The sequence below is a fragment of the Acidimicrobiia bacterium genome, assembly GCA_040878325.1.
Classification (GTDB): domain Bacteria; phylum Actinomycetota; class Acidimicrobiia; order Spongiisociales; family UBA11373; genus JAUYIV01.
Window position 1 is genome coordinate 1 of the sequence record JBBDMM010000015.1, and the last position, 54,233, is coordinate 54,233.

50 protein-coding genes and 1 tRNA gene are annotated in these 54,233 nt (G+C 66.3%); 23 read left to right on the forward strand and 28 right to left on the reverse strand.

The genetic code is table 11. The features are described from left to right. Positions 1-65: 65 nt before the first annotated feature. Positions 66-452, reverse strand: a complete 387-nt coding sequence (locus tag WD184_08625; GenBank protein ID MEX0826796.1) for a hypothetical protein — start codon at positions 450-452, stop codon at positions 66-68. 123 nt (positions 453-575) lie between these two features. On the opposite strand from WD184_08625, the gene WD184_08630 reads away from it, so the two are divergent. Next, the gene (locus WD184_08630) at positions 576-1,424 is read left to right on the forward strand and encodes a hypothetical protein (protein MEX0826797.1); all 849 of its coding nucleotides are present in this window, start codon (positions 576-578) and stop codon (positions 1,422-1,424) included. A 46-nt stretch (positions 1,425-1,470) separates the two neighbouring features. Here the strand turns inward: WD184_08630 and WD184_08635 are convergent. Continuing rightward, positions 1,471-1,546: transfer RNA gene (locus WD184_08635), tRNA-Lys, on the reverse strand. Between the two features lie 131 nt (positions 1,547-1,677). Between WD184_08635 and ligD the strand changes: the two genes are divergently transcribed. Beyond that, on the forward strand, positions 1,678-3,486 hold the full coding sequence (gene ligD, locus WD184_08640; GenBank protein ID MEX0826798.1) for a non-homologous end-joining DNA ligase: 1,809 nt from the start codon (positions 1,678-1,680) through the stop codon (positions 3,484-3,486). A gap of 130 nt (positions 3,487-3,616) precedes the next feature. Here ligD and WD184_08645 read toward each other — a convergent pair whose 3' ends face one another. The 3 genes from WD184_08645 to WD184_08655 are packed head-to-tail and all read right to left on the reverse strand — an operon-like array spanning position 3,617 to position 5,406. Next, the gene (locus tag WD184_08645) at positions 3,617-4,465 is read right to left on the reverse strand and encodes a sulfurtransferase (GenBank protein MEX0826799.1); all 849 of its coding nucleotides are present in this window, start codon (positions 4,463-4,465) and stop codon (positions 3,617-3,619) included. Continuing rightward, positions 4,462-4,980 carry a hypothetical protein gene (locus WD184_08650; protein MEX0826800.1) on the reverse strand — a complete coding sequence of 173 codons (519 nt, stop codon included), beginning with the start codon at positions 4,978-4,980 and terminating at the stop codon, positions 4,462-4,464. The genes WD184_08645 and WD184_08650 overlap by 4 nt, the downstream gene beginning before the upstream one ends. Positions 4,981-4,989: 9 nt before the next feature. Then, entirely contained in the window at positions 4,990-5,406 is a 417-nt protein-coding gene (locus tag WD184_08655) for a YbaN family protein (GenBank protein ID MEX0826801.1), read from the reverse strand. Positions 5,407-5,601: 195 nt separating this feature from the next. On the opposite strand from WD184_08655, the gene WD184_08660 reads away from it, so the two are divergent. The 5 genes from WD184_08660 (at position 5,602) to WD184_08680 (ending at position 11,558) form a co-directional block, all read left to right on the forward strand. Beyond that, the gene (locus tag WD184_08660; protein ID MEX0826802.1) at positions 5,602-6,474 is read left to right on the forward strand and encodes a 5'-3' exonuclease; all 873 of its coding nucleotides are present in this window, start codon (positions 5,602-5,604) and stop codon (positions 6,472-6,474) included. A gap of 46 nt (positions 6,475-6,520) precedes the next feature. Further along, a complete protein-coding gene (locus WD184_08665; GenBank protein MEX0826803.1) occupies positions 6,521-7,510 on the forward strand; it encodes an LLM class F420-dependent oxidoreductase in 990 nt (329 codons plus the stop codon). A gap of 97 nt (positions 7,511-7,607) precedes the next feature. Beyond that, a complete protein-coding gene (locus WD184_08670; GenBank protein MEX0826804.1) occupies positions 7,608-8,243 on the forward strand; it encodes an ABC transporter permease in 636 nt (211 codons plus the stop codon). Between the two features lie 48 nt (positions 8,244-8,291). Beyond that, positions 8,292-9,020: an ABC transporter ATP-binding protein gene (locus WD184_08675; protein ID MEX0826805.1), complete on the forward strand. Its 729-nt coding sequence runs from the start codon at positions 8,292-8,294 to the stop codon at positions 9,018-9,020. A 15-nt stretch (positions 9,021-9,035) separates the two neighbouring features. Further along, complete coding sequence (locus WD184_08680; GenBank protein ID MEX0826806.1) at positions 9,036-11,558, forward strand: FtsX-like permease family protein; 2,523 nt, start codon at positions 9,036-9,038, stop codon at positions 11,556-11,558. Between the two features lie 112 nt (positions 11,559-11,670). Here the strand turns inward: WD184_08680 and WD184_08685 are convergent, their stop codons facing one another. After that, on the reverse strand, positions 11,671-12,393 hold the full coding sequence (locus tag WD184_08685) for a sulfotransferase family protein (GenBank protein MEX0826807.1): 723 nt from the start codon (positions 12,391-12,393) through the stop codon (positions 11,671-11,673). Beyond that, positions 12,390-13,304 (reverse strand): aminotransferase class IV, encoded by a 915-nt coding sequence (locus WD184_08690; protein MEX0826808.1) that lies wholly within the window; start codon positions 13,302-13,304, stop codon positions 12,390-12,392. The genes WD184_08685 and WD184_08690 overlap by 4 nt, the downstream gene beginning before the upstream one ends. A 76-nt stretch (positions 13,305-13,380) precedes the next feature. Here WD184_08690 and WD184_08695 point away from each other — a divergent pair, with 76 nt between their 5' ends. Continuing rightward, a complete protein-coding gene (locus WD184_08695) occupies positions 13,381-14,289 on the forward strand; it encodes a mechanosensitive ion channel domain-containing protein (protein ID MEX0826809.1) in 909 nt (302 codons plus the stop codon). 78 nt (positions 14,290-14,367) lie between these two features. Continuing rightward, entirely contained in the window at positions 14,368-15,036 is a 669-nt protein-coding gene (locus tag WD184_08700; GenBank protein ID MEX0826810.1) for an SOS response-associated peptidase, read from the forward strand. Positions 15,037-15,045: 9 nt separating this feature from the next. Here WD184_08700 and WD184_08705 read toward each other — a convergent pair whose 3' ends face one another. Next, entirely contained in the window at positions 15,046-15,924 is an 879-nt protein-coding gene (locus WD184_08705; GenBank protein ID MEX0826811.1) for an alpha/beta hydrolase, read from the reverse strand. Next, positions 15,921-16,721, reverse strand: coding sequence for an MBL fold metallo-hydrolase (locus WD184_08710; protein ID MEX0826812.1), 801 nt, complete (start codon positions 16,719-16,721; stop codon positions 15,921-15,923). Before WD184_08710 ends, WD184_08705 begins: the two co-directional genes overlap by 4 nt. Positions 16,722-16,909: 188 nt before the next feature. On the opposite strand from WD184_08710, the gene WD184_08715 reads away from it, so the two are divergent. Continuing rightward, positions 16,910-18,328, forward strand: coding sequence for a wax ester/triacylglycerol synthase family O-acyltransferase (locus WD184_08715; protein MEX0826813.1), 1,419 nt, complete (start codon positions 16,910-16,912; stop codon positions 18,326-18,328). Positions 18,329-18,364: 36 nt separating this feature from the next. On the opposite strand, the gene WD184_08720 is transcribed toward WD184_08715, so the two are convergent. After that, positions 18,365-19,876, reverse strand: a complete 1,512-nt coding sequence (locus tag WD184_08720) for a PQQ-binding-like beta-propeller repeat protein (protein MEX0826814.1) — start codon at positions 19,874-19,876, stop codon at positions 18,365-18,367. A 141-nt stretch (positions 19,877-20,017) separates the two neighbouring features. Here WD184_08720 and polX point away from each other — a divergent pair, with 141 nt between their 5' ends. The 5 genes from polX (at position 20,018) to WD184_08745 (ending at position 25,313) form a co-directional block, all read left to right on the forward strand. Then, positions 20,018-21,784, forward strand: a complete 1,767-nt coding sequence (gene polX / locus WD184_08725; GenBank protein MEX0826815.1) for a DNA polymerase/3'-5' exonuclease PolX — start codon at positions 20,018-20,020, stop codon at positions 21,782-21,784. 175 nt (positions 21,785-21,959) lie between these two features. Continuing rightward, on the forward strand, positions 21,960-23,003 hold the full coding sequence (locus tag WD184_08730) for an NYN domain-containing protein (GenBank protein ID MEX0826816.1): 1,044 nt from the start codon (positions 21,960-21,962) through the stop codon (positions 23,001-23,003). Beyond that, positions 23,004-23,768 (forward strand): arginine deiminase family protein, encoded by a 765-nt coding sequence (locus WD184_08735; protein MEX0826817.1) that lies wholly within the window; start codon positions 23,004-23,006, stop codon positions 23,766-23,768. Between the two features lie 25 nt (positions 23,769-23,793). Then, entirely contained in the window at positions 23,794-24,258 is a 465-nt protein-coding gene (locus WD184_08740) for a proteasome activator (protein MEX0826818.1), read from the forward strand. Positions 24,259-24,308: 50 nt separating this feature from the next. Beyond that, on the forward strand, positions 24,309-25,313 hold the full coding sequence (locus WD184_08745) for a lysophospholipid acyltransferase family protein (GenBank protein ID MEX0826819.1): 1,005 nt from the start codon (positions 24,309-24,311) through the stop codon (positions 25,311-25,313). A gap of 86 nt (positions 25,314-25,399) precedes the next feature. On the opposite strand, the gene WD184_08750 is transcribed toward WD184_08745, so the two are convergent. From WD184_08750 to WD184_08765, 4 genes are all read right to left on the reverse strand, one after another. Continuing rightward, positions 25,400-25,936 carry a peptidylprolyl isomerase gene (locus tag WD184_08750; protein ID MEX0826820.1) on the reverse strand — a complete coding sequence of 179 codons (537 nt, stop codon included), beginning with the start codon at positions 25,934-25,936 and terminating at the stop codon, positions 25,400-25,402. A gap of 99 nt (positions 25,937-26,035) precedes the next feature. Then, positions 26,036-27,811: an acyl-CoA dehydrogenase gene (locus WD184_08755; protein MEX0826821.1), complete on the reverse strand. Its 1,776-nt coding sequence runs from the start codon at positions 27,809-27,811 to the stop codon at positions 26,036-26,038. Positions 27,812-27,962: 151 nt separating this feature from the next. Next, on the reverse strand, positions 27,963-29,069 hold the full coding sequence (locus tag WD184_08760) for an AI-2E family transporter (protein ID MEX0826822.1): 1,107 nt from the start codon (positions 29,067-29,069) through the stop codon (positions 27,963-27,965). 28 nt (positions 29,070-29,097) lie between these two features. After that, positions 29,098-31,137, reverse strand: coding sequence for a PAS domain-containing sensor histidine kinase (locus WD184_08765; protein MEX0826823.1), 2,040 nt, complete (start codon positions 31,135-31,137; stop codon positions 29,098-29,100). A gap of 145 nt (positions 31,138-31,282) precedes the next feature. Between WD184_08765 and WD184_08770 the strand changes: the two genes are divergently transcribed. Continuing rightward, positions 31,283-31,924, forward strand: coding sequence for a hypothetical protein (locus WD184_08770; GenBank protein MEX0826824.1), 642 nt, complete (start codon positions 31,283-31,285; stop codon positions 31,922-31,924). Next, positions 31,921-34,158, forward strand: coding sequence for an AAA family ATPase (locus WD184_08775; GenBank protein MEX0826825.1), 2,238 nt, complete (start codon positions 31,921-31,923; stop codon positions 34,156-34,158). Before WD184_08770 ends, WD184_08775 begins: the two co-directional genes overlap by 4 nt. A gap of 65 nt (positions 34,159-34,223) precedes the next feature. On the opposite strand, the gene WD184_08780 is transcribed toward WD184_08775, so the two are convergent. The 3 genes from WD184_08780 to WD184_08790 are packed head-to-tail and all read right to left on the reverse strand — an operon-like array spanning position 34,224 to position 36,902. Continuing rightward, positions 34,224-35,528, reverse strand: coding sequence for a PDZ domain-containing protein (locus WD184_08780; protein ID MEX0826826.1), 1,305 nt, complete (start codon positions 35,526-35,528; stop codon positions 34,224-34,226). Positions 35,529-35,580: 52 nt separating this feature from the next. Next, positions 35,581-36,354, reverse strand: coding sequence for a methylated-DNA--[protein]-cysteine S-methyltransferase (locus tag WD184_08785; protein MEX0826827.1), 774 nt, complete (start codon positions 36,352-36,354; stop codon positions 35,581-35,583). Beyond that, positions 36,351-36,902: an RNA polymerase sigma factor gene (locus tag WD184_08790; GenBank protein ID MEX0826828.1), complete on the reverse strand. Its 552-nt coding sequence runs from the start codon at positions 36,900-36,902 to the stop codon at positions 36,351-36,353. The genes WD184_08785 and WD184_08790 overlap by 4 nt, the downstream gene beginning before the upstream one ends. Positions 36,903-36,971: 69 nt before the next feature. Between WD184_08790 and WD184_08795 the strand changes: the two genes are divergently transcribed. Next, a complete protein-coding gene (locus WD184_08795) occupies positions 36,972-37,667 on the forward strand; it encodes an SAM-dependent methyltransferase (protein ID MEX0826829.1) in 696 nt (231 codons plus the stop codon). Here the strand turns inward: WD184_08795 and WD184_08800 are convergent. From WD184_08800 to WD184_08840, 9 genes are all read right to left on the reverse strand, one after another. Further along, positions 37,611-38,225: a DNA-3-methyladenine glycosylase 2 family protein gene (locus WD184_08800; GenBank protein ID MEX0826830.1), complete on the reverse strand. Its 615-nt coding sequence runs from the start codon at positions 38,223-38,225 to the stop codon at positions 37,611-37,613. The two genes, WD184_08795 and WD184_08800, sit on opposite strands and share 57 nt — an antisense overlap. A gap of 138 nt (positions 38,226-38,363) precedes the next feature. After that, the gene (locus WD184_08805; protein ID MEX0826831.1) at positions 38,364-38,804 is read right to left on the reverse strand and encodes a DUF2188 domain-containing protein; all 441 of its coding nucleotides are present in this window, start codon (positions 38,802-38,804) and stop codon (positions 38,364-38,366) included. Positions 38,805-38,916: 112 nt separating this feature from the next. After that, positions 38,917-42,315, reverse strand: coding sequence for a vitamin B12-dependent ribonucleotide reductase (locus tag WD184_08810; GenBank protein MEX0826832.1), 3,399 nt, complete (start codon positions 42,313-42,315; stop codon positions 38,917-38,919). Positions 42,316-42,616: 301 nt separating this feature from the next. Beyond that, complete coding sequence (locus WD184_08815) at positions 42,617-42,901, reverse strand: hypothetical protein (protein ID MEX0826833.1); 285 nt, start codon at positions 42,899-42,901, stop codon at positions 42,617-42,619. A gap of 54 nt (positions 42,902-42,955) precedes the next feature. Next, a complete protein-coding gene (locus tag WD184_08820; GenBank protein ID MEX0826834.1) occupies positions 42,956-44,536 on the reverse strand; it encodes an SGNH/GDSL hydrolase family protein in 1,581 nt (526 codons plus the stop codon). A 94-nt stretch (positions 44,537-44,630) separates the two neighbouring features. After that, entirely contained in the window at positions 44,631-44,969 is a 339-nt protein-coding gene (locus WD184_08825) for a hypothetical protein (protein MEX0826835.1), read from the reverse strand. Then, on the reverse strand, positions 44,969-45,811 hold the full coding sequence (locus WD184_08830) for a hypothetical protein (protein MEX0826836.1): 843 nt from the start codon (positions 45,809-45,811) through the stop codon (positions 44,969-44,971). The genes WD184_08825 and WD184_08830 overlap by 1 nt, the downstream gene beginning before the upstream one ends. A 53-nt stretch (positions 45,812-45,864) precedes the next feature. Then, positions 45,865-46,050 carry a hypothetical protein gene (locus WD184_08835; protein MEX0826837.1) on the reverse strand — a complete coding sequence of 62 codons (186 nt, stop codon included), beginning with the start codon at positions 46,048-46,050 and terminating at the stop codon, positions 45,865-45,867. A gap of 77 nt (positions 46,051-46,127) precedes the next feature. Beyond that, entirely contained in the window at positions 46,128-46,505 is a 378-nt protein-coding gene (locus WD184_08840; protein ID MEX0826838.1) for a cytochrome c, read from the reverse strand. Between the two features lie 78 nt (positions 46,506-46,583). On the opposite strand from WD184_08840, the gene WD184_08845 reads away from it, so the two are divergent. Then, positions 46,584-47,744, forward strand: coding sequence for a hypothetical protein (locus WD184_08845; GenBank protein ID MEX0826839.1), 1,161 nt, complete (start codon positions 46,584-46,586; stop codon positions 47,742-47,744). 116 nt (positions 47,745-47,860) lie between these two features. Here the strand turns inward: WD184_08845 and WD184_08850 are convergent, their stop codons facing one another. Together WD184_08850 and hppD are read right to left on the reverse strand one after the other, a co-directional pair. Continuing rightward, positions 47,861-48,748: a hydroxymethylglutaryl-CoA lyase gene (locus WD184_08850; GenBank protein ID MEX0826840.1), complete on the reverse strand. Its 888-nt coding sequence runs from the start codon at positions 48,746-48,748 to the stop codon at positions 47,861-47,863. Positions 48,749-48,767: 19 nt separating this feature from the next. Next, positions 48,768-49,889, reverse strand: coding sequence for a 4-hydroxyphenylpyruvate dioxygenase (hppD, locus tag WD184_08855; protein MEX0826841.1), 1,122 nt, complete (start codon positions 49,887-49,889; stop codon positions 48,768-48,770). Between the two features lie 222 nt (positions 49,890-50,111). Between hppD and WD184_08860 the strand changes: the two genes are divergently transcribed. From WD184_08860 to WD184_08875, 4 genes are read left to right on the forward strand one after another with little or no spacing between them, the layout of a single operon-like run. Further along, positions 50,112-51,029 carry a hypothetical protein gene (locus WD184_08860; protein ID MEX0826842.1) on the forward strand — a complete coding sequence of 306 codons (918 nt, stop codon included), beginning with the start codon at positions 50,112-50,114 and terminating at the stop codon, positions 51,027-51,029. Further along, a complete protein-coding gene (fahA, locus tag WD184_08865; GenBank protein MEX0826843.1) occupies positions 51,026-52,222 on the forward strand; it encodes a fumarylacetoacetase in 1,197 nt (398 codons plus the stop codon). Before WD184_08860 ends, fahA begins: the two co-directional genes overlap by 4 nt. 52 nt (positions 52,223-52,274) lie before the next feature. Then, positions 52,275-53,108: a MaoC/PaaZ C-terminal domain-containing protein gene (locus WD184_08870; protein MEX0826844.1), complete on the forward strand. Its 834-nt coding sequence runs from the start codon at positions 52,275-52,277 to the stop codon at positions 53,106-53,108. Continuing rightward, complete coding sequence (locus WD184_08875) at positions 53,108-54,088, forward strand: MoaD/ThiS family protein (GenBank protein MEX0826845.1); 981 nt, start codon at positions 53,108-53,110, stop codon at positions 54,086-54,088. The genes WD184_08870 and WD184_08875 overlap by 1 nt, the downstream gene beginning before the upstream one ends. Positions 54,089-54,233: the final 145 nt, after the last annotated feature.

Here is a 54,233-nt window from a genome sequence, read left to right on the forward strand (position 1 = left end):
CCCCCCCCCCCCCCCCCCCCCCCCCCCCCCCCCCCCCCCCCCCCCCCCACGACTCGCTCGACGGTCTAGGCGGCGGACTTGCCGCGGCCCTTGACGAGTCCGACGATGCCGATCACGACACCGAGGAGCAGCAGCCACATGCCGATGCCGATGCTGCCAACACCGGCGTCTTCGATTGTCTCGCGGATGTCCAGGAAGTTGATAATCGCGATTGCTGTCCAATTGGCGAGCACGGCCCACGCCAGCCACATCGGGTAGGGGCGACCGGTGAACGTGAGGAAACCGAGGACCATGAAGGCCAATCCGGCGAAGAAAGTCATCCAGCCGTCCGTGAGATCTATGCCGGTTATCCCCGGGATCCCCGAAAGAAAGCCGGTTGCCCAAGGGAGCCACGAGCCAATCGCGGCCAGCCCTCCTGCCAGCATGATCATCACTCCTGCGTACCTGCTCATCGACGGTGCGAACCCTTCCCGAAGCCAAGTCGACGAAGCCGAGCATAGGTCGTTGCTCCCAGAGGGGCGGTCCTAAACCCGAAGGCCTCAACCCGCTATCAGCGCCCGCCGATGCCATCTCCAGTGATCGCTGTAGTCCACATCCACAAGACCGCCGGAACCACGCTCGCCGGCGTCTTCAAGCGTTCGTTCGGTGGTCGGCACTGCGACGTCCGGCTCACCGATCCCGCCGCAGACCATCTGACGCCCGATGGGCTGACGCAGCTCCGCCGGTGGTATCCCCGGCTCGAGAGCATCCTCGGTCATCCGGTGCGCGCCTACGCCGGGCTGGAAGAGGTGGCGGGGGAGATCCGATATGTCTCGTTCTTGCGTGACCCGATCGTCCGCACCGCCTCTCACTATCAATACGACGTCCAGCGTGGTGGCGTCGACCTTCCCTTCGAGGATTGGATCACTCACGACGCGGTGCGCGACCGGCAGACCCGGATTCTGGCGGGGCCCGATGGGACCGCCGCCGAGGCCGTCGGCCACCTCGACCGTTTCGCGTTCGTAGGACGGGCCGACCGGTTCGACGAGTCGCTGGTGATGTTGAAGCGCTTCGTAGGGATGCCCGATGTCACGTACGCATCGAAGTGGGTGGCGCCGACCGACGACATCAAGAAGCGGCTACTGGCCGATCCCGAGGCAGTTGCCAGGATCGCCGCGGTGAACCAGGCCGATCTCGAGGTCTGGGATCACCTGATCCACGAGATCTATCCGAAGCAGGTGACGCGGTACGGGCCGGGCATCGCACGGGATACGGCCGCGCTCGAGAAGGCGAACTCCCGTATGACAGTTCGTCGGATGTACGCCCATCCCCGCTACGCCTGGTACGTCGCCAAGTGGCGGTGGGGCTACTCACCCTGGGTGAGTCGACAGCGCGCCGCTCTCGGTGAGTCCACCCCTGCGGAAACTCAGCCCACCGAGCGCTAGGCCGGCTCAAGAGAGGATGGGAGCCGGAACCGGGCGGCTTTCGGGGTGGTGGGTCGGGTGGGAATCGAACCCACAACCTTCGGGTTAAAAGCCCGCTGCTCTGCCAATTGAGCTACCGACCCGCCGCGAAGGTAGCACCACCCCCGCCCGGCCTCGCTGCCCCGCGAGCAGAGGAGGACAGAAGGGGGAACGGCCTTTATCTTGCGGGAGGCGGGTGGCCCTCCTGCTGGAGACTGGCGACTGGAGACTGAAAATGATCGCGTTTGGTGTTTCCGGGCTCCCACCCGAAGACGGGGACGACGCGGCGTTTCTCGACGGCCTGGCCGCCCGGGGGCACCGCGCGTATGAGTTCGCCTTCGTGAAGGGCTTCCCGTGGAAGGAGAAGCGGTGCGCTGCCTTCGGGGCACTCGCCGCCGAGCGCGGCATCGCCATCTCGATCCACGCCCCCTACTTCGCCATCCTCACCTCCGACGACCCCGAGAAGGCGAAGCTCACCCGCTCGGCGCTCGAGCACACCATGAAACTGGGAGCGGCCTTCGGCAGCCGGGTGATCGTGGCGCACACCGGCTACACCAAGGGTCGGCCACCCGACGAGCTGCACGCCTTGGCGGCTAAGAGCCTCGAGGTGATCGAGCCCAAGGTGCGCCATCTGGGGGTGGCCCTCGGCCTGGAGGTCGGCGGGTCCGATCGTGCCTTCGGAACCCTCGGCGACATCGCCCTCATCGCCGGGAACTTTCCCTTCGTCCACCCGGTGGTCGATTGGGCTCACCTTCATGCCATGTCGCGGGGGGCCTTGACCAGCAAGGAGGCCTTTCTCGGAGTTTTCGCATTCCTGCGCGACAACTTCCCGGGCTGGTCGCTCGATCCGCTCCATTGCCAGTTCACCGACAACGAATTCGGGCACGCCGGGGAGATCCGCCACCTTCCGTACGGCGAAGGGTCGTTGCGGGTGACCCCGCTGGTCGAAGCGGCAGTCGAAGCAGGGATGCGGATGACCCTTATCTCCGAGGCCAGGGAGGGGTCGAGCCATGAGGCGATCCAGGCGGAGTTGGAGCAGGCGCGGTCGGCAACGCGGTCGCCGGCGCAGAACGATGACGACACCCGCTCACTCGCCTCGGGGTCCGTGCCCTTCCCCGCTGGGGTCCAGGTCCGTGCCGAAGCCGACGGATGGATTCCAGTCGGCCGGGATCGCCAGGTGCGCCTCACCAACATCGACAAGCCGTTCTTTCCCGACGGCTATACGAAAGGTGATTTGATCGCCTATTACGCGGCGATCGCCCCACTGCTGCTGCCCCATTTGCGTGACAGGGCGATCGTGCTGGCCCGGTTCCCCGACGGGGCCGACGGCGACTGGTTCTATGAGAAGCGGGCACCATCACACGCGCCGGAATGGCTGCCGACGGCGCCGCTGTGGTCCGGCCACAAGGGGGAGGACATCGACTTCGTGACCGCACCCGACGTCGAGTCGTTGATGTGGATCGCCAACCTCGGTGCCATCGAGATCCACCCCTGGTTGAGTCGGATCCTCACTTCGACGGAGCCCGATTTCGCCATCTTCGACCTCGACCCGGCCGAGGGCGCCGAATGGGACCAGGTGGTCACTGTGGCCAAGGTGATCCGGGTTGCGCTCGAGCGCCTCGGGCTCGCCGGCTACCCCAAGACCTCGGGTGCCACCGGCCTCCACATCTACGTGCCGCTCGATCCAGTGCACCCCTACGAGCGGGTACGGAAGTTCATCGAGACGGTGGGTCGTCTCGTCGTCGGCGCGGACCCGAGCCTGGCGACGATGGAGTGGGACATTCCCAAGCGCAAGGGCAAGGTGTTCATCGACCACAACCAGAACGTCGGCGGCAAGACGATTGCCTCGGTGTATTCGGTGCGCCCCCGCCCCGGTGCACCCGTGTCGACCCCCATTCTGTGGGACGAGGTCGGCGCAGTGAATCCATCGGACTTCACCATCGCCAGCATCTGGGACCGCGTCGCCCGCCACGGCGACCTCTTCGCGCCGGTCCTGAGAGGCGGGCAGACGCTAGATCGCGCGGAGAGCACACTCGGGAACTAGACATCATGTCGGCCTCGGTTCTGCGATGCGCAATGTGCAATGCGCAATGCGCGACGCGTCTAGGTCCTCGTTGGCTCCAACGCGCTGCTCATTGCTGATTGCGCATCGCGGGCCGGGGCGCAGCCCCGGCCTAGTACGGAAGCACCTCGCCTGGTTCGTCTCCGGTGACAAATGGCATCTCGGCGCTGCTCCAGTCGCTCCAGGAGCCGGGGTACAGGATCGGCTCGCCGAGGCCGGCCACGACCATCGCCAGGGCGGCGTGGCAGGCGGTGACGCCGCTGCCGCAGTAGACGACGGTGTCGTCGCCGTGGGCACCCACTGCGCGGTAGCGGGCGGAGAGCATCCGGAATGGAAGAAACCGACCTTCCGTGTCGATGTTCTCCTCGTAGGGGATGTTGACGGCCGTGGGGATATGGCCGCCGATCGGGTCGATGGGTTCCTGGTCGCCGCGGTACCGCTCGGCCGAGCGGGAGTCGATGAGCGTCAGCTCCCCGAGACTCTCCGCCAGGGCCTCACGGTCGATGGTGCGGGTGGTGGCGGGGCGCACCGTCATGGTCGCCACGGGCCGTGCGGCGGTCGCCGACTCCAGCGCGTGGCCGGCTGCCACCCAGGCAGGCAGTCCGCCGTCGAGCACCCGGACCCGGTCGTGCCCGATGTCGCGGAGCATCCACCAGAGTCGGGCGGCGATTGCCCCGCCACGGTCGTCGTAGGCCACGATCAGGTCGTCGTTGCCGAATCCAAGTGATCCCATCGTCGCGGCGAAGTCGCTTCGGGTGGGGAGAGGATGGCGGCCGGCGCCGATGGGGCCGCTGAGCTGGGTCTCGAGGTGCAGGTACACGGCTCCGGGAATGTGCCCCTCGGCATAGGCGGCGAGACCCTGCTCTGGCTCCGCGAGGTACCAACGGGTGTCGGCGACCTTGGCGTCGCCAGTTGCCAGCAACCCCGCGAGCTCATCCACCGAGATCAGCGGATCGGTCACGGCACCTTCGGCCGAGGCTTCGGCTTGAGGACCCGGGCGGCGGCGGCGGCCTCCCATGGCCTGGCGATGACGTGCCAAGAGAGGATCAGCGCGTGTACCGGCACCGCCACGTCGGTGTGCACGTCGACCCGGTTGTAGGTCAGGGCTGTGCCGGCGAGGCGGCCGACCGGATGTCCCCCGATTCGCAGCGTCCATCGGCGGGGGGTCGGGTCCGAGGTGAGTTCGTAGCCGAAGGTGGTACCGGTCACCTCCCAACGCCGCCCCCACCACGACTGGCGTTCGATCCTGGCCTTCTCGGAATCGCCCACCGCCACAACCGTGCCCCAGCCGTCGGGCTTCAGCTCGAGTTTGCGGCCATCCGGGAGCCACACCAGCGAAGTGTGTGTGGACGGGACCCGGCGCATTCGTGCGACGACCCCGTCGGGGCCGATCAGCTCCCAGTCATTGGACAGGAATCGGCTGACGAACTGGTGCTCCCCGACCAGGGCGGAGCGGAATTGCCGTTTGGAGGTCACCGGGAGAGGCTACCGGCCCGGCTCCTCCACGGATCGCGGGGCGTTGGGTATTCGGAGCACGAAGCCGATGGCCCAGATACCGATGGCGGCGACGAGGAGCCGCAATGCCATCGGTCCCAGCACCCACCCGACGCTGTAGGTGAACGCCGCCGTCATAGCCAGAACCGCGACCACCTTGGTCCGCACCGGGATCCCCCGGCCGCTCTGGAAGTCGCTGATGAACCGGCCGAAACGCTGATGGTTGACGAGCCAGTCGTGCAACCGATCCGAGGACCGGGCGAAGAAGAAGGCGGCGAGCAGAAGCGGGCCCGTCGTAGGTATCAAGGGAAGAAAGACGCCCACGATGCCGATGCCGACGAAGAGCAGACCGAGTACGAGGTAGAGGGCGCGCAACGCCGGTCCCCGCGGATGAAGGCCAGCAGCCATGGTCTCCTGCACACCCCGACAGTATCGAACGGGTTTTCGACGGCGAGTCGGGGGAGGGCCTCGCTGCACTCGGCCTGCGATGGGCGATTGGCGATTGGTAAGAGGGCACACTGCGTCGTGTCGACGGGAAAGTGGGCGGCAGGCCTTCCGGCCGGAGCCGGGGCTGGAGCGCTTGTAGTCGAATAGCCTGGTGCGATGAAGAGGCTTCATCTGCTCGATGGAACCTACGAGCTGTTCCGGTCTCACTTTGGGGCACCGTCGCGGTTGTCGCCCGACGGGAGCGAGATCGGGGCCGTTCATGGGATCGTCGCGTCGACACTCAACCTGCTGCAGGAAGATGGGGTGACCCATCTCGGGGCTGCGTTCGATACGGTCATTCGGTCGTTTCGCAACGACCTGTACCACGGCTACAAGACCGAGGTGGGGGTTCCCCCGGAGTTGCTGGCACAGTTCCCGATCGCTGAAGACGCGCTCGACGCAATCGGTGTGACTGTGTGGCGGATGCGCGAGTACGAGGCGGATGATGCGATTGCGTCGGCGGTCGTCAGGTACGGCGGCGATTTCGAGCAGGTGGTGATCCTGTCCCCTGACAAGGATCTCCGCCAATGTGTCGACGGCCAGCGGGTGGTGGGCTTCGATCGCCGTCAGGGGATCTTCATCGACGAAGCGGGGGTCGTCGAGAAGTTCGGCGTATCGCCCGCGTCGATCCCCGACTACCTCGGCCTGGTGGGCGACAGCGCCGATGGATTCCCGGGCGTCCCTGGATGGGGAGCCAAATCGGCCTCGGTGGTGCTGGCCGAGTACCGGCACATCGAGAACATTCCGCTCGAAGTCGGTCTGTGGTCGGTGTCGGTCCGGGGAGCGCTACGGCTGGTGGAGTCGTTGCGGGAGCACATGGGCGACGCGCTCCTCTTCAGGTTTCTCGCTCGACTTCGACCCGACGTGCCGCTCACCGAGACCACCGAGGATCTCCGCTGGAAGGGCGTGCCCCGGAAGCGATTCACCGACTTCTGCGACCGGTACGGATTCGACACCATTCGCGACCGCCCGCGGGTGTGGGCGGATTAGCGACGGTGCGCTCGAAGATCAGGCGCTTCTCGCCCCGGTAGCCTGAATGCGAGTCACGAGAGATCGGATAGGCATGCAGTTTGGTGCGTTCGTCCCGCAGGGTTGGAAGATGGACCTGGTCGGGATCCCGGAGCCGGAACAGTGGCCGACGATGCTCGCTGTAGCGCGCCGCATCGAAGACCGCGGGTACGACACGGTGTGGGTGTACGACCACTTTCACACCGTGCCGGAGGCTTCCCAGGAACCCACTTTCGAGTGCTGGACCGTCATGGCCGCCCTCGCTGCCGTCACCCAGCGGGTGCGCCTCGGCCAGATGTGCACCTGCAACTCCTACCGCCAACCGTCTTACATGGCCAAGGTGGCCAGCACCGTCGATGTGATCTCGGGTGGTCGCCTCGAGTTCGCCATCGGAGCGGGTTGGTACGAAGAGGAGTATCTGGCATACGGATACGAGTTCCCCAAAGGCTCCACCCGGATCCGGCAGCTGGATGAAGCGGTGCAGATCATCAAGAAGATGTGGACCGAAGACCAGGCGACATTCGACGGCAAGCACTACTCGATCAAGGGGGCGATCAACCGGCCGCGGCCGCTGCAGCGCCCCTACCCGCCGCTGTGGATCGCGGGGAGCGGTCCCGAAATGACCTTGAAGGTGGTCGCCAAGCACGCCGACTACGCCAACTATGCCGGCTCGATCGAGCGCTTCCGTGAGAACGGCGTGATCCTCGATGCCCATTGCGCGAAGATCGGCCGTGACCCGGCGGAGATCGGGCGGACCACCCACCTGGAGATAATGGTCGCCAAAGACGAGGCCTCTCTCAAGAAGGCGGCGGTACGGGCCGCCGAGCAGCGCGGCCGCCCGGTCGATAAGTGGCTCGAGTCCACTCTTACCCTCGCCGGGACCACCCAGCAGGTGGTCGAGGCCCTGGGCGAGTTCAAAGACGAGGGCTGCGCCCACGTGATCGGGTACTTCCCCGACGCGGCCTGGGGCGACTCGATCGAGCTGTTCGCCACCGAGGTGATGCCAGCCCTCAAGTAGCAAGAGTCAAGAGTCTCGGCTGTAGGTACTTGTCTTTGGCCCTTGACTCTTGACTCCAGCTCCGGCCACGGCCCCAGCCGGACACTCGGTCGCTGGAGTGAAGTCTTCTCTGGCTGGGGCTGGGGCTGAAGCCGGAGCGAAGTCTTCTTGGCTGAAGCCGGAGCCGCCGAGCGAAGCGAGGCTCGTTAGTCTCACCCCCCGTGTCGGCCCTTTGCCTGCGCCGGCGTTCATGATCGGCAAGATCGGCTCCGGCATTTGGATCGCGTTCCTGGCATCGACCCTGATGCTCGCGGTGGGCGTGGTGGTCTACGACGTGTCGATCGACTTGGAACGGTTGCCGGCGGCCCTCATCACCTTCCTGTTAGGTGCCGGCTCGTTCGCCGGCCTCGGGTTGGCCCTCGGATCACTAGCTCCAACCGGCGAGAGCTCGCCCGCCATCGCCAACGCGACCTACCTTCCGCTGGCGTTTGCATCCGACGTGTTCATTGCCGTGGGTGATCCCCCCGCGGTGCTCGAGTTCATCGGGAAGGTGTTTCCACTCAAACACTTCGTGAACGCGTTTCAGGATGCCTTCAACCCACTCACCGCCGATTTGGCGTTTCGTCCTGGCAGTTGGGCGGTGATGGCAGCCTGGGGCATCTTCGGTGCCTTGATCGCCTGGCGATTCTTTAGGTGGCAGCCTCGTCATCGAACCAGGAAAAGCCGCCGCGAACGGCGCGCCGAGGCCGGCTGATCCGTTTGCGCCCGGTCCTACTCTTTCGGTTCACCTGAGGAGGTGCCTATGGGCGGTGAATCAGCAGCCCGGGTCGAGAATGCCACCAAGATCTACGGCGAGGGTGATACCCGCGTCGTCGCGCTCGACGGCATCGCGGTTTCCTTCGAGCGGGGCCGCTTCACCGCGATCATGGGCGCCTCAGGCTCGGGCAAATCGACGCTGCTGCACTGTCTGGCGGGCCTCGACGACCTGACATCAGGCTCGGTCTTCATCGGCGACACGTCCCTCGGCGACCTCTCCGAGCGTGAGCTGACCCTGATTCGCCGCGAGCGGGTGGGGTTCATCTTTCAGTCCTTCAACCTCATCCCCACCCTCGACGCCGGGGAGAACATCACCCTCCCGGTGGCGATCGCCGGGGGCACCCCCGATGTCGCCTGGTACGACACGGTGGTCACCACGATGGGGCTCGGTGATCGACTCAAGCATCGCCCCAGCGAGCTCTCCGGGGGCCAGCAACAGCGAGTGGCCGCGGCCCGGGCACTGGTGTCCCGCCCCGAGATCGTTTTCGCCGACGAGCCGTCGGGGAACCTGGACTCGAAGTCGGGTGACGAACTGCTCGGCTTGTTGCGCCGGGCGGCGGACGAGTTCGGCCAGACCATCGTGATGGTTACTCACGATCCGCGGGCGGCCGCCTGGGCCGACCGGGTGGTCTTCCTCGCCGACGGCCAGGTTGTGGGCGAACTCCACGATCCGACCGCCGAGCAGATCCTCGAGTTCCTCAAGGGCATGGGCTAGGCCCCAATGCTGCGCATGGCCCTGAAGGGCGTCTTCGCCCACAAGGTCAGGCTGGCGCTGACCGCCCTTGCGATCGTGTTGGGCGTGGCGTTCGTCGCCGGCACCTATGTGTTCACCGACAGCATCCAGCGGTCGTTCGACGACCTGCTGGGCGAGGTCAACGAAGGGGTCGATCTCTACGTCAGGGGCACCTCCGAATTCGGGCTGGGCGGGACCCGTATCGACGAGGACGTGGTGCAACTGGTGGCTGCGGTCCCCGGCGTGGTGATTGCCGCCCCGAGCGTCGAAGGTATCGCCCAACTGGTCGACAAGGAGGGCGAGCCGGTCGGCGGCAGCGGCCCGCCCACTTTCGGGTTCTCGTACGTGCCGGCCGGCGAGACGCTGACCCCGGTCATCATCCGCTCGGGTGATTGGCCCCGGTCGCCCGACCAGGTGGTGATCGACTCCTACGCGGCCGACGCCAACGACTTCGAGGCGGGGGACTCCATCCAGGTGATCCTCCCCGTGGGCACCGAGACCTTCACTATCGCGGGCATCGCCGCTTTCGGCGACGCCGACAACCTGCTCGGCGCCACCCTCGCCATCTTCGAATTCGAGACCGCCCAGCGGGTGTTCGAGGCCGAAGGTCTGGTCGACTCGATCGCGGTAGTCGTCGATGACGGTGTCGACCCGCTACTGGTGCTGGCTCAAATCAGCGAGTTCCTCCCCGAGGAGACCGAAGTGGTCACCTCGACCCAGCAGACCGAGGATGAGGTCGCCCTCTTCACCGAGGGGCTGACCTTTCTCAGCACCATCCTGCTGGTGATCGCCGGGGTGGCGATCTTCGTGGGTTCCTTCCTCATCCAGAACACCTTCCGGATCATCGTGTCTCAGCGGACCCGCGAGCTCGCCCTGCTTCGGGCGATCGGGGCCACCAGACGGCAGGTGACGATGATGGTGGTGATCGAGGCCCTGATCGTCGGCCTGATCGCCGCCGTGGTCGGGGTGGGGGTGGGGATCCTGGTCGCGTTCGGCCTCAAGGCGGTGTTCTCCGCCGCCGGTTTCGGTATTCCGTCGTCGACGCTGGTGGTGGCCCCACGAACCGTCTTGGTCAGCCTGGTGGTTGGGGTGCTGGTCACCGTGGTGGCAGCGGTGGCACCCGCGCGACGGGCCTCGCGGATCCCGCCGATCGCCGCGCTGCGAGAGGTGGCCGCTCCACCCCGCTCGCTCCGCAGCCGGATCGCCGCGGGGGCGGCGGTCACTGCCATCGGGCTGTCGTTGGTGCTGCTGGGCCTGCTGCTGGAGATCTCCAACTCCATCGCTCTGGTCGGGGTCGGTGCCTTGATCACCTTCGTCGGGGTTTCGATGCTCGCCCCTCTCGTCGCCCGCAACTTCGCTGCCGTGGCCGGGGCCCCGCTTGCCCGGTACCTCGGGGTGGTGGGCCAGCTCGCCAGGGAGAACGCCATCCGCCGGCCGCGGCGTACCGCCGCCACCGCCTCGGCGCTGATGATCGGAGTGGCGCTGGTGAGCGTGATCGCCGTGTTCCAGGCTTCGGCCAAGGCGGCTGTCGCCGACGCCTTCCGCGAGGACTTCGCCACCGACTTCCAGGTGCGGCTCTCAGGGTTCGGTGACCCTCGCGCCTCAGGGCTGTCGTCCTCCCTCGCCCCTGAGCTCCGCCAGGTCGAGGGGGTCGAGGTGGTCGTGCGTGATCGGATGGGGGAGTATCGGGCGGGGCCCGACGGGGTCGAGAAGTTCTTGCTCGGCGTCGACGGTCCGCTCGACCTGGTCGCCGCCCTGGAGATGCGCGAGGGGGAAGTCGCCGACCTCGGGCCGGGTACGGCACTGCTCTCCGTAGAGGAGGCGAACTCGTTCAAAGTGGGCGCGGGGGACTCGTTCCAGATCCAGTTGCCGTCGGGGCGTTTTGTCGAACTCACCGTCGCCGGGATCTTCGAGGAGTCACCGATCGGAGTGCCGCTGATCATCGACCTGGCCACCTTCGAGGAGAACATCGACTTCAACCTCGACCGGTTCATCTACATCCTTCTCGAGGAAGGAGCCGACCCCGAGGCGGTACGGCCGGCAATCGAGCAGGTCACCGATCGCTACCCCAATGCCGCCCTCACCAACACCGAAGAACTGATCGCAGACATTGAGGAGCAGATCGACGACCTGCTCAACCTGTTGGTGGTGCTGCTCGGCTTTGCACTCATCATCGCCCTGCTCGGGATCATCAACACGCTTGCCCTGTCGATCTCGGAGCGCCGGCGCGAGATCGGGCTGCTCCGGGCAGTCGGCATGCAGCGCCGCCAGGTGCGCCGGATGATCCGCTGGGAGGCGGTGCTGATCGCGGTGTTCGGCGGTTTGCTCGGCCTGCTGGTGGGGGTGGTGCTCGGTTCGGCCATCGTGCTGTCGGTTGGCCAGGGCCTCACTCTGGCGATCCCGTGGACCCAGCTGGCCATCTACGTGCTCCTCGCCGGGATCGGTGGAGTGATCGCCGCGATAGTGCCGGCACGCCGAGGCGCCCGGATGGACATCCTTGAGGCGATTTCGTATGAGTAGGCCGCCTTCCGCCTTCCGCCATCCGCCTTCCGCAAGACAGGAGTAACGCCGCCCGCCACCCGCCTCCCGCCTCCGGCAAGACAAGAGAAGAGGTTTCACCTCCCGCAGGACATCACCCGGTTAGGGCGTGCTGGCGGAGGCGGTTGTAGAGGGGGCGGCACTCGGCCAACAGGGGGATCAGGTGACCCGGCATCGGCGGGACGCCGGGCTCGGAGGGTTCGAAGCCGGTGGACCGATGCACCCGCTGGTACCAATGCTGGGCCCAGACCCCATCCTCCGGCTTGGGGCCGGCCGGCCACGAGAGCATCGCCGGGTCGAAGTCGAGTCCCAGGCGATCGCACAAGGCCGCCAGCACCCCGGGAGGGTCCGCGAGGAGCAACCGGGAGTCGAGCACCAGCGGAGAGCGGCCTGCGTGCTCCATCCGCTCCAGCAGCCTCACCTGCATCGGAAGACTGGTCCCCTCCAGGGTGGGGTTGGGCACCTGCTTCACCAGCGAAGGCAGCATCTCCATCGGGTCACGGGTGAGGAGCACGTTGTCGGCACGGTCGACGAGGGAGAGATCGAGGTCGACCAGGTGGTGGGCCATGTGCTTTAAGAAGCGCACCGGGGTCGGCGAGGGTCCGAACACGACCGTCTCGATCACATGCGCCCCGTCGGTGTCCTGGGAGGCGATGACGTTCTGAACCACGGGGTGCTCGACTCCGGTCGCGGCGAGGTAATGGGCGTAGAGCGGCTCGTCGACCACGCTGGTGTCGGACCGCTCGCGGAACGAGTACATCAGGGCGGTCGAGACGTTGCGGGGACCCGACCACAGGCAGATCCGCTTCGTGGTCAACCGCCCGTCTCCCGCTCCACCCGGGCCTCGTAGAGAGCCCTGAGGCGATCCGTCATCGGGCGGAGCTTCCCGTCACCGATCGGGTTGCCGTCGATGGCGGCGACCGGGGTGAGGCCACCGAATGTGCCCGTGACGAATGCCTCATCGGCCGGGTGGGCGTCAGCCAGGGTGAAGGCGCGTTCGTGCGCCGGAATGCCCGCAGCGCGGGCCTCCTCCAGAACCACGGCGCGAGTGATGCCGGGAAGGTTCGCATGGCCCACGGAGGTCCACAGCTCGCCGCGGGTGACGATGAAGAAGTTGGTGGCGTTGCAGGTGGCCACATGGCCCTCGGTGTCGAGCATCAGGGCCTCGTCGGCGCCCGCCTCGGTCGCCTCTACGAGGGCGATGACCTCATGGAGCTTCGAATGGGAGTTGAGGCGTTGGTCGAGCGTGTCAGGCGGGGGACGGCGCACCGTGGAAGTCGCCAGCTTGATCCCGCGGTCGCGGACGGTTGGGTCGGCCTGTTTCCACTCGGCGATCACCACGACGTTGGGTCCGCCAACCAGGTTGGCCGGATGCTGCGACGGAGTCTTCTTGTCCCCCCGGGTGATCATCAATCGAACGTGGACGCCGTCGGTCATGCCGTTGCGGTCGACGACTTCATGGAGCAGGGCCTCGATCCCGGCGCGATCGAACCCGCACTCGATCGAGGCGACGTCCAGCCCGTGAAACAGCCGGTCGAGATGTCGATCGAGGAATGCGAACTCGCCGTGGTGGAGCCGGATCCCCTCCCAGATGCCGTCACCGATCAGGAATCCCGAATCGAAGACCGAGATCCTGGCCTGGTCGCGGGGGAGGAACTCCCCGTTCACGTAGACGAGCACGCCGGCATTGCGGTCGTCGTGCAGGGCCGAATGGGTGGTGGGCGCCACCGCCGGCAGCGTAGTGAGGCAGGGTCGCCCCCATAGCCTCGGTCAGCCCGATAATCGACGGTCTAGCCTCGCGGGTGTGATCGACCGCATCGCCGATTGGCTGAACCTCACCCATACCCAGTCCCAACTGGTGCTGACCGCAGTCTGGCTTGTCGGCCTGGTCGTCATTCGTGCGGCGGTGCTGGCGATCGTGAAGCGGCGGATCGAGGACACCGGGGTCTGGTACCGAACCCGCAAGTTCCTCAGCTACGCGATCGGGCTCATCGGTGCGATCGTGGTGGTGACGCTGTGGGTGGAGGGCAGCGGCATCCCCACCTACATCGGGTTCCTCACTGCGGGACTCGCCATCGCTCTCTCGGATGTGCTCAAGAACCTGGCGGGCTGGCTGTACATCGTCGTTCGGCGCCCGTTCCGGCTGGGCGAGCGCATCGAGGTCAGGGGCCACAAGGGCGATGTGGTGGACATCCGCGCGTTCCGCTTCACCTTGTTCGAGATCGGCACCGACCGCGTCGATGCCGAGCAGCCCACCGGTCGGCTGCTCCACATGCCCAACGGGACGCTATTCACCGAGCCGGTCGCCAACTACACCGAGGGCTTCCGGTACCTGTGGCTCGAGATCCCGGTGCTGGTCACCTTCGAGTCAAATTGGGAGGAGGCCGAGCAGATCCTGTCGCGGGTCATCGAGGAAGTCGCTCCCGATCGGTCCGAGGTCGCCGCCGGCCTCGAGCTCCGCAAGTCCGCCGATCACTACCGGATCGGGATCACGATGCTCGACCCGGTCGTGTTCGTGACGGTCCGGGACAGCGGGATCCTGCTGACGGCAAGGGTGGTGGCAGCAGTCGGCCGTACCCGGCAGATGGAACAGGAGATCTGGAAGGGCTTTCTGCGGGCGATCGCCGATCGGCCCGACATCGAGCTCGCCTACCACACGATTCGGACCCACCTGCGCGGCCCGATCGAGCTACAGGATCGCGGGGAGAAGTAGCGATTGGCGATTGGCGATTAGCGATTGCGGTAGCGGGTAGTGGGAGGCGGGTAGCCGCTTACGCGCGACAATCCCTCCATGTGCGGTCGATTCGTCCAGGCCCAGAGCGCCCAGTCCTACGCCGACCACTTCGGGGCGGGCTTGGCGCTGCCCGAGTCGCTCGATCCCTCGTGGAACGTCGCGCCAACCGACGAGGTCTACGCAGTCGCTCAACACGAGGGCGCGCGGACTCTGGGGAAGTTCAAATGGGGACTGATCCCCTGGTACTCGGATTCACCGAAGGTCGCTTCGAAGCACATCAACGCCCGGGCGGAGACGGTTGCCTCGAAACCGGCCTTCAAGGATTCCTTCGCTCGTCGCCGTTGCATCGTCCCGGCCGACGGGTTCTACGAGTGGGAGCGGCTCGAGTCGGGCGGGAAGCTGCCCCACTTCATCCACTCGATCGACGGGGAGCCGCTCGCCCTGGCGGGACTCTGGGCCTCGTGGCGCGACCCGGAGGGCGAGCGGATCACCACTTGCACCATCGTCACCACCAAGCCGAACGAACTCGTCGGCAAGATTCACGACCGAATGCCGGTGGTGCTCCCGTCCGATACATGGGAGCGCTGGCTCGACCCCACCTTTGACGACGCAGGGTCGTTGCGGTCGATGCTGGTGGCAGCCGACCGACTGATCGAACACCCGGTCTCGACCCTGGTCAACAGCGTGATGAACAACTTTCCGGAGTGCGCCGAACCCCTCCGGTGACCTCGCGGCTCAGGATCGGGCGAAGGGGACCGAGTGCTCCCAATCGGCGAGGAGGGTTCGCAGCGACGACACCAGCGAGAGCGGCTGGTCGAGGAGCAGATGGTGATGGGCCTCGGGGATCGTGACCATCGGAGACACCCTGCCCATCAGGTCGTACATATAGGCCGCGGTGTCTTCGGGTACTACGACGCTGTGCTCACCCCGCAGCACCGCCACCCGGCAGCGGACCGACGCCAGCTGGTCGTTCATCGCCACCATCGTGTGGGTGAAGAGGTTCGGATCGAACTTCCACGTCCAGCCGTGGGGGGTCTCCTTCAGTGAGTGCCTGGCGACATGGTCGAGCACCCAGGGCTCGGGGTCGGGCTGCGGGGGGATCAAGTGGAAGTGCCCCAGGGCGATCTCCAACTCCGGATAGATCCCTGGCGACCGGAAGGCGCGGCCCCGGGTTCCCTCCTCCGACTCTGGGTCGGGACGCCGCACCGGGGAGTCGACGATGACGGCCCCGGCGAGTTCCTCGCCGTACGTGGCTGCGGTCTGGATGGTCACGAGGCCGCCGAGCGAGTGACCGATGACAACCGGTGGCCCCGGGAACCCTGCCGCCTTCGCCACCGATACGACCTCCCTTGCCCAGATGTCATGGGAGTACCGCTCGCGCCATCCGCTCTCGCCGTGGCCGCTCAGGTCGATCGCCGCCACGTGGTAGTGGGACGTGAAGAGTGGGGCGAGATGAGCCCACCATTCGGCGTGGGCCGCGCCTCCGTGCACGAACACGAGCCCGGGGTGCCCGACATCTCCCCATTCCACGAAATGGACTGAGGCGCCGTCGACATCGACCCGCCGATCCCGGCGCGCGGCCGTCAGCGCTCTGGTGAACCACGCCGGGGTCATCGGGCGGCCTCGAGATGGCTCCATGCCCGGGTGAAAGCGCCTTCGAGGACGCTCACCGGATAGGGCCCTCCTCGAGACGCCGCCGCCTCCGGCGTCAAGCCCTCGGCGTGGTACTGGCGGGCGAGCGAAGCCACTTCGGCCAATTCGGCCTGCTGGGAGTTCACGAATGCCGCGTCGACCACCGCCCCATGACCCGGCACCACCACTCCACCCGACGCGGCGGCGAGAGCGGCAGTGGTCTCCGGCCATTCGAGGGGATACGAGTCGTTGAATGAAGGAGGGGCCCCCTCCTCGATCAGATCACCGGCGAACACCACTCCCTGAACGAACACGGCAGTGTCGTTGTCGGTGTGGCCCCGGCCCAGGTGACGCAGCACCACCTCGCGCCCGCCGAAAGAGACCTGGGACTCGGTGGTGAAGGTGAAGGTGGGCGGCTTGATCACGACCTCTTCGAATTCGGCAGCGTGTTCGGGTGCCATCTCGACGACCGAGCGTCGCATCGCCTCACCGTGCTCTTGCAGGGCTTCGGCGCACCGAGCGTGTCCCCAGATCGCCGACCCCTCGAACACCGCGTTGCCGAAAGCGTGGTCCCAGTGGTGGTGGGTGTTGATCACCCATCGGACCGCAAGCCCGAACGCATCGAGGGAGCGGTGCAACTCTCTGCCCTGGCGATGGCTGGCGCGAGTGTCGATCAGCAGGATGCCGCCGGGGCAGATGACGGCCCCGATGTTGAGATCGAGTGATCGATGGCGGCGCACATGGACTCCGTCGCCGACCTCGGTCCATTGCTCCGCCATGAAGAGGAGGGTAAACAGCCCGCTGCCGGCCACCCGACGCGCGACTCGGGGCTCGACTCCTACAAGATGACTCACCCGAAACCATTCGGCGGTCGCAGCTTCTTGCGGGAAGCGGGAAGCCCGAAGCCGGAAGCCGGAAGCCGGCAGCCCGAAGCCGGAAGCCGATTGTTCCTCCTAGCCTTCGGCGCGTGACCCACTACGAACGGCTCTCGTTTCTCGACAACACCTTCCTGGCGATGGAGGGACCGTCGAATCCGATGCACGTCGGGGGCACGCTGGTGTTCGAGGGCGGTGGTATCGGGCTACCGGGGGGCGGGGTCGACATCGGTGCTGTCCGCAGCTTCATCGAGAACAAGCTGCAATACGTCCCTCGCTACCGGCAGCGGCTCCAGTGGGTCCCCGTCGAACGGCACCCGGTGTGGGTCGATGACGACCACTTCGACTCGACCTATCACATCAGGCACATCGCTCTACCTCATCCCGGCACGGAAGCGCAGTTGCGGATGACGGCAGGGCGCATCCTCAGCCAGCGGCTCGACCGTGCCAGACCGATGTGGGAGGTGTGGGTGGTCGAGGGTCTCGAGAACGGCGGTTTCGCCTTGGTGACGAAGGTCCACCACTGCATGATCGACGGCATCGGGGGGGTCGACCTGATGAAGGTCCTACTCACGCCCTTCGCGACCGAGGAGATCGGGGAGCCCGACGATTTCGAGCCGCGGCCGGCGCCTACCCCTACTCAGCTGTTCGCCGATGAGGCCATCCGGCGGTTGGTTGCTCCGATCGCCGCCGCCCAGAGCGCCAAGCGGTTCGTCGACGAGACCAAGGAGTTGGGTAAGGATCTGCAGCACCGCTTCCTGGCGATCCGTCAGTCGGCGGCCTCCGGATGGTTCACCCGCGCCTCGGCGACCCCCCTGAATGGGAAAATCGGCCCAAACCGGCGGATTGCGTTTCTGGAGACCCCGCTCGACCAGCTGAAGGCGATAAAGAAGGGCCTCGGAGGCACGGTCAACGACGGGGTGATCGCCGCCACCGCCGGCGCGGTGCGGGCCTTTCTGATCGAGGACCGCGGCGTCGATGTCGACGGGATCGACTTTCGCGCCATGGTCCCGGTCTCCACCCGGCGGGGGGCGTCGGCTGGAGGGCTTGGCAACCAGGTGACGATGTGGCTGCTCGATCTGCCGATAGCCGAACCGGACCCTGCCAAGCGGCTGAAGGCGGTTAGTGCGATGACGATCGACCGCAAGCGGTCAGACCACGCACTCGGTGCCGCCTTGATGACCCAGAGCGCCTCCTTCACCCCTTCGACGATCCTCTCAGTGGCGGCGCGGGTGGTGGCGGCCACTGCTCGACCCTTCAACATGACGATCACCAACGTCCCCGGCCCCCAGGTGCCGCTGTTCCTTCTGTCGGCCCGCCTCACCCGGATCCACCCGATGGTGCCTCTCTGGGTCAACCACGGGCTCGGGGTGGCGCTCTTCTCGTATCAGGGGAAACTCAATTGGGGCATCGCCGGCGATTGGGATCTCGTGCCCGATATGGACCGGTTCGTCCAGCGGATCGTCGAGTCACTCGATGAGCTCGAAGCGGCCGCACAGTCGGCCAAGTGACTCGTGGATTCGTGTCCACTTCAGTGACGATCGGGCCTACCAGGACCTGTCGCCGATCGCCCAGATCCAGCCCTCGAGGGTGCCGACGACGATGATGCCGTCGTCGCTGATGGCCGGTGAGGAGAGGATCGGGTATCCGGACTCGCTTTCTTCGCAGAAGTCGTCGTTGAACCCTGCAGGGAAGGTGCCGCCTGGCTGGTTCACCTGGTTCCCGAGGTAGATCTCCCACACCATGGTCCGATCGGTGAGGCTCACGGCGTACAGGCCACCGTCGTCGCGCGGCATGATCACCTGGTCTCCGGCGATCAAGGGTGAGGGCCAATGGGGCAGACAGTACGACCCGACCTCGGCGCTCCATCGCGTCTGGCCGGTGAGCAGGTCGAGGGCCACCAGCGAGTCCGAGTAGGCCTCGCCAAACAGCACCAGCTCTCCGGCGACCGCCACCGATGATCTGATGTTCGCCCAGTTGCCCGTCTTGATGCCGGCCACGTCCACCGCCTGCCAGACGATGTCTCCGGTGGCGCGGTCGAGGGCCACCACCGCCGGCTCGGCGTACACGTCGAGTCTGACGAGAGTCACGATGAGCAAATCACCGGCGATCGTGGGGGCGGCGAAGATCCGCGTCTGCTCCGCGCTTTGGCCTCGGGCGGCCACCTTCGTCCGCCACAATTCTTGGCCCGAGAAGTTGAAAGCGGCCACCTCGTTGTTCTCGCCGGCGACGAAGATCCGCTCGCCATCGGAGGAGGCTCCACCGCGGATGGCGCCATCCACCTCCGCCGGCTCATCCCATCTCGGAGTGCCCGAGTGGATGTCGTAGGCGGTCAATTGGCCGAGCCCGTCGCCAACGATGGCCATACCCCCGACTGTCAGCGGATTGCTGTAAATCGGAGTATCCAGGTCGTTGGACCAGACCAGACTGCCGTCCCGGGCATCGAAGCCCCACACCCGTCCCTCGTCTCCCGTCGCCACCACGATGCCATCGAGGTAGCCGATGCCGTTCACGTCGAGTTCGGCCTGGTAGTACCAGTTCTGCCGGCCCGTCCTGAGGTCGAGCGAGTAAATGGCATCGCGGCGATCGGCAACGAACTGCGCCACGCCGGCGCTGCTCACGTAGATCGAGTTGCCGACGATGATCGGATTGTTGAGCCAGCCTTGGATCCCGACCTCTGCCTTCCACAGCACGCGCGGGTCGGTGATCACCCGGGTGGGGGCGGCGCAACCGGTTCTTCCCGGCCCGCCCTGGAAAGTCGTCCAGTCCTCGGCCGTCTCGAGGCACTCGAATGAGGCATCTCCCGCGAACTCGCCGCCGTCGCCTCCGGCCGGGAGCAGCAGGGTGGGGACGGTCTCGTCTTCCATGGTGATGATCGCAGCGGCGTCGGCATCCACCTCCCTGAACCCGAACCACCAGAGGGAAACGCCGAGGATCGCGACCGCCAGGCCGGGAAGCAGGATCCGGGAGATGCCGAATCTTCCTTCGAAACCGGCGAATTCCCGGCGCTTGCCGCGCCGATCACCGAAGAAGCTGACGTATTCGTGCCGGCGAGCCATGTGGTGTCCTGGGTCCAGCCGAGCGTAGGCGGAAAGTGAAAGCAAGCCACCAGTCACCAGTCACCAGTCACCAGCCAACAGCCACCAGCCACCAGCCACCAGCCTCTGGCCGTGGGCCGTGGGCCCTCTTATCCTTCCTTTGTGGTTTCTAATGCCGACATTGCTCGCCATCTCTATGAAATGGCGCGGCTCGCAACTCTTGCCGAAGGGTCCAGCAATGCCTTTCGGGTTCGCGCCTACGAGACGGCGGCTCGCACCATCGACGGGCATCCCGACGCGGTGGCGGAGATGACCGGGCCTCAACTCACCGAGCTGCGCGGCGTGGGCAAGAGCACGGCGGAGAAAATTCGCGAACTTGTCGAGAAGGGCTCGATCGCGCGGCTCGAGGAGCTGCGGGCACTGTTCCCCGCTGGCTTCGTGGCGCTCACCCGGGTTCCCGGCATCGGGCCGAAGACGGCGGTGCGCCTGCGCGACGAACTGGGAATCTCGAGTGTCGAGGAACTGCGGGCGGCCATCGACCGACATGAGCTGCGCGACATGCCGGGCATGGGGGAGAAGACCGAGGAGAACATCCGCAACTCGATCGAGCGCCTCGGTGTCGGCGGGAAGGAGAACCGAACCCCGATCATCGAGGCGATAGGTGTCGCCCGCGAGGTCTGCGAGGCACTCCTCGGAGTGCCGGGCGTCCGATCCGCCGAGCCGATGGGGAGCCTGCGTCGATTCCGCGAGACCATCGGCGACATCGACATCATCGCGGTGACCAAAGGTGATCCGGAGGAAGTGATGCAGCGGTTCGTGGGGCTGGCCATCGTGCAGGAAGTGGTCGGGTACGGGGCCCGCAAGTCGGCCATCATCGGGAGGCAGGGGATGCAGATCGACCTACGGGTCGTGGAGCCTGCTGAGTTGGGGTCGGCGTCCGTCTACTTCACCGGCTCGAAGGCGCACAATATCCGCTTGAGGCAGATGGCTCTCGACCGGGGCTGGACGCTGAACGAGTACGCCCTCTCAGAGATCGACACGGGGAAAGTCGTTGCCTCGAGGACCGAGGAGGACGTGTACGCCGCTCTCGGTCTGCCGTGGATTCCGCCCGAGATCCGCGAGGACGACGGCGAGATCGAGGCCGCGCTCGACGGCTCGCTTCCGAAGTTCGCCACAGAGAGGGGATTGAAGGGTGACCTGCACGTTCACACCGACCTCAGTGGCGACGGCCACGTGTCGCTGGACGAGGTGATCGCCGCGGTCGCGGAACGCGGTTACCGGTACGTCGCGATCACCGACCACGCCGAGGATCTCACGATCAACGGCGCCACCCGCGACCAGCTTCTCAGCCAGCGCCGGGCGATCGGGCGGCTGCGCCGCCGCTATCCCGACCTGGCCATCCTCCAGGGGCTCGAACTGAACATCGGGGCCGGCGGCACCATCGACTACGACCCGGATTTCCTTTCTGGTTTCGACTTTGGCGTGGCCAGCGTCCACAGCCAGTTCCGGCTTTCCCCGAAGAAGCAGACCGCCCGGGTGGTCGCCGCGATGCGCAACCCGGCGGTGAATGTCATCGGACACCTCACGGGCCGGCGAATCGGGAAGCGGCCGGGTATCGACCTCGACATCGACGCGGTGCTGGCGGTGGCCGTCGAGACCGGCTGCGCGCTCGAGATCAACTGCCACCTCGACCGTCTCGACACCCCGTCCGAAGTCCTTCGCCGGGCCATCGAGCACCCGGAGGTGGTGTTCGCCATCAGCACCGACACCCACCGCCTCCACGAACTGGACAACACGGTAAATGGCCTCCGCCTCGCCCGCCGGGGCTGGGTCGACCGCAGCCGGGTGGTGAACACCTGGCCGCAAAAGAAGTTCCTGGCGTGGGTGAAGAGGAAGCGCAATTCGCAATTCGCAATTCGCAATACGTAGGAACGGGAAACACTCTCTCGGCGGTGGGGCGATCGGCCGCGCCGCGGTTTCTGCGATGCGCGATGCGCAATGCGCGGACTCATTGGGCCCTCGGACGCGGTCTTCGCATTGCGCATTGCGTATTGCGCATCGCGAATCGCGAATCGCGAACGGGCTCGCCTAGCCTGGTCGCAACATGAACCCCTCCGAAGAGCGCATCGCTCTTTTCTTCGACTTCGAGAACCTTGCGATCGGGGCGCGTGAGGATCTCAACGGTCATGTTTTCAATGTGAAGCCCATCGCCGATGCTCTCGCCGAGCGGGGGCGGGTGATCGTCCGGCGGGCATACGCCGACTGGAACCTCTTCGAGGAATTCAGGCGGATGCTCGTCGAGCACCACGTCGAGATGATCGAGATCCCCCAGCGACTTGGGTCGGTCAGGAAGAATGCCGCTGACATCAAGATGGCGGTCGATGCCATTGAATTGTCCTTCGAGCGTGAGTACATCACGACGTTCGTCATCGCCACCGGCGACAGTGACTTCACGCCGTTGGTCCACAAGCTGCGCGAATTGAATCGTCGGGTGGTTGGCATCGGTCTCAAGGCGTCGACGTCGGCATTGCTCCCGCCGGCGTGTGACGAGTTCCTGTTCTACGAGTCGCTTGAGGGTGTCGAGCCTCCGCCGCGGACGGCGCGGCCGAAGCCGGGTAAGACCACCGACGCTCCGGTGGACAAGCCCCCGACGGAGCCCGACGGTGAGGCAGCCAACCTCGAGCGGCTGATCACCCAGACCCTCGCCGGTCTGCAGCGCTCGGCAGACGGTGTGGTGTTGGCGTCGAACCTCAAGCGGGCACTGCTGCGGAAGGACCCCACGTTCTCGGAGGCTGATCACGGGTTCCGAGCGTTCGGCGAGCTGCTCCGCCATCTGCAGGAGCGCGGGGTGATCGACCTGAGTGAGGGCGGAGCGCGCGGCGACCCTGAGGTGAACTTCCGTGAGGAAGGTGGGCAGGAGGAGCAGGCGTTCGTGCTGCTCCGACGGGTGGTCGAGAAGGCGAAGTCCGGATCTGCGCCGCTGTCAGGCCTGAAGGATGCGATCCGAAAGATAGAACCCGGCTTCAGCGAGAAGGCCTACGGCTACAACGGATTTCTCCAGTTCACTAGAGCGGCGGCGGCGCGCGGAGTGGTCGAGATGGTCTGGTCCGACGACGCCGACGACTACCTGGTGGCGCTTCCCGGCTGAATGCAACCCATCGCTTTCCTTCGAGAGGTCACCGAGTCGTTCGCCCGATGCGTGACCCGCATCCCTGCGGTGCCCCCTCTCGATCCCGGACTCGCCCGCCGACAGCACCGTGGCTATCGGGATGCCCTCGAGGCGGGGGGCTACGAGGTGGTCGTCGTGCCCGGCGATGAGGCTCACCCGGACGGCTGCTTCATCGAGGACGCAGCGGCGGTGATCGGTGACACCGCCTTGATGGCCAGGTCGGGTCACCCGTCACGGCGGGGCGAGGTGGGGCCGGTCGCTGAAGCCCTGGCCGGATACTTCGCCGTCGAGCACCTGGACGATGGCACCCTCGATGGAGGGGATGTGCTTCAAATGGGAAGGACGGTGTTCGTGGGGACCGGAGGCCGGACGGACCCGGCCGGCGCTCGGCGGCTCGCCACTCTTGCCGCACGTGCGGGCAAGCGGCTTGTCGAGGTCACGGTGCGGGATGCTTTGCATCTCAAGTCGGGGGTAACCGCGATCGACGACGACACGGTGCTGTGGCATCCGGCGGCCTGCGACCGGGAGACATTCGATGGGATGCGCGTCGTCGAGGTGGAGGGAACCGATCCGGAAGCGGCCAATGTGGTGCGGCTCGCCGATGGCACCATCCTGGTGGGGGTGGGGCGCGACGCTGTAGCCGACCAGATCGTGAGCCTCGGCTACCAGGTGATTGCCTGCGACACGTCCGAGTTCGCCCGCGCCGATGGGGGCTTGACGTGTCTATCGATCCGGGTCAGGTGAGATCGGCCGCCATTATCCTGGGGCGATGGCCGATGACGCAGCACCAGACGGGCCGGATGCCGTAGAGACGCCGAGGTACGAGGAGGGCTCGTTCGCCAGCGCGCCCAAGTTGATGCGCATCGCTTCGATGACGCGGGCGATGCTCGAGGAGACCAGACAGGCTCCGTTGGACGATGCGGGGCGACGCCGCATGGCGGAGATACACGAGAGCACTCTCGAGGAGATGAAGGATGTGCTGTCCTCGGATCTGCGCACCGAGATGAACGAGTTGTTCACGCCCCTCTCCAGGGAGAGTGTGACCGAGGCCGAATTGCGGGTGACCCAGGCGCAGCTGGTCGGCTGGCTCGAAGGGTTGTTTGCCGGAATCCAGGCGACACTGTGGAGCCAGCAAGCGGCCGCTGCCAGCCAGTTGCAGGAGATTCGCATGCGAGCGATAGAGGCGCAGCGACGCGACCCGGGAGAGCCGACGCCGCCGGGCCAATACCTCTGATGGGCGCGGCCGCGGCGGGGATCGATCGTCGCCACGGGTTCCGCCTCTAGATGTCCGAGTCGAGAGGACGGCGCCTCCGGCGTCGGCTGCGCACCGTTCCCGCGACTCTCGGGCTCCTCGTCCTCGCCACGGTGCTGGCACCGTTGTGGCTGATCGTCGGCGTGCTGGTCGATGTCGTCCGTTGGGTGGTCGGGCGCCGACCATTCATGGCGGTGCGGATGCTCGCCTTCGGCTGGGTCTACCTCGCGGTGGGGGCGTGGTGCCTCGCCACTCTGCTCGTCCATTGGGTCGCCGCCGGTTTCGGCAGAAACCGCATGAGGATGAGGGAGGGGTCGTACCGGCTGCAGGAGTGGTGGGCAGACGTGCTGTTCGGCACCGTGAAGCGGATCTTCCGACTCAGGGTCACGGTCGAGGGTCTCGACGTGGTGCCCCCCGGTCCGGTGATCGTGATGATGCGCCACGCCAGCATCATCGACACGTTGTTGCCGAACGTCTTCGTGACCCGCGGTGCGGGAATCCGCCTGCGGTACGTGCTCAAGCGTGAGCTGCTTGCCGATCCGACCCTCGACATCGCCGGAAATCGCCTGATCAATCACTTTGTCGACCGCGATGGCGACGTGGCGGTCGAAGTCGGCGCCGTGCTCGCCCTCACCGAAGGGATGACCGAACGGGAGGGGGTTCTGATCTACCCGGAAGGAACCCGCTTCACCGCCGAGCGACGACAGCGAATCGTCGACCAGCTGGGTGAGCGGTCATCCGATCTGGCCGACCGGACGCGCGCACTCAAGCGGGTTCTTCCGCCGCGGCCGGGCGGTTCGGCCGTGCTGCTCGGGACGGGTCACGATGTGATAATCGCCGCCCACACCGGTCTCGAGCCCCTCGCCACCATTCCTGCCGCATGGTCGGGCAGCGTGGTCGGCTCAGACGTGAGGATTCGATTCGAGCGCTTCGCCGGCGGCTCGATTCCGACCGACCGGCGGGGCCGGGTCGAGTGGCTCTTCGACCGGTGGGCGGAAATTGACAAGTGGATCCTGAAAGTCGCTCCCGCCGACTGAAAGCCCCAGCCCCGGCCCCGGCTCCAGCCTGAACCGGCGCGGCCCCATCTACCCGTTCTGGCCGGAGCTGGAGCTGGGGCTGGGGCCTAGCCCTCGGTGTCTGCCGGGTGAATGGTTACGGAATTGATGACCGGTGGCTCGGCTGGTCGATCGTCGCCGCCGCGGGGGAGGGCGGCGATCGCGTCCACGACATCCATTCCGTCGGTGACCCGTCCGAAGATCGTGTACTGGTGGGGCAACCCGGTGTCGCCGTGGCAGATGAAGAATTGGGACCCGTTGGTGTTCGGGCCGGCATTTGCCATCGCCACGGTCCCCCGGGGATAGCCCCCCGGCCCCTCCAGTTCGTCGCGGAACTGATATCCGGGACCGCCGGTGCCCTTCCCGGTGGGATCGCCGCCCTGGATGACGAATTTGGGAATGACTCGATGGAAGATGACGCCGTCGTAGAAGCCCTCGCCGGCGAGGAACAAGAAGCTGCTGGTGGCGATTGGCGCTCTGTCGGCGAGGAAATCGATCGTGATGTCGCCCAGTGAGGTGTGCAGGGTGGCCGAATGGCGGGTGTCGAGGTCGATCGTGATCACAGGGGGAGCGGAATACTGCTTTGCCACGCCGGGCCCTTCCATTGGGGAAGGGCACCCTAGACCCGGCAAACCCCCCGTTCACAGCCCAGGATCCGTCTTACGCGCGAGATGTGCGCGTAAGACGGTTTTGTAGTTCCGCGATCAGCGGTCGAGGGCCTCCTCCGGCACCCCGAAAGTCGTGGCGGCGCCGGCTATCACGGAATGGAGCATTCCGGGAACGGTTGAAAGGTGGTGGTCGGCGTAGAAGCCGGCGGTGGCTCGCTTGGCCTCGAGGAATTCCCGGTCGAAGCCGTCACCATCATCCGCCGCCAGCACCGACTGGACGAGGAACCATCCACCGAGCGTGAGTCCCAGCATCGTGGTGTAGACGGTGGCACCGGCGAGGGCGTCCGCCAGGCGGTCGCCGAGTGCCCCGAGCAGGTCTTCGGTCGCCTTCTCGGTCGCCTCCACGGCCGCGGCCAGTTGCTCGCCCAGGGTGGTACCGGCGAGGGCCCGGGCATCGTTCCGGGCTGCGGACAGCAGCCCGCGGATGGCGTCGCCCCCGGCGAGCGGGAGCTTGCGGGTGACGAGGTCGATCGCCTGGATCCCGTTCGTCCCTTCGTAGATGGGGGCGATCCGTGAGTCGCGCCAGAGTCGGGCGATCCCCGTCTCCTCCACATAGCCCATTCCCCCGTAGACCTGGATCGCCACCGAGGCGAGGGAGACGCCGAGGTCGGTGCCCCAGGCCTTCGACACCGGGGTGAGGATCCCGGCGATGTCCGACTCGGCGTCGCGGACGGCCTCGTCGGGGTGATGGTGTGCCAGGTCGATGGCCACCGCATTGCGGTACATCAGGCAGCGCATCGCCTCGATCTGGGACCGCATCTGCATGAGCATGTGCCGCACGTCGGGGTGGCGCACGATCGGGGAGGTCCCCTGGTCGTCGCCCACGGCCCTTCCCTGGGTGCGTTGCCGGGCGTAGGCAACGGCTTCTTGATAGGCCCGCTCGGCGATGGCGAGCCCCTCCAGCCCTATCTGGAGGCGGGCGTTGTTCATCATCGTGAACATGTAGCGCATCCCCTGGTTCTCCTCGCCCACCAGGTAGCCGACCGCGCCCTCCCCCTTCTCTCCGAACGACAGCACGCAGGTGGGGCTGGCGTGGATCCCCACCTTGTGTTCGAGTGACACGGTGGTGATGTCGTTCAGCTCACCGACCGAGCCGTCCGCTTCAACGAGGCGCTTCGGCACGATGAAGGCCGAGATCCCCTTCGTCCCAGTCGGGGCGTCGGGGGTCCGTGCCAGCACGATGTGGACGATGTTGTCGGCGAGGTCGTGGTCGCCCCAGGTGATGAAGATCTTGGTGCCGGTGAGGCGATAGGTCCCATCCGCGGCCTTCACCGCGCGGGTCGAAACCGCGCCGACGTCTGATCCGGCATGAGGTTCGGTCAGCACCATGGTGCCCGTCCACTCTCCGCTGATCAGTCGCTCGAGGTAGGTGGCCCGCTGCTGGTCGGTGCCGTGCTGGAGGAGCATTTCGTCGGCCGAGTAGGTCAGCATCGGACAAAGGGAAAACGCCATGTCCGCCGACGTCAGCATTTCCTGAAGGGCTACCCCTACGGCCCACGGGAGCCCTCCACCGCCCCACTCTGGGGGCATCGCCGCCGCCGGCCATCCGGCGTCACGAAACTTTCGATACGCCTCGCGGTACCCGGGAGGCGTCACCACGGTCCCGTCGGCCGCAAGGACAGAGCCGACCCGATCGCCGTCGGGTCCGAGCGGGGCGATGACCTCCGCCATGAACCTCCCCGCCTCTTCGAGAACGCCCCCGGCCGTGTCAGCGTCGATGTGCGAGAAGGCGTCCAGCGCCGTGACCCGTTCGAGCCCGACCACCCGGGTGAGCGCAAAGAGCATGTCGGTGACGGGAGCGCGATAGCCCATTACCAGCGGGAGGGTAACCGGGCCTCGCTTCGCTCGGCCACGATTGGCGATTGGCAATTCACAATTCGACCGAGCGGCCTTGCCCTCCTCTTCCCTCTTGCGGAAGGCGGATGGCGGATGGCGGATGGCGGATGGCGGATGGCCTTGCCGCTCAGCCGCCCTCGTACGCAGTTGGATCCTCGGTGAGGTAGGACTCGATCACGGCGTGGCGTTCGAGGTAGGTCGACACGAAGGCCTGGGCCGTCGCGGCGACGGGCAGAGCCATCAGGGCTCCGGGTACCCCGAGCAGGGTGCCACCGGCGATGGCGGAGCCGAACGAGATCGCCGGATGCAGCGACATGGTGCGCGCAGTGATCCGGGGGGCTAACAAGTAGTTCTCGATCTGCTGATAGACGATGACATAGATGAAAACCGCCACCGCGCTCCCCGGGCTCTCGAGGAGGGCAATCACCAGGGGGAGCGCACCGCCGATGTAGGTGCCGACGACGGGCACGAACTGTGACAGCACCGCCATCCAGATGGCAAGAGCCAGGGCAAACGGCAGCCCGATCACCATGAACATCGACCATGCGAGCACTGCCGATATTCCGGCCAGGAGCACCCTGCTGTAGAAGTACCCACCGGTCTTTTCGATCGCGATCTCCCACGCCCGCAGCACTTCGCGTTGGCGGGCCGGAGGGAGCAACGAGCACACGGTCCGCCGGAGCCGGGGTCCATCGGCGGTCATGTAGAAGGTGAAGAGGCCGATCGTCAGCAACTGAAAGATGCTGCCTATCAGGGTCAATCCCACGCCGAATACCTGGCCGGCGAAGTCGGCCCCGAAATCGCTGAGATCCTGGCTCGCTTCCTCGAGTGCCTCCCGAATGCGCTCGCCCGAGAACTCGATCCCCATCCCGGCCAGGAAGTCAGAGAGTTGATCGATCGATTCGGGGAGCCGCTCGACCAGCCGGGTCACCTGGTCGACGATCAGCGGGACCATCATGCCGGTGAACGTTCCGGCGATGGCCACCAGGGCCAGGAACATCAATCCGGTGGCCAGACCGCGCTTCCAGCCTCGCCTGGAGAGGAAGTTGACCGCCGGTTCGAGGGCGATCGAAAGGAAGAGGCTGATCATCAGCAGGATGAGCAACCCGCGGAGTCGGCCGACGACGTGATAGGCGGCGAACAGCCCGATGATGACGAGAACGATGATCGTCAGCAGGCGGGGTATCCACGGAGGCATCCCGTTGCGGGTCTTCTTTACATCGCGCTTGGCCACGTCGGGAGGCTAATGCCCGCCGGGTTGGCTAGACGGCGATGGCGGGGCGGGCCGCCCCGGGAAGGCGGATCTCGAAGATGCTTCCGCCATCGTGGCGGTAGACGAGGTCGCCGCCCATGAGCCGGGCCAGCCGCCGCGAGACCGGGAGCCCCAGGCCGATCGACCCCGGCAGGGCCGAGTCGGCCGTGGCACGCACATACGGCTGGAAGATCCGCTCGCGTTCTCCTGCCGGCACGCCGGGCCCGTCGTCGATGACTTGCACATAGATGCCGGCGTGGTCGAGCCCGGCGCGGATCGTGACGTTGGCTCCTCCGTAACGGCGAGCATTGGTGAGCAGGTTCCGCACGATCTGCCGGAACCGGAGCGGGTCGACCCAGGCGTGCACTCCGGTGGGGACGTCCACCGAAGGGATGTCGCCAGAGGGCGATGAGGCGACGATCTGGTCGATCTCGACCCGCAGGTCTACAAGCTCGGGGCGTACGACGAGGGTGCTCAGGTCGGCGCGGGCGGCGATCAGCAGGTCCTCGACGATGTTGGAGAGCTCCCGGCTCTGGTCGGCGATGATGTTGATCAGGTCCCTGGTCTCGTCGGCGGAGAATTCGGACGCGTTGTCGCGTAGCTCGAACGCCATTCCGTAGATCGTGGTGATCGGTGTCCGCAGCTCGTGCGAGACGCTCGCCACCAACTCGTCCTTGGAGGCCACCAGCGCCGCCAGTTCGCGTTCCGCTCGTTTGACCACCCCGATGTCGGTGATCCCGACGATGACCCGGGAAGCGTCGAGGCGGCCATCGGCCGTGCGAGTGGCCGCCCAGTGGAGCGAGAGATCGAGCGGCTGGCCGTCGACCGTGAGGCCATTGATCTCGAGGGCCAGGTGGTCGCGGTTCTCCCATACCGCCACGAACTGGTCGATGAACGATTCGAGCAACGGCGGAGGGGGGTTGTTGGGGACGACCCGTAGTAAGGCGTCTTCCTTCGAGGTTGCGCCGATGAGGTTGATCCCTGCGGGGTTCACGTCGAGAAAGGCGATCCGGGATATCAGGTCATGGGTCGCGGCGGGGTCGTCTTGAAGGTGGGCGCGCAGGTCGGTGACGCCGATGTGGCGCAGTTCGTCGAGCCGTCGAACCACCGCGCTGTAATCCTCCTCCCAAAGGGCGATCGGGGCGCGTTCGAACAGTGTCTTGAATCGGGCGGCATTCAGGTATGCGGTCTCTTCCACCTCGCGGCGCTGGGTCACATCCTCGACGGCCGCTTCGAAGTAGCGGAGTTCTCCATCGTCGTCACGGATCGCCTGGGCGTTGCCCCTGACCCAGAGGGAGGTGCCGTCGGCTCGCACCCACCGGTTGGCGAAGCGCTGCGGCCCATCCTCGGATTCGAGTGCGGCTGCCAGGCCGCGCCACTCGCCGGCGTTGGCATGGAGTTCGCCGATCGACCTGCCGAGCAGATCGGCCGGCTCGTATCCCAGCATGGCGCCGAGGGCGGGGTTCGCATCGATGATCCGACCAGAGAGGGAGCACCTGAACAACCCGAGAGGCACCCGCCGAAAGATCTCGATTCGGGCGCGTTCGCTCTCCTCGAGCATCCGGCGAGCCATCCCCACGGCAGCGAGTCCCGCTGTCATTGCAAAGAGCCCGATGAGCGTCGCCGAGATCGCCTCGCCCCCGGTGGCCAGGCCCATCGTCGGCCAGGCCAGTTGCCCCAGCGTCAGGGCTGCCATGAATGCCACGGTCCGCTGGCGCGAGCCTTGGGGCAACAGGAGCATGCCGACCAGCGCCAGCATGACGAGTCCGGCGGTGGTGGCGCCGCGCACCACCGGCGGAACGAGCAGGCCCGCAATGGAGGCACCGAAACCCGACAGGACCAGCAGGATCTCCGTGTCATAGCGGAGTCGGGCGAGGAGCACGGCCGAGCTGACGCCAATGGCGATCGCCACCGCGCCCATCAACAGGAATGCAGGGTTGCCGGTCACGGTGAACCCTATGAGATACCCGGCCAGCGCTATCGGCGACAGCCAGACGCCGGCAGTGAGAGCCATTCGGTCGAGCCGACGCAACACCGATACGACGGTCATGTCGCGAGCAGCCGTATCCTGAGCCCCGGACGGGCTAAAAGTGAGCGAATCCATTGCTTGAGGTATCGACCGCTCGGGGGATCGCCTTGACCGTTCGAAAGTCCGATTCTCACCCGTATCGAGTGATTCGGGCTACCGTTCCGCCATGCCGGCCCCATCGATCCGCAGGGTGGCACTCGTGCTCGCCGCAATGGCGGTCGCGGCGGCATGCTCCGAGCCCTTGTCGCAGGAATCGACTCCGATCCGCGACGACGGCCGGGAGATCTTCTTCGAGCTCCCGTCGGGCTGGACCGTGGTGCCGGAGTCCGAAGTGGCCGCGCTCGGCAGGACCCCCTTCGTTGCTCAGACCAGCTTTACGTTGCCCGTGGTGTCCCGGGTGGTGTTCCATGGCCCGGGTTTCGCTTTCAGTGACGCCGCCCTGGACACGTCGCTGTTCGGCAGCCCGGTGGGGTCGGCGGTGGTCCGCACCATCCCCGAAGGTTCCCGCGACTTCATCAGCCGCTACCTGCTGGCCGAGCTAGTGGTCCCGTATCACAGCGAGCCCATCGCCACCGAGCACTTCAAGCAGGACATCGAGCTCGCCGATGGCTACGACGGCGTCCAACTGCTCATCAGCTACGCCGAGACCGAGGAACAAGTACCGGCGGCGGTACTGTTCACCGTGGTGACCGACCCCGATGATGAGCGGATGTACTCGATCGCCGTCGGGTGTTCGGCCGAGTGCTTCAACACCCATGGTGAGGCGATCACCGCGATCATCGACTCCTGGCTGGTGAACACCGGATGAGCTACCCGCGCCGCCGCCGGGCCGGCTTCTTCGACCGGATCAAGGTCTTCTTGTTCCTGTTCATCGTGCTCGCCTTCTTCGTGGTCAAGGAACTCAACGACCCGTTTGTCACCCTGCGCGAATCGTTCGAATCGTTCGCGTCCACCACCTTCGGGGTGGTGGTCGTCAGCCTCCTCTTGGTCGAGATCCTCCGCCAGATCCACTACCTGATCTCTGAGAACTGGGGCCGGTACAACCACTTCTGGACGGACCGGGTCTTCGAGGGCACCTCGCGCGGTGTTGCCCGGCGGGTAGGCGAATTCACCCGCTATCGGATTCGCCGCATCGTCCGCTGGCTGATCCTGATAACCGTCTACGCCTACATTGTGGTGATCATGCGCGACGACATCGATTCGCCCGTAGATGCAATCGTGCGTACCCCCGAGGTGATCGGCGACATCCTTCCGATTGTCCTTCAGTTCGTCTTCCTCGGCAGCCTGGTCATGTTCCAGTTCGTGGCGATCTTCTGGTTCCTGTCTCGGGGCGGCATCGACATCGTGTTTCCCGAGGACATCGAGACCCGGTTCGATTCGGTATGGGGCCAGGACCATGTGCTGTCCCATGTGAAGGAGAACATCGCCTTCCTCGAGAAGCCCGACGAGATCGAGGCAAAAGGCGGCTACATCCCTGGAGGCATACTTCTTTGGGGTCCCCCGGGCACCGGCAAGACGCTGATCGCCGAGGCGATCGCGGGCCAGGTCGGGAAGCCGTTCGTGTTCGTGGACCCGGGTGCCTTCATCCAGATGTTCATGGGCGTGGGTGTCCTGAAGGTCAAGCGCCTATTCCGCAAGCTACGCAAGCTGTCGATCAAGCACGGGGGCGTCGTCGTCTTTTTCGATGAAGCCGACTCACTGGGCAACCGGGGGATGCTCACCGGGGGGCCCGGCCCCGTCCAGCCGATGGTGGGCGGCGACCCCAGCTGCAACGGCACATCGTTTCTCACCCCGCAGACCCAGCGACTGCTGGCCGAGGCCTTCAACCCGACCACCGTGGCCGACCCCGACCGGGAGCAGCGCGGCATGGTCCACCGGATGATGATGGGAATGGGCGGCGGCGGCGGAGGTATGGGGACATTGCAGGCCCTGCTCACCGAAATCTCCGGATTGACGAAGCCGCGCGGTCTCGGCAATCGCCTCCGGCGAATCCTCGGTATGAAGCCGAAGCTTCCTCCGAAGTACCGAATCCTCATCATGATGGCCACCAACATGCCGAACGCCCTCGACCAGGCGTTGCTCCGGCCGGGCCGAATCGACCGCATGTACAAGGTGGGTTTCCCCTCATTGGAAGGCCGGAAGCGCACCCTCGAGGGGTATCTGGCCAAGGTCAAGAACACCCTCACGCCGGACGAAGTCGAGAGAGTCGCCTTGACCACCCCGTATTTCTCCGGTGCCAAGATCAAGGACCTCGTCAACGAGGCGCTCATCCACGCGATTCGCTATGGGCGCGACACGGTGAGCTTCGCCGACGTGTGGCATGCAAAGGCTCTCAAGCAGTTCGGGCCCCCCGACGACCACGAGTACATCGTGCGGGAGCGCTGGGCCGTGGCGATCCACGAGGCGTCCCACGCGGTGGCCGCCCATTTGCTGCGGGCTCACGCCGCCATCGACATCGTCACCATCGAGCGCCGCGGGGAGACCGGGGGCTTCGTCTCCTGGATCGATGTCGAGGACCGATTCACCCATTGGCGCACCGAGCACGAAACCGATATCAAGACCGCGTTGGCGTCCCTCGCCGGCGAGAAGTTGTTCTTCGGGGACGACAACTCGTCTGGTGTCGGCAGCGATCTGCGCAACGCCACCCACATCGCGGCTCTGATGGAAGGCGTCTGGGGGATGGGCGACCAAATCACGTCCCACATGGCCCTCTCGCAGGCTTTCGTAGGAAACGCCCCTGACCCGAGCGAGAGCATCCTCAAGTCGCTCGGCAAGCAGGTGGAGGAGCGTCTCAAGGGGCTCTATGACGAGGTCTATGCCCTTCTGGAGGAACACCGCGAGGGTGTCATGAAGATCGCCGGCGAACTCGTCGAACGGAAGACGATCTCGGGGGACGACATCACCCGGATCCTCGAGGTCGAACCCGGCTCACGGACCATCCACAAGCCGGTCGGCTATCGAGCCTTCCAGGTGGAAGGGAACGGCGAAGTTCGCACGTCCGACGGTGACAAGCGCACTTCCGGGGGCGTGGCGGTGGAATAGCCAGCCGCCAGCCGCCAGCCAACAGTCTTGATTCCTCTTGCTGGAGGCTGGTGGCTGGAGGCTTCTTATGGTGCTTGCCAGCCCGGATCACCCAGGGTCGCCGGCCCGCAGCGGGTCGTCAGCAGTCTCACTTCGTCGGTTCCCACGGCTGCGTAGAGCAGGTCGGTGCCATCGCTCACGATGACATGCTCGCCGTCGCCGGCCGGCCACACCGTTCGTGCCCCGCTCAGTGATTCGGGGAGAGACCCCTCCGTCGTCGATCCCGTGATCACATCCGTGACCTGGAGCATCGCCAGTGATTGCGGCGAATCGACCCAGAGCAGCCGATCTCGTGCGTGCCAGCCGATGACGAGCGCTCCGTCGGGGACCCCGCGAACGGGCGTCACCACCGGCTCGCCATCCTCGAGAGTCAGCAGCAAATGGCTCTCCGGGTTCGGCTCCCCCAGTGGGGTCAGGCGGATCAAAGCCCGGTCGCGGAAAGGGTCTCGGGCGGCGGATGAGGGCAGGAAGGACCCTGTCGACTGATCGGCGATCTCGACGGTCCACAGCAGCTCGCCCGTGGTGGCGTCGATGCCGAGTACCGCCGACTGGACGCCGCTAGGTCGCCCCTCATCCGGCTGCAACGCCCCGACGAGAAGGACGTCGTCGATGACGGTCAGCGATGTCAGCACGTCCCAATCCACTGCCGCGACGGTGACGATGGTTCCGGCGATCGTGCCCACCGCGGCCAGTTGGCCATCGGGCAAGGAGTCGAACTGGTAGATCTCAGACTCGCCTGCCACGAAGGTCTCGGCGCCAGCGATCGGGAGGCTGCCGAGCGACGCCCAGCGGAGGCCGGCCGGGTCGAATAGGAGGTAGCGGTCCTCGAACCGCACCACTCGAACCAGTGAACCGACGAACTCGATGTTGGCGCCCGCGAGAGTCCTGACGGCTTGCCGCTCTTGCCGGGTGACGGTCGCAACCCCGAGCAGCGGGGTCCCGGCTATATCGGGATGCTCGCCCAACCTCACCTCGACGGTGAGCGGCTCGAAGTCGTTGCGAACGAGGGCAACCCTCACCACTTCGCCGGTGGCGTGGGTTTGGACGACCTCGCGCAGGTCCGCCGAGGTCACCACTCGGGTGCCTGCGACGTCGACGATCGTGTCTCCAGGCAGGAGAACGCCGTCGGCACCGCTTCCTTCGGTGACGGCTGTGACCTGGGCACCGAGACCCGGGCCGATCGACAGCAGGCATGCGCCGACCCCGACATTGGTCCCGTCGTCGACCGCGGCGAGCGGCACGGTGGGGAGGGTGGTGACGCGATCGCTCCGGTTGGCGCACGCCCCGGCGACGAGTGCCATTACCCCGACGAGCGCGTAGATCCGACGCATTGCGGAAGGGTAAGCGACTTGCCGGTTTTCTGAGTTCAGCCGGGAAGATCTCCTAGGCAGCTCGGGCGGGTCGACACACCTGGCAAGCCCGGTAGCCGGCCTTCTCGGCGGCGACCTCGGAAGGAAACTCCACCCTGTGGGGCTCGGTGATTCGGCGGGCGTTGTGGCAAGTCGGGTGGCAGAAGATCCGGGTGGTATCGCTGCCGAGGAAGCGGACCCCCCGGGCAGTGAGCCGCTCGAACCCTTCGACGTCGAGGCCTTCGATCTCGAGGAGGGCTCGCTTGTTGTCATCGGATCCGAGCGAGTACTTGCCGAGCGTGCCGTCCGACCGCACCACGCGGTGGCAGGGGATGATGACCGGAACCGGGTTCCGGGCAAGGGCCGACCCCACCGCGCGGACGGCATCGGGCTTCCCGATCTCCTTGGCGATCCAGCCGTAGGGACGGACTTCACCCCGGGGGATGGTCGCCGCCCGCAGGAGCACGGCTTGCTGGAACTCGGAGAGACCGGACAGATCGAGCGCAAGCTGTCCAGGTCGTCCGTCGGCGAGTGCCTTGTCGACCTGGGCGGCGATGACCGCGGGCAGCGCCGTCGCCGGAACGACGTTGCGGCCGTGAATCTCGAGAAAGCGCCGTTCGAATGCCTCCGGTGAGGTGGCGAGGTCGACAGTGGTGACCCCCCGTCGGTTGAAGGCGACGAACACGTCGCCGAGCGGGCTCGACCGGCGGGCGTACTGGTCGGCCAGGCCGACGTCGGCGAGAATCCGGTCGATCAGGCCCGTCGGAGCAGGCTCCCGGAGTGACTGGAGATCGTCTTGGAGCGTCATGGTCCCTCCGATGGGGGGTAGGTGGCGCGCAGGCGGGCGAGCCCGCGGTGGACATCCGAGCGGATCGTCGCCGCGGGGCGATCGAGTGCAGTGGAGATCTCGGCGTACGAGAGACCGACCACGTGTTTCAAGACGACGGCGGTACGCATTTCCCAGGGCAATTCGAGCAAGAGATTGGCCAGTTGACCTTCGATCTCGGAGGACAACACGGTCGCCTCGGGTCCCGCGGTGGGTTCGGCCGGCTCGTGAGTGCCCAGGCTCACGGCTTGGTGGCGCGCCCGTGATCGCAGCCGGTTTCGGCAGAGGTTGGCGGCGATGGTCCACACCCATCCCCTGAGCCGCATCTCGCGGATGCGGTCCTGCGGATACTCACCCAGGGCCCGGTAGGCGCGGATGAGGGCCTCCTGCGTGACCTCCTCGGCGTCACTCCTATTGCCGAGCATGCGCAGTGCCCCCGAGTAGAGGCCGGGGGTGAGATCTCTCACGAGATCCGGGAACGCACCGTCGAGGTCATCGGCGAGCCGCATGGCGAGACGATCGGCGCTCATGGTCATCATCGTCCCAGAGAACACCGGCCATCACCCATCCGTTGCACCCGCAGGGCTACCTTTGGTGCCATGGCCGGCTGCTGCGACCCATCCGGATATCGGCAGGTATTCAACAAACGCGAAGCCCGCCGGGCGGCCCGGGCGTACCGGCGCCGCGGGCTCGACTCCACCGCCCGGCCGATGGTCGCGGCTCTCGCGGCGAGGGGGATCGATGGGGCATCCGTGCTCGAAGTTGGCGCGGGGGTGGGGTCGGCGCAGGTGGCGCTCCTCGAAGCCGGTGCCCGGTCAGGAGTCGCCTACGACCTCTCGCCTGCCCACAAGGAGGTGGGCGAGGACCTGCTGGCGGAACACGGGTTGACAGATCGCGTCGAGTGGAGGACTGGCGACTTCGTCGCTGATAGGGCCGCACCGCAAGCCGACGTCGTGTTCCTCAATCGGGTGGTGTGTTGCTATCCCGGCATCGAGCTCGTAGACGCGGTCGCGTCCCGCTCGGTTCGGCTGCTGGCCATGGCGTATCCGCGGGACCGATGGTGGGTGCGTGCCGGGGTACGGGCGCTGAACGGCTTCCTGCGGATCGGGCGAACCACCTTTCGGGTCTTCGTGCACCCAACCGCCGAGGTCGGACGGCGAGTTGCCGCCGCCGGGCTCCGAGAAGTCGCGTCGGGGCGGAACCTGATGTGGGAGTGGCACGTCTGGGAACGTCGACAGTCAGCGACGACCGCGACGGCGCAGGTAGGCGTGCCAGATCAGATGGGCGGCGGCTGACCGACGGGGAGCCCACTCCTCGGCGATGGCGCGGAGTGCTCGTTCGCTCGGAGGCTCGGACCCGCCCCTGAGTTCGTGCCATCCGAGACGCAGCGCCAGGTCTCCGGCCGGAAAGACATCGCGGTGGCCGGCACAGAAGATGAGGAAGCATTCTGCGGTCCAGCGGCCGATTCCCCGCAGAGCAGTGAGTTCTGCCACCACCTCGTCAGCTGTGCCGGCCGAGGCGCGGGCAAAGTCCAGACCGTCGAGTGCGGCCCTCGCCAGGCCCCGGGCGTACTCGGCCTTCATGCGAGTAAACCCGCAGGCCCGCATCGTGGCGTCGTCCATTGCGAGCAGCGCCTCCGGCGTGACGGTTCCCAAGGTCACCCGCAGTCGCCGGAACATCGCATCGGCCGCCTCGATCGACACCAGCTGCCCAAGGATGAGATGGATCATCCCGGCAAAGCCGGGCTCGAGGAACTCCACCGGTACCGGTCGGGGGACGGCGGCGAACAGCGGGTGGCGCCGGCCGAGTACGGCCATGTCGCGGCGGATCGCGGTCACCCGGGGATCGGTCATGGTCGGGACCATACGGGCCCGTGATACTTGCAAGCTGGCCCGATACCACGCGATGAAGCGCTCCACTGGAGCGCTTCATCGAACGTTCGTATCGGATCCATCGGGAAGGCACCGCGCCGGTGCTTCCCGGGTTCGTGATCAGCCGCGGCCGCGGGGGTCGTTCCCGTACGAGTTCCGCTCGCCCATCTTCCCGCTGGCATTGTGGATGATGTGCTCGACCTTTTCGCGCATCGCCGTCTCGCGGCCAGCCTTCTGGGCGGCGGTCTTCGTCGAGAAGACCCTGCTCACCTTGGAGGCGCCGGCGCGCTTGTTGGCCCAGCCCTTGTCGTGGGGAACGGTGTGGACCGCGGGACCCTGCTTTGCCTTCTTCCTCGGCGCGGCCTTCTTGACCGCCTTCTTCACGGTCTTCTTGGCAGCGGCCTTTTTCTTCGGCGCAGCCTTCTTGACGGTCCTCTTCACGGCCTTCTTGGCCGCGGGCTTCTTGGCTGCGACCTTCTTGGGCGCGGCCTTCACTTTCTTGACCGCCTTCTTCACGGCCTTCTTGACCGGCTTCCTTGCCGCGGGCTTGCGTGTGGTCACGAGTCCTCCTCACTTGTCACACACTGATGATGCCAGGTGTTGGTGCGAATTGTCGGTAACGAACTTCGGGGACCTCGCGAGGTCCCCGAAGTCTCGACCGGTGAGTGGCGGTCTACGAGCAGCCCATCGAGTTTCCGCAGTTGAGGCAGCGGTAGCACGACCCGTTGCGAACGGTGATGTGGCCGCAGGTGTCGCAGAGGGGGGCGTCGCCCATCATCTCGCCCAGGGCGGCCTGCATCGAAGCCGTTTGTGTGGCCGCCGCCGTCGCCTTTGCCGTGACTGCCACCATCGTCCCGCGCGACTTGCCGTTGCCGTTGCCGGCATGCCCCTTGCCGTTGGTCGCGGTGACCTGCGGCTTGGCCACCGCCGGGTGGCTGATCGGAGCGGTCAGCGGCATGTCGTCGTCGAGGCCAAGCTGCACTCCTGCGTCGACGGCGAGGCCACTGGGTGGCTCAGGGAGCTCACCGACCTCCTTCGGAGGGATCTGCACCAGGTCGGTTCGGCCGAGGTACTCCATCCCGAGCGAGCGGAAGACGTAGTCGATGATGGAGTTGGCCATCTTGATGTTGGGATGGCCCTCCACCATGCCTCTCGGCTCGAACGTCTGGAACGTGAACGACTCGACGAACTCCTCGAGGGGAACCCCGTACTGGAGACCCTTCGATACCGCGATCGCGAAGCAGCCGAGGATGCCCCGCAGTGTCGCCCCCTCCTTGGCGAGGTCGATGAACAGCTCGCCGAGCGTGCCGTCTTCGTATTCGCCGGTGCGGAGGAAGATCTTGTGGCCGCCGACCTTGGCCTCCTGGGTCCAGCCCTGGCGTCGTGACGGAAGCAAGAACCTCGGGCGATTCACCCCGTGGTACGCCTGGGTCGGGCTGATCCCCGGGGCAAACGTCCCGGTGACGAGCCGCGCCTCGGCATCGATCGCGTTGGCGAGTTCCTCCGATTCGTCTTCGTGTGAGTCGCCTTCACCGGTGGTGGAGGACAGTGGCTGGCTGGCCTTCGAACCGTCCCGGTACAGCGCCATCGCCTTCAGTCCCAACTCGGCGGAGAGGGCGTACGAGTCCTCGATGTCACCGATCTCGACCTCGTGGGGCATGTTGATCGTCTTCGAAATCGCCCCCGAAATGAACGGCTGGGCTGCCGCCATCGCCCGGATGTGGCCGGTGTGATGAATGAAGCGGACCCCGTGCTTGCCGTTCTTGTTGGCGCAATCGAACACCGGCAGATGGTCGTCCGCCAGATGCGGGGCACCCTCGATGGTCTGAGTGCCGCATATCACCCGGTTGGCCTCGTCGATGTGCACCGGAGTGAACCCGAGGGCGCGCAACAGGTCGAAGTCGAATGAGGTGTACTCGTCTTCATCGAATCCGAGCCGTTGCAGTGCGGACTCGCCGACCACGAACACGTTGAACGCGTGCCGTAGCTCGAAGACACCGGGCAGCGTCGCCTCGATCGCGTCGATCTCGCTGTCGTTGAAGCCCGTGGCGCTCAGCGACTCCCGGTTCACATGGGGGGTTCCGTCGAGGGTCATGGTGCCCACTACGTAGTCGACGATCTCGCGCCGCTGCTCCTCGTCGTAACCGAGGCGGCGGAGCGCCGGATCGATCGACTGGTTGGCGATCTTGAAGTAGCCGCCTCCGGCCAGCTTCTTGAACTTGACCAAAGCGAAGTCGGGCTCGACCCCGGTGGTGTCGCAATCCATCAGCAAGCCGATGGTCCCGGTCGGTGCCAGCACGGTGGCCTGGGCATTGCGGTAGCCATACTCCTCACCCATCGCCACCGCGTGGTCCCAGGACTCGCGGGCGGCGGCCAACAGATGGTCGGGGCACAGGTCGGGGTCGATGCCGACGACGCGGTGAGTGACACCGTCGTACTCGGACGGGTCGGCGTTGTATGCGGCCCGGCGATGGTTGCGCATCACCCGGAGCATCGACTCGCGGTTCTCGGAGAACCGGGGGAATGGGCTCAGCACCGCCGCCATCTCCGCCGACGCCGCGTAGGCGTCGCCTGTGAGGACCGCGGTGAGCGCACCCGTGATCGCCCTGCCCTCGTCCGAGTCGTAGGGGATGCCCTGGCGCATCAACAGCGATCCCAGGTTGGCGAAGCCCAGCCCGAGCGTGCGGTAGTCGTACGACCCCTGGGCGATCTCCTGCGACGGGAAGTGGGCCATGGTGACCGAGATCTCGAGCACCATCGTCCACAGCCGGATGGCGTGCTTGTAGCCCTCGATGTCGAATGCCCCGGTCTCGTCGTCGTAGAACGTCACCAGGTTGAGGCTCGCCAGGTTGCAGGCCGTGTTGTCTATGAACATGTACTCCGAGCAGGGATTCGACGCCCGGATGGGCCCGCCTGCGGGGCAGGTGTGCCATTGGTTGATGGTGGTGTCGAACTGCACCCCGGGGTCGGCGCACGCCCAGGCGGCCTCGGCGATCTGACGCCACAGGTCGCGGGCCTTCATCGTCTTCATGACATGCCCGTCGATACGCGCGGTCAGCTCCCAGTCACCATCCTCAGCCACCGCCCGGATGAACTCCTCGCTTACCCGGACGGAGTTGTTGGAGTTCTGGCCCGAGACCGTCTGGTACGCCTCGCCGTTGAAGTCGGAGGGGTAGCCGGCGGCGATCAGGGCGCGCACCTTCTCTTCCTCGATCTTCTTCCAGTTGATGAAGAGCTCGATGTCGGGGTGGTCGATGTCGAGGATGACCATCTTGGCGGCGCGGCGGGTGGTGCCACCCGACTTGATGGCTCCGGCGGCGCGGTCGCCGATCTTGAGGAACGACATGACTCCGGACGATTTGCCGCCACCGGAGAGGGTCTCGTTCTCGGCGCGCAGGCTCGAGAAGTTGGTGCCGGTGCCCGAGCCGAACTTGAACAGCCGGGCCTCGCGGGTCCAGAGGTCCATGATCCCGCCCTCGTTCACCAGATCGTCGTTCACCGACTGGATGAAACAGGCGTGTGGAGCGGGACGGGTGTAGGAGTCGTCGGAGGGAACGACCTGACCGGTCGCCTCGTCGACGAACCAGAAGCCCTGCGCCGGCCCGGTGATCCCGTAGGCGTGGTTGAGCCCGGTGTTGAACCACTGCGGGCTGTTGGGGGCGGCGATCTGGTGGACGAGCATGAACGCGAGTTCGTCCTCGAAAGCCTGGGCGTCGGCCTCGGTGGCGAAGTAGCCGTACTGCTCACCCCACATCCGCCAGGTGGAGGAGAGACGGCCGATCACCTGGCGGGCGCTGCGCGCGCGCGCGCGCGCCGGGTTGCCGTCGTCGTCGACAATCAGGTCGCCCGCTTCGTCGCGCTGCGGAACCCCTGCCTTACGAAAGTACTTCGACACCATGATGTCGGCTGCGACCTGCGACCAGGTGGCCGGAACCTCGGCGTCCTTCATCTCGAAGACCACCGATCCGTCGGGATTCGCAATCCGGGAGGTTCGGGTGCTCCACTCGGCCGTGTCGAACGGATCGGTTCCCGCATCCGTGAAGTAGCGGCTGATTCTGAGCCCGTCACCCATGAGGACCTCCCTGTCCTGGTGCGCTTCGTGCGCCGCTTCCGTTCGTCTGGGGACCGTGACCGCAAGGGTCGACTTGTCCACAGCCACAAGATGTGGTGGTCGAGGAAGTGAAGGACCACTACTTGATGTGGACCCACCACTGTAATTACACGCGTGTCATCCCGTCAAGCAACCACTGCGACGGGGGAAGTCGCCGGGGGGAAGAAACCGGCGTGAGACTGTTGTAGCGGTGCGCCCCACTCGGGGCAACTCCGCGCACTAGGGAGATTTCGCGTTGAAGTGTCGGGCCCCGGACGCTTCGTCAGCCATCGAGAAACTGGGCGCAAGCGAAGCTCGCTTCGAAGAACTCCGGCGGTGGCTCGTCCGTCCCTTCGATCGCCAGCGACATGATCTCTTCCTGGGTGAATCGGTCTTCGAGTTCGCCGAGGTAGCAGATGCAGAACTCCTCAGATTCATCATCAGTGCAGTTCTCCATGAAGAGCCGGCGAAAGTCCTCGCTGAACTCGCTGCCGCCTCCATCGTCGCCGCACGCCGACGCCAACACGACGACCGACAGGGTGGCTGCGAGCAGCCGGCGGAACTTCATCTCGGCTCTCCTTGTGACGGCGCGAGCGTACCCCGACCAGTGAACAGCCACGCGTCAGGCTGCGGCGAGCGCCTCGATGATGGCCCAGGCGAGAATGCCGTATCCGACCGACTTGGGGTGAATGTCCGGTTCGGCGTCCAGCATGTGGGTGGTGGCTGCCGTCGTCCCGCGCATCGGCGTGAACCCGTCGGCGACGATCACGCCGAGGTTCTCAGCCACCCGGGTGCCGAGTGCGTTGAACGCGGCGACGATCTGGTCGCTCCGACCCTCGAAGCCGACGCCGCCCGCCAGGCCGAGGCTGAACGGGTTGTAGGCGGTGAGGTACACCACCGGCACGTCGGGGGCGGCGGCCGCCAGGCGTTCGAGGATCACCGACAGATTCGCCTCGTAGGTGGTGAATGCGGCATCGAGTCTGGCCGAACAGTCGGGGGAGTCGATGTCGTCGGAGCAATCGTCCGAGCCGAGGTGGCCGAGGAGGTCATTGGCACCGATGTCGATCATCACATAGGCGACGTCCACCGTCTCGATGTATGCGATCGCGGCGTCGAGCTGGCCTCCGCGGATCATGGTGCCCGTCGTCTCCCCGGAGACGCCAAAGTTCCGCAGCCCGAGGGTACGGGCGTCGCGCCGCTGCAGTTCGGCGTGGACCCTCGAGACATATCCCCTTCGCGGCTCGTCGACGCCGACATTGGCGGCCAACGAGTCACCGAGAGCGACTACCACGGGAACCCCGGGGAAGAGGGTGCCATTCACTTCGCCTGGTCCCAGTCGCTGGTCGGGAGGCTCGACCCCCGATCCCAGGCCGGCTGCCTGATCGGCGAGAGCAGTCAACAGCGCTGCGGAGGTGATCGTGGCGCCACCGCCATGGGAGCCGGTGACCACGATCTGGTCGTTGCCGAGGGTGATCGATTGGACATCGGCGTTGAGGCCGACCAGCACGTCGTTGAGATCCGCCACTTCGGCGAGGATGTCCTCGATGGCGTCGCGGCCGATTCCGGGGAGGTCGAGATCGCCCACCTCGAGGTGAGTCACTTCCACCCGGATGGCGCCGGCGTCGAGGTGGAAGCCGACCGTGCCGCTGAACTCAATCCCACCGCTCTTGAAGAATCCGACGATGGAGAGGGTGCCCGACTCGTCGTCGCCGGTGGCGGGGTCCTCGATGTCTACTTCGATCCTTCGAATCGGGTTGTTGGCGATCTCGCCCAGACCCTTCTGCAGGTAGGCGCCGGTCTCCTCTTCGGTGAGAACGATCCGGAAGCCGTTCTGGGCGTTCGCCACGGCGATGGCGGCTTCGGCGGAGGCAACCGAATTGGGGTCGGCCTCGTCGACCGGTCCCTCGGTCGTAGAGATGGCGCGATAGATCTCCAGCGCATGGCTCACCCCGTAGTAGATGCTCCCCACCACCAATGCGAGCATGAGGAGGGCGATGAAGATCGACGGGCCGCGGGTCGCGGCAAACGCCGAATACATGGCGACCGCGAAGGTCAGACCGCCGAGAACCAGCCCCCAGACCGCGCTTCCGGATCTCAGCCAGGCGAGGATCCCGACCAGGACCGCGGCCGGCACGCCGAGCAGCACCGAGGCCGTGCGGGCGCCGGAACTCTTCGGGGCAGGGGCGTAATAGGAGTACGACATGAAACGGGGCGGGCTTGGTGCCCGCCCCGTGACGTTAGAGGCTCAGGGGGTTAGCGAATAGGTCGCTAACCCCCCCACTCGACTTGCGAACCGCCTACTCGTCGCCCTCCTCCTCGACCGGCAGCTCCGCGGGCATCGCCGCGGTCGCCGGCCGTGCCGGTTCGGCGGGCGTCGCCGGTGTCGCCGGGGCTGGCGGGGCCGCCGGGGCGGCGCCGGCTCTCATCGGTGCAGGGCCTTTGGGCTTCTTCGCCGGGGCGAACAGGCCCCAGAGGAGGCCGAACGCCGCCCCCGCCACCGTGTAGATGATGGCTGTGGGAATGTCGAGCCGGACGATGCTGAGGACCATCAGCAGGAGGATCCCGCCGAAGCCCATCAGCAATCCCCAAAGCGCTCCTCGTATGGGATGCCGATGCAATACGGTGTCGCTGTTCATCAGCCCTCCCTCCATGACAGCGCCGGCCGTGCGTTGAACAACACACCGGTGAACCCGGCCGCGGCGAACAAGGTTGCCAGGATTCCCGGCGGGGTGAGGAATGGGTTCGGCCCCACGAACTTCACCCAGCCTCGTCCGATGCAGTTGGGTTCGGGATAGGTCGCCTGATCGGGCAGTTCGGTTGGGCCCCACTCGTCGACCCACGCGCCTTCAGCCACCACCAGCGCGGTGAAGGGGAAGGGGAGTAGCGCCCCGAAGTCGACCGACCCGGCATTGCGGTTCTTGTCCCGCGGGTTCGGATCGCCGCCGTCGTCCTTGAAGATCCCTTCGGCCTTCAGGTACCAGCGGTGGTTGTGGAAGGTGGCGGGCTGGCTCGATCCGAAGTAGAGCAGGGTCCCCCGGGTGTCGACCTCGAAGGGGTTGCTCTTCGTCATCGCCTGGTTGCCGTTGATGTCGATCAGGGGATCGGGTCCACCCCGGTCGATGAACGCGTCGACCGAGCTGCCGTCCGCGTCGTACGAGATCACAACGCCCTTGCAGGGTCCGGTCAGGCTCGACCCCTCGTCGTCGGTGTCGAACGAATCCGACCCGACGGCATCGAGAAAGGCCTGATCCTCGACTTCGCCGACCGCATCGTCCCAGATCCCGGCTATGCCCTCTGGGGGGACCTCTTTGAAGTCGGGAATGCCATCACCGTTGCGATCCTCGAAGTCGTCTCGGAACTGCTCGGGAATGAACTCGAACAGATCGATGGTCGGATCGCCTTGCGCTGTCGCATACGGTGCGGCCCCAATCAACATGATCAAACCGACGGCGAGCAACAGGTTGCGCCATCGTTTCACGGATGATCCCCCTTGTAAGTGCCGCGGAGTCTATCGGCCGGTCGGCTGCCGCGTCAGGGGGTTTCGTCGGCCTCCTCATCCTCCGGCACCACGAGGTCGTACCGATGGCCGCAGTCTTCGCAGACGTAGGCGACGACATCACCGGCAACGAACCCCTCATCCGGCGAAAAACTCATCAGATTCGCCGTCCCCTGGCATTCGAGACAGGGGATCTGCAAAGGCGTAGGAGGAGTCGCCATTGAGACAGGTTAAGGACTGGATTGGCTATTGGCTATTGGCGACTGGCGACTGGGGACTGGGGACTGGGGACTGGGGACTATTGAAGGCTTCTCAGGTAGGCGATGATGTCCCTGATCTCCGAGTCGGTGAGGTTGGTGCGTCCGCCTCGGGGGGGCATGGCGATGCCGCTGGTGTTCTCCGGATCGGTGGTGGGTCGTCCCATGACGATGAACGCGAGAAGATCCTCATCGGTCAGGCCTGCAATGAAGTCGGAGTGGGACAGGGGCTTGCCCAGCCCGATGATGCCTTCTCCCGCGGAACCGTGGCAGGCACCGCAAGCCACCAGGTAGGCGGATTCTCCTCGCCCTGCATCGGCTGTGCCCGGGTCAGCCGGGGCGTTGCCTCCGCAGGCGACGGCCAGGAGCAGCGCTCCGACTACGGCCACGGCCCTCTGCGCTCTCTTGGTCGGCGACATGAACGCCGAGTGTACGGCCAGACCGATGACTTTCGGGACGCGCCTCCTGGCCCCGAACCGGGTATACCCTCCTGCGCGATGTCCCGATTTCCCACCCTGCTGCTCGCGGCGGCGCTGGTCGTCGTTCCGGCGTGCGCCTACGAGTCGTCGGGCACCACCACCACCGTCACCGCAGCACCAGAGGACACGCCGCCGCCTTCCGCGCCCGCCGAGATCGTGGCCCTCGACCAACAGATCGAGGGGTCGTCGGTGCTGGTCGAATCGGTGTCATTGCCCTCCCCCGGGTTTGTGGTGGTACGCCGGGACGCCGGTGGATCACCCGGAGAGGTCATCGGGATCAGCGAGCTGATCAGCACCGGCGTCATCTCGCGAGTTCCGGTGCCGTTCTTTCTGCCGATCGTTGAGGAGACGACGGTGCACTTGACGGTTCACATCGACATGGACCGCGACGAGCGCTTCACCTACGAGCCTCCAGACTCTTTCGTGGACGAGATCGCCACCACGGCCGCCGGGGATCCGGCGACCACGACCGCGCTGCTCACTCTGTTGGCGCCACTCTCACCGGCCGATGTCTTCGTCGATCCGCAAACCAACAACGGAACCACTCTCGATGTTGCCTCGGCGAGCCTGCCGTCGCCGGGGTGGGTGGCGGTCCACCAGAGCGAGGGCGGTGAGCCGGGCGTGGTCCTCGCCATCTCCGATCTGCTGCCCGCCGGGATCACCACGGGCCTGGTGTTCGACCTCGACCCGGCTCTGGCGTCCACCCAGTCGGTGTTCGTCGCCGTCTGGATCGACCGCGATCAGGACGGGATCTTCGATCCAGAGGACGGGCTCGATGAGATCGGAGTGCGCGACACCGGCGCCCTCGCCCTCGAGAACCCGGTGATCACTGTTCTCAGCCGGAGCCCCGGCGACCTGTTCGTGCTCGACCAGGAGTCCGATGGCACCAGCATCACCCTCGACTCGGTGCAGTTCCCCGCCCCGGGATTCGTCGAGATCCTGTCCGACGACGACGGTGCGCCCGGCACCCGGCTGACGGTTTCCGACCTGATCCAGGCTGGAGTGTTCCCCGACCTCGAGGTCGAGTTCGAAGAGGCGCTCACCGAGAGCGCAGTCCTCTGGGTGAGGCTGTGGATCGACTTCGATCAGGACGGCACCCTCTCCGATGAAGATCTGACCGTTCTCGACGAACCCGACGGCGACCGGATTCAGGACTCGTTCGAGGTGACGATCGAGTAGGCCTCGCTGTGCTCGGCCAACAATTCGCGATTCGCAATTCGCAATACGACGGACGGCTGAGTTCCTAACGGACGCGGTCGCCAGCTTCCTTCGTATCGCGTATTGCGTATCGCGATCTACTTCGGCCAGGCGGCGGCCCTGGGGAGCATCGCCTTAGAGCCCTCGTGTCCCAGTTGCTCCGCCAGCCACTGGCCGGTTTCGGCGAGGCGTTTCGGGTCGAGGCCCGTGTCAATGCCGGAGCGGTGCAGCATCCAGGCAAGGTCCTCGGTGGCGATGTTACCGCCGGCGCCGGGGGAGAACGGGCTGCCGCCGAAACCGCCGACCGAGGCGTCGAGAGCCTGCACTCCTGCAGCCACCGCGGCAAAGGCGTTCGCATACCCGGTATTGCGGGTGTTGTGGAAGTGGCAGCGGGTGCGAGTCTCCGGGACCGCGGCCGTCACCATCGCCAGGAGGCGCGCCACCTCCGAGGGGACGGCGACGCCGATCGTGTCGCCCAGGGCGATCTCGTCGACCCCCGCTTCGTTCAGGTCGCGGGCGATGTCCGCCACGCGCTCGGCCGACACCGGGCCGTCGATCGGGTCGCCGAATGCCACCGAGATCGTCACCGAGACCCGCAGGCCGGCTTCCTTCGCCTGGACCGCGAGCACGGCTGCCTCGGCGTTGCGGTCGTCGGCACCGGCATCGCTGTTCTTCAGGGCGTAGCCGTCGGAGGCGTACGCCACCAGGTTCACTTCATCGAGATCGGTGTCCATGGCCCGCTCGAGGCCGCGATCGTTGAGCACCAGGCCGATGGCCGAAAACGTCCGCTCACCGAGAGCGCTGCAGATCGCCTCGGCGCCATCCATCTGCGGCACGAGCCGGGGATGAGCGAACGAGACGGTCTCGATCCTGGTGGCGCCGGCGGCCTCGAGCCGCCGGATCAGGTCGACCCGGGTGGGCACGGGAAGGACGAGATCCTCGCTCTGGAGGCCGTCCCTGGGGCCGACTTCGACGATCTCGATCAAGAGATGTGTGCCACTGACGTCAGAGGTTGCCCCGAAGCGCCTGCTCGCGCTCGATGGCTTCGAAGAGGGCCTTGAAGTTCCCCTTGCCGAACCCGGTGGCGCCACGCCGCTCGATGAACTCGAAGAACACCGTCGGGCGGTCCTGCAGCATCCGGGTGAAGATCTGGAGAAGGTATCCGCCCTCGTCCTGGTCGAGCAATATCTGCAGGGCCTCCACTCGTTTGCGGTCGACATCGATGTCGGGCATCCGCGCCCACACGTCTTCGTAGTAGGTGGCCGGGACGGTGAGCGTCTTGAGACCCCTCGCCGATGCTTCGGTCACCGTCGACAGCAGATCGGCGGTGTGCATCGCGATGTGCTGCACTCCGGCTCCGCGATAGAACTCCAGGTACTCGTCGATCTGTGACTTCTTTAGGCCCTCGGCCGGCTCGTTGATCGGCAGCTTGATGATCCCGGTGCCATCCCACATCACTTTCGACATGAGGGCGGTGTACTTGGTGCTGATGGCGTCGTCGTCGAAGTGGCGGAGCATGGTGAACCCGAACACCCGCTCGTAGAACTCGACCCAGTAGTCCATCTTGCCCAATTCCACATTGGCGACCACGTGGTCGATGAACTGCAGGCCGATCGGATTGGCGATGTCGTCTTCGAGGGGCACGAAGTCGGGGAAGACCCGGCCACCCTCCACGAAGGAGTGGACCGTGTCGCCGTAGGCCTGGATCGCCGAGGTGACCGTACGGCCCCGGTCGGTCTCGACGACGAAGGGCTTCGACTCGGGGTCGGCCCCGCGATCGACGGCCAACTCGAAAGCGGCTTCGGCATCGGGTACCTGGAGGGCCACGTCGTGCACGCCGGGGCCGTGCAGGTGCACGTGGGCGCTCACCGGATGATCAGGCGTCATCGCGCCGGTGACGACGAAATGGATGTCGTTCTGCCTCAGCAAGTAGGAGGCAGTCTCCCGGGTACCGGTCTCCGGGCCGCGATAGCCCGCGATGCTGAATCCAAGGAGGGACCGGAAGAACTGTGCGGTTTGGAAGGCGTTGCTCACCCACCACTCGAGGTGAGAGAAGCCCATGAGCGGGAAGTCGTCGCGCTTGGCCATGTCCTTGGCCCGCTCGAGAGTGGCGTCGTGTTCGGTCATGGTGTCGCTCCGTGGAGTTGGTGGGTCCATTCTCGCGTGTCTCGGGCCGCTTGGTGCGCGATTGGGGGGAGCGCAATGCGCAATGCGGCAAACCGCCGATCGCGTCGATTGGTGCTCACGCGTTGCGCATCGCGCATCGCGCATCGCGAGAACCCCCTAGGACGGACCGCCCCTCTACGGCGAATCGCCAATCGCCCATTCTTCCTTGCCTAGCCTTGTTGGATGCTCGACATCACCCGACCTGACGCCCGGGTGGCGGCGTTGGGAGGGCTCATCGACTACGCCGGGTTGTTTCCGCCGGCCGCACTCGGCATGGCGGATGCCGTGGCGGAGTATCGGGCGGCCCGCGCCGGCGGTGATGCGTGGATGGTCGAGCGGTTTCTCTGCCCCGTCGGCCGCCTCGAAGAACTCGCCGCCGTGCTGATGCCGACGATGGCGTCGGGCGAGGCGGCCTGGCGGCTCTCGGCCATCGCCGCCGGCACCGATCTCGACGCCGACGTCGCCGCGATCGAGGCCTTCGACACCGAGTTGAGTGGCGGAGCCACCATCGAATTGGTGGAGACCAAGGTTCCTCCAGATGACCTGGCCGGCTGGGCCGCGCGAGCGGTGGCAATGCTGGACCGCATGGTGTTCTTCGAAATCCCCTGGGCGGGCGATCTGGCCGGTTCCTTCGACGCGCTGGTCGCGGTCCGTGAGAGTTCCGGTCGCATTCTGGGAGCGAAGCTGCGGACCGGAGGGCTGGCGGCCGGCGACTTCCCGTCGCCGGAGGCGGTGGCGGCGTTTCTGGCCGGCTGTCGCGATCGGTCCCTCCCGATGAAGGCGACCGCCGGGTTGCATCACCCGGTTCGCCACCTCGACCCCGCCACCGGGTTCGTTCACCACGGGTTCCTCAATCTTCTGGTTGGTGCGGCCCTGGCCGTCCGCGGCGAGGACGCGGCCGCGATCGCCGCCGTCCTCGCCGACGATGAGCCGGGTGCATTCCAGTTCGATCGAACCGGGATCCGTTGGCGGGGCACCACGGCAGGCATCTCCGACTTGCAGGCAGCCCGGAGGGGCCTGTTCGTGGCATACGGATCCTGTTCCTTCGACGAGCCTGTCGAGGACCTCACCGCCCTTGGCGTGCTCCCGGTGGCGTCGTGACAGCGGACCGATCCGACTTTCCGGTCGAGAACCTGCCATACGGCGTGTTCGACGCAGGCGGGGGCTCGCGGGTGGGTGTCGCCATCGGTGAGCATGTCCTCGACCTACGCGCGGTTGCCGGTCATCTTCCAGCGTCCTCCGCCGAGGCCCTTGCCGCCGAAACCCTCGGCCCGTTCCTCGGTCTGGGCCGGAGGGTCTGGACCGAGGCGAGGATGCAGATCACCGCCCTGCTCTCCGCCGACCGGGCTCCGCTCGCCGATGCCCTCCACCGGAGGGACCGGGTCGAGATGCTGCTGCCCTTCGAGCCCGGCGACTATGTCGACTTCTACTCGTCGGTCGAGCACGCCACGAACCTGGGGAAGATGTTCCGGCCCGATCAGGAGCCACTGCTGCCCAATTGGCGTCATCTTCCGGTCGGCTATCACGGTCGGGCGAGCAGTGTCGTGGTGAGCGGAACGCCTGTGATGCGACCTGCCGGCCAGCTCAAACCGGCCGACGGGCCGCCAATTCAGGGTCCGACCAGGTCTCTCGACATCGAGCTGGAGGTGGGGTTCGTCACCGGGCCGGGCAACGAACTCGGCCGACCGATTCCCATCGACGAGGCGCGGGAACACATCTTCGGCCTCGTGCTCGTGAACGACTGGAGCGCCCGGGACATCCAGCGGTGGGAGTACCAGCCGCTCGGTCCATTCCTGGGCAAGTCGTTCGCCACCAGCGTGTCGCCATGGGTGGTAACCCTCGACGCGTTGGAGCCATATCTGACGAGGCCACCGGCTCAGGAGCCTGAACCGCTCGACTACTTGCGTACCGGTGCCAATTGGGCGGTCGATCTGGAGCTCGAGGTGCTGCTCCAGTCGGCGGCGATGTCGGCTCCGCAATCGATCTCGCGCACCAACTTCGCGGGGATGTACTGGACGATGGCGCAGCAACTGGCCCATGTCACCGTGAACGGCACGAACGTCCGCCCTGGCGACCTCTACGCGTCGGGAACCGTGTCGGGACCCGATCCCGGGAGTTACGGCAGCCTGATCGAACTGACCTGGGGTGGAGAGCAGCCGATCATGCTCGAGGACGGTTCCGAGCGTCGCTTCCTCGAGGACGGCGACACGGTGATCCTGCGCGGATGGTGTGAGCGCGCCGGGCAGCCGCGGATCGGGTTTGGCGAGTGTGTCGGGACCGTCGTCGGGCAGTGATCGGGGCCCGCTGGGCGTCGAAGCGCCGGATCGCCACGGTACCCTCCTGCCGATGCCCCTCAACTTCGCCCTCGGCGGGAAGATCTACGAGCCGGTCGAGCGGACGATCACCGGCGAAGAGATCCAGGCCTACGCCGCCGCCTCGGGCGATCTGAACCCCCGGTACGGCGAGGGGCCCGACCAGGTGGCTTCGCCGATATTCCCTGTCGTGCCCGGCTTCCCCCTCATGGGCGCCGTCACCACCGACCGGGAACTCAACGTCGAGAACCCCTTGATGATCCTCCACGGCGAGGAGGAAATCGTCCACCATCGCCCGATTCGCCCGGGAGACGCGCTGGTGTTCACCCCCGCCCTCGAGTCGGTGGAGGACAAGGGACGCAACGGGGTGTTCGTGATTCGGGTCGACGCCACCTCGGTCGCCGGCGAGAAGGTCAACGAACAGCGGGCCACCATCGTGGTTCGCGGAGCAGGCAGCGGCCGGGAGCAGCCCGCAACGACCAAGGAGCCCGCTCCCGATCGTGGGACTCCGGCGGTCTCCTTCGTCAATCGGGTGGCCGATGATATGCCCACTAGGTACGCAGCCGCTGGTGGCGACCACAACCCGATTCACCTCGACGAGTCGGTTGCCCGGATGGTGGGCCTTCCCGGCGTCATCAACCACGGTCTGGGCACACTGTCCCTCGTCACCGGAGGCCTGGTCGAGCATCGCGCCGGTTCCGACCCGGCCCGGGTTCGCCGTGTCAAGGTTCGATTCACCGATGTGGTGTTCCCCGGCAGCGAGCTGACCACCAGGGTCTGGGACACCCCTGACGGTCATCACTTCGAGACGGTTCGGCCCGACGGGAAGGTCGTGATGCAGGGAGTCTTCGAGGCGACGGCAGGCTGATGGCGCGGCTCAGGCTGTTCGCCAACTTGCGGGAGATCGCCGGCATCGGCGCGGTCGATGTCGACGGCGGCACGGTCGATGAGGTGCTCGAAGGGGCAATCGCCCGATTCGGATCCGACTTCGCACGCGCCCTCGAGCCTGCACAGGTGTGGGTCGACGGCGAGCGAGCGAGCCGCGACGCCACGGTGTCCGCGCACTCGGAGGTGGCGGCGATCCCCCCGGTGTCGGGTGGGGCGCTGCTCGTTCGTTCTCCGATGGCCATCGAGATCGGCATCGTCGGAATCCTGGCCGCCATGCTGTTCGGGGCCAACGCGGTCTCGCTGCAGTGGTTCGCGGTGACGGTGGTGTTGGTCGTAGGGGTCTGGGCTTTCGACATCACCACCGCGGCGGAGCGGCGTGATCTCCCGGTTGCATCGGTCCCCGCGATCTCTGCCGCTCTGGGCGGGGCGCTTGCCACCTATCGATTCGGAGCGAACGGGGCGGCAGCGGCCACCATCGGGGCGGTGCTGCTCGCGTTGACGTGGAGCGTCTTCTCCTATCGGCTGCGTGAGATCGATTCGATCACGGCCGGGGCCATGATCGCGATGTCGTCCGCGCTGGGATCGTCGGCCCTGGTGATGCTCCGCTTGCGATCGTATGACGAGACACAGGTCTTCCTATTCGTCGCCGCGGTTGCCGTCTTCGTTTCCTGGCTGTCGGACCGGTCTGAGATGCCGATCGTCGACCCGCTGGTGGCGATGCTCATCGGGGCCATCCTCGGCGGGGCGGTGGCCGGGGCATTCTGGGCCCCCGACTTGCTCGCCGCGATCGCCGGAGCAGTCGCCGCCGCCATCGCGCTCGTCGCGGGGCGGAATCTCGGCATGCTCGTCAGGGCCGGGGGATTCTTCGCCGGCGGCCACGCGCCGGGCAGCCTCTCCTATCTCGACGGAGTGGTGATCGCCGCCGCCGCCTTCTGGACCCTGCTGACGGTTCTGTCTTAGGCCTCGCTTCGCTCGGCCGGCGATTGGCGACGGAACGGTGAACTCGTGCGGACGCGATAGCCCGTTCCTTCCTATCGCGTATCGCCTATTGGAGAACCATCAGGACATCGTTGACGGTTTGTAGACGGTCTATGTCCATCAGGAC

Coding starts and splice junctions, on each gene's coding strand:
- WD184_08705 (MEX0826811.1), bottom strand. CDS start 15,924: ATGACCCCGGCGTGGTTCACCAGAGCGCTGACGGCCGCGCGCCGGGAT.
- WD184_08755 (MEX0826821.1), bottom strand. CDS start 27,811: ATGGGCTATCGCGCTCCCGTCACCGACATGCTCTTTGCGCTCACCCGG.
- WD184_08700 (MEX0826810.1), top strand. CDS start 14,368: ATGTGCGGTCGATTCGTCCAGGCCCAGAGCGCCCAGTCCTACGCCGAC.
- WD184_08860 (MEX0826842.1), top strand. CDS start 50,112: ATGCTCGACATCACCCGACCTGACGCCCGGGTGGCGGCGTTGGGAGGG.
- WD184_08720 (MEX0826814.1), bottom strand. CDS start 19,876: ATGGCTCGCCGGCACGAATACGTCAGCTTCTTCGGTGATCGGCGCGGC.
- WD184_08680 (MEX0826806.1), top strand. CDS start 9,036: ATGGCCCTGAAGGGCGTCTTCGCCCACAAGGTCAGGCTGGCGCTGACC.
- WD184_08675 (MEX0826805.1), top strand. CDS start 8,292: ATGGGCGGTGAATCAGCAGCCCGGGTCGAGAATGCCACCAAGATCTAC.
- WD184_08735 (MEX0826817.1), top strand. CDS start 23,004: ATGCAACCCATCGCTTTCCTTCGAGAGGTCACCGAGTCGTTCGCCCGA.
- WD184_08660 (MEX0826802.1), top strand. CDS start 5,602: ATGAAGAGGCTTCATCTGCTCGATGGAACCTACGAGCTGTTCCGGTCT.
- WD184_08665 (MEX0826803.1), top strand. CDS start 6,521: ATGCGAGTCACGAGAGATCGGATAGGCATGCAGTTTGGTGCGTTCGTC.
- WD184_08775 (MEX0826825.1), top strand. CDS start 31,921: ATGAGCTACCCGCGCCGCCGCCGGGCCGGCTTCTTCGACCGGATCAAG.
- WD184_08790 (MEX0826828.1), bottom strand. CDS start 36,902: ATGAGCGCCGATCGTCTCGCCATGCGGCTCGCCGATGACCTCGACGGT.
- WD184_08815 (MEX0826833.1), bottom strand. CDS start 42,901: ATGAAGTTCCGCCGGCTGCTCGCAGCCACCCTGTCGGTCGTCGTGTTG.
- hppD (MEX0826841.1), bottom strand. CDS start 49,889: ATGACCGAACACGACGCCACTCTCGAGCGGGCCAAGGACATGGCCAAG.
- WD184_08825 (MEX0826835.1), bottom strand. CDS start 44,969: ATGAACAGCGACACCGTATTGCATCGGCATCCCATACGAGGAGCGCTT.
- WD184_08845 (MEX0826839.1), top strand. CDS start 46,584: ATGTCCCGATTTCCCACCCTGCTGCTCGCGGCGGCGCTGGTCGTCGTT.
- WD184_08795 (MEX0826829.1), top strand. CDS start 36,972: ATGGCCGGCTGCTGCGACCCATCCGGATATCGGCAGGTATTCAACAAA.
- WD184_08820 (MEX0826834.1), bottom strand. CDS start 44,536: ATGTCGTACTCCTATTACGCCCCTGCCCCGAAGAGTTCCGGCGCCCGC.
- WD184_08835 (MEX0826837.1), bottom strand. CDS start 46,050: ATGGCGACTCCTCCTACGCCTTTGCAGATCCCCTGTCTCGAATGCCAG.
- WD184_08750 (MEX0826820.1), bottom strand. CDS start 25,936: ATGGAAGGGCCCGGCGTGGCAAAGCAGTATTCCGCTCCCCCTGTGATC.
- WD184_08745 (MEX0826819.1), top strand. CDS start 24,309: ATGTCCGAGTCGAGAGGACGGCGCCTCCGGCGTCGGCTGCGCACCGTT.
- WD184_08730 (MEX0826816.1), top strand. CDS start 21,960: ATGAACCCCTCCGAAGAGCGCATCGCTCTTTTCTTCGACTTCGAGAAC.
- WD184_08870 (MEX0826844.1), top strand. CDS start 52,275: ATGCCCCTCAACTTCGCCCTCGGCGGGAAGATCTACGAGCCGGTCGAG.
- WD184_08740 (MEX0826818.1), top strand. CDS start 23,794: ATGGCCGATGACGCAGCACCAGACGGGCCGGATGCCGTAGAGACGCCG.
- WD184_08780 (MEX0826826.1), bottom strand. CDS start 35,528: ATGCGTCGGATCTACGCGCTCGTCGGGGTAATGGCACTCGTCGCCGGG.
- WD184_08770 (MEX0826824.1), top strand. CDS start 31,283: ATGCCGGCCCCATCGATCCGCAGGGTGGCACTCGTGCTCGCCGCAATG.
- WD184_08710 (MEX0826812.1), bottom strand. CDS start 16,721: ATGGCGGAGCAATGGACCGAGGTCGGCGACGGAGTCCATGTGCGCCGC.
- WD184_08625 (MEX0826796.1), bottom strand. CDS start 452: ATGAGCAGGTACGCAGGAGTGATGATCATGCTGGCAGGAGGGCTGGCC.
- WD184_08765 (MEX0826823.1), bottom strand. CDS start 31,137: ATGACCGTCGTATCGGTGTTGCGTCGGCTCGACCGAATGGCTCTCACT.
- WD184_08875 (MEX0826845.1), top strand. CDS start 53,108: ATGGCGCGGCTCAGGCTGTTCGCCAACTTGCGGGAGATCGCCGGCATC.
- WD184_08785 (MEX0826827.1), bottom strand. CDS start 36,354: ATGACGCTCCAAGACGATCTCCAGTCACTCCGGGAGCCTGCTCCGACG.
- WD184_08810 (MEX0826832.1), bottom strand. CDS start 42,315: ATGGGTGACGGGCTCAGAATCAGCCGCTACTTCACGGATGCGGGAACC.
- WD184_08840 (MEX0826838.1), bottom strand. CDS start 46,505: ATGTCGCCGACCAAGAGAGCGCAGAGGGCCGTGGCCGTAGTCGGAGCG.
- WD184_08800 (MEX0826830.1), bottom strand. CDS start 38,225: ATGACCGATCCCCGGGTGACCGCGATCCGCCGCGACATGGCCGTACTC.
- WD184_08655 (MEX0826801.1), bottom strand. CDS start 5,406: ATGGCTGCTGGCCTTCATCCGCGGGGACCGGCGTTGCGCGCCCTCTAC.
- ligD (MEX0826798.1), top strand. CDS start 1,678: ATGATCGCGTTTGGTGTTTCCGGGCTCCCACCCGAAGACGGGGACGAC.